General features: G+C 53.4%; 53 protein-coding genes, 3 tRNA genes and 3 rRNA genes (2 of these 59 only partly in view). 32 read left to right on the top strand and 27 right to left on the bottom strand.

Annotation, left to right across the window (positions count from 1 at the left end; translation table 11 throughout):
• The 8 genes from rlmH to lipA all read left to right on the top strand — a co-directional run.
• Window positions 1-145, top strand: partial view of a 23S rRNA (pseudouridine(1915)-N(3))-methyltransferase RlmH gene (gene rlmH / locus PTW35_RS03495; protein WP_044622631.1) — the 3' portion only. 326 nt of this gene lie to the left of the window's left edge; 145 of the gene's 471 nt are visible here — the last part of the coding sequence; the start codon falls outside the window, past its left edge; the stop codon is at window positions 143-145.
• Window positions 146-151: 6 nt separating this feature from the next.
• Window positions 152-2,107 carry a penicillin-binding protein 2 gene (gene mrdA / locus PTW35_RS03490; protein WP_044622630.1) on the top strand — a complete coding sequence of 652 codons (1,956 nt, stop codon included), beginning with the start codon at window positions 152-154 and terminating at the stop codon, window positions 2,105-2,107.
• Entirely contained in the window at window positions 2,104-3,225 is a 1,122-nt protein-coding gene (gene mrdB, locus PTW35_RS03485) for a peptidoglycan glycosyltransferase MrdB (protein ID WP_281026548.1), read from the top strand. The genes mrdA and mrdB overlap by 4 nt, the downstream gene beginning before the upstream one ends.
• Complete coding sequence (locus PTW35_RS03480) at window positions 3,226-4,032, top strand: septal ring lytic transglycosylase RlpA family protein (RefSeq protein ID WP_281026547.1); 807 nt, start codon at window positions 3,226-3,228, stop codon at window positions 4,030-4,032. It abuts the gene before it with no gap.
• 186 nt (window positions 4,033-4,218) lie between these two features.
• The gene (locus PTW35_RS03475; RefSeq protein WP_281026546.1) at window positions 4,219-5,394 is read left to right on the top strand and encodes a serine hydrolase; all 1,176 of its coding nucleotides are present in this window, start codon (window positions 4,219-4,221) and stop codon (window positions 5,392-5,394) included.
• Between the two features lie 182 nt (window positions 5,395-5,576).
• Window positions 5,577-5,852 (top strand): DUF493 family protein YbeD, encoded by a 276-nt coding sequence (gene ybeD, locus PTW35_RS03470; RefSeq protein WP_039461441.1) that lies wholly within the window; start codon window positions 5,577-5,579, stop codon window positions 5,850-5,852.
• 198 nt (window positions 5,853-6,050) lie between these two features.
• Window positions 6,051-6,698, top strand: coding sequence for a lipoyl(octanoyl) transferase LipB (gene lipB, locus PTW35_RS03465; protein WP_281026545.1), 648 nt, complete (start codon window positions 6,051-6,053; stop codon window positions 6,696-6,698).
• On the top strand, window positions 6,695-7,666 hold the full coding sequence (gene lipA, locus PTW35_RS03460) for a lipoyl synthase (RefSeq protein WP_281026544.1): 972 nt from the start codon (window positions 6,695-6,697) through the stop codon (window positions 7,664-7,666). The genes lipB and lipA overlap by 4 nt, the downstream gene beginning before the upstream one ends.
• Window positions 7,667-7,791: 125 nt before the next feature.
• Here lipA and bamC read toward each other — a convergent pair whose 3' ends face one another.
• Both bamC and dapA read right to left on the bottom strand, forming a co-directional pair.
• Entirely contained in the window at window positions 7,792-8,820 is a 1,029-nt protein-coding gene (gene bamC, locus PTW35_RS03455) for an outer membrane protein assembly factor BamC (RefSeq protein ID WP_281026543.1), read from the bottom strand.
• 30 nt (window positions 8,821-8,850) lie between these two features.
• Complete coding sequence (dapA, locus tag PTW35_RS03450) at window positions 8,851-9,732, bottom strand: 4-hydroxy-tetrahydrodipicolinate synthase (protein WP_281026542.1); 882 nt, start codon at window positions 9,730-9,732, stop codon at window positions 8,851-8,853.
• 312 nt (window positions 9,733-10,044) lie between these two features.
• Between dapA and PTW35_RS03445 the strand changes: the two genes are divergently transcribed.
• Together PTW35_RS03445 and bcp are read left to right on the top strand one after the other, a co-directional pair.
• The gene (locus PTW35_RS03445) at window positions 10,045-10,584 is read left to right on the top strand and encodes a glycine cleavage system protein R (RefSeq protein WP_281026541.1); all 540 of its coding nucleotides are present in this window, start codon (window positions 10,045-10,047) and stop codon (window positions 10,582-10,584) included.
• 10 nt (window positions 10,585-10,594) lie between these two features.
• Window positions 10,595-11,065: a thioredoxin-dependent thiol peroxidase gene (bcp, locus tag PTW35_RS03440; protein ID WP_281026540.1), complete on the top strand. Its 471-nt coding sequence runs from the start codon at window positions 10,595-10,597 to the stop codon at window positions 11,063-11,065.
• Window positions 11,066-11,145: 80 nt separating this feature from the next.
• Here the strand turns inward: bcp and PTW35_RS03435 are convergent, their stop codons facing one another.
• A complete protein-coding gene (locus PTW35_RS03435) occupies window positions 11,146-12,222 on the bottom strand; it encodes an AI-2E family transporter (protein ID WP_281026539.1) in 1,077 nt (358 codons plus the stop codon).
• Window positions 12,223-12,229: 7 nt separating this feature from the next.
• Window positions 12,230-12,457 (bottom strand): sulfurtransferase TusA family protein, encoded by a 228-nt coding sequence (locus tag PTW35_RS03430; RefSeq protein WP_281026538.1) that lies wholly within the window; start codon window positions 12,455-12,457, stop codon window positions 12,230-12,232.
• Between the two features lie 183 nt (window positions 12,458-12,640).
• Between PTW35_RS03430 and PTW35_RS03425 the strand changes: the two genes are divergently transcribed.
• From PTW35_RS03425 to PTW35_RS03410, 4 genes are all read left to right on the top strand, one after another.
• Window positions 12,641-14,095 (top strand): M48 family metalloprotease, encoded by a 1,455-nt coding sequence (locus tag PTW35_RS03425; RefSeq protein WP_281026537.1) that lies wholly within the window; start codon window positions 12,641-12,643, stop codon window positions 14,093-14,095.
• A gap of 131 nt (window positions 14,096-14,226) precedes the next feature.
• Entirely contained in the window at window positions 14,227-14,577 is a 351-nt protein-coding gene (arsC, locus tag PTW35_RS03420; RefSeq protein ID WP_044624385.1) for an arsenate reductase (glutaredoxin), read from the top strand.
• A gap of 15 nt (window positions 14,578-14,592) precedes the next feature.
• Complete coding sequence (wrbA, locus tag PTW35_RS03415) at window positions 14,593-15,174, top strand: NAD(P)H:quinone oxidoreductase (RefSeq protein WP_281026536.1); 582 nt, start codon at window positions 14,593-14,595, stop codon at window positions 15,172-15,174.
• Between the two features lie 4 nt (window positions 15,175-15,178).
• Window positions 15,179-15,604, top strand: coding sequence for a DUF2069 domain-containing protein (locus PTW35_RS03410; protein WP_281026535.1), 426 nt, complete (start codon window positions 15,179-15,181; stop codon window positions 15,602-15,604).
• A gap of 79 nt (window positions 15,605-15,683) precedes the next feature.
• Here PTW35_RS03410 and PTW35_RS03405 read toward each other — a convergent pair whose 3' ends face one another.
• Entirely contained in the window at window positions 15,684-16,934 is a 1,251-nt protein-coding gene (locus PTW35_RS03405) for a DUF2066 domain-containing protein (RefSeq protein ID WP_281026534.1), read from the bottom strand.
• 293 nt (window positions 16,935-17,227) lie between these two features.
• On the opposite strand from PTW35_RS03405, the gene PTW35_RS03400 reads away from it, so the two are divergent.
• Window positions 17,228-18,481, top strand: coding sequence for a uracil-xanthine permease family protein (locus PTW35_RS03400; RefSeq protein ID WP_281026533.1), 1,254 nt, complete (start codon window positions 17,228-17,230; stop codon window positions 18,479-18,481).
• Window positions 18,482-18,589: 108 nt separating this feature from the next.
• On the opposite strand, the gene upp is transcribed toward PTW35_RS03400, so the two are convergent.
• Window positions 18,590-19,216, bottom strand: a complete 627-nt coding sequence (upp, locus tag PTW35_RS03395) for a uracil phosphoribosyltransferase (RefSeq protein WP_039461419.1) — start codon at window positions 19,214-19,216, stop codon at window positions 18,590-18,592.
• Between the two features lie 194 nt (window positions 19,217-19,410).
• Here upp and purM point away from each other — a divergent pair, with 194 nt between their 5' ends.
• Together purM and purN are read left to right on the top strand one after the other, a co-directional pair.
• Complete coding sequence (gene purM / locus PTW35_RS03390) at window positions 19,411-20,451, top strand: phosphoribosylformylglycinamidine cyclo-ligase (protein WP_281026532.1); 1,041 nt, start codon at window positions 19,411-19,413, stop codon at window positions 20,449-20,451.
• A 3-nt stretch (window positions 20,452-20,454) separates the two neighbouring features.
• Complete coding sequence (gene purN / locus PTW35_RS03385; RefSeq protein WP_281026531.1) at window positions 20,455-21,099, top strand: phosphoribosylglycinamide formyltransferase; 645 nt, start codon at window positions 20,455-20,457, stop codon at window positions 21,097-21,099.
• A 72-nt stretch (window positions 21,100-21,171) separates the two neighbouring features.
• On the opposite strand, the gene PTW35_RS03380 is transcribed toward purN, so the two are convergent.
• The 3 genes from PTW35_RS03380 to dauA are packed head-to-tail and all read right to left on the bottom strand — an operon-like array spanning window position 21,172 to window position 24,324.
• Entirely contained in the window at window positions 21,172-21,951 is a 780-nt protein-coding gene (locus PTW35_RS03380) for a class II glutamine amidotransferase (RefSeq protein WP_281026530.1), read from the bottom strand.
• A 44-nt stretch (window positions 21,952-21,995) separates the two neighbouring features.
• The gene (gene lpcA / locus PTW35_RS03375) at window positions 21,996-22,574 is read right to left on the bottom strand and encodes a D-sedoheptulose 7-phosphate isomerase (protein ID WP_281026529.1); all 579 of its coding nucleotides are present in this window, start codon (window positions 22,572-22,574) and stop codon (window positions 21,996-21,998) included.
• Between the two features lie 31 nt (window positions 22,575-22,605).
• A complete protein-coding gene (dauA, locus tag PTW35_RS03370) occupies window positions 22,606-24,324 on the bottom strand; it encodes a C4-dicarboxylic acid transporter DauA (protein ID WP_281026528.1) in 1,719 nt (572 codons plus the stop codon).
• A 483-nt stretch (window positions 24,325-24,807) separates the two neighbouring features.
• On the opposite strand from dauA, the gene fadE reads away from it, so the two are divergent.
• Window positions 24,808-27,258 (top strand): acyl-CoA dehydrogenase FadE, encoded by a 2,451-nt coding sequence (fadE, locus tag PTW35_RS03365; RefSeq protein WP_281026527.1) that lies wholly within the window; start codon window positions 24,808-24,810, stop codon window positions 27,256-27,258.
• A 74-nt stretch (window positions 27,259-27,332) separates the two neighbouring features.
• Here fadE and PTW35_RS03360 read toward each other — a convergent pair whose 3' ends face one another.
• Window positions 27,333-28,595: a TIGR03503 family protein gene (locus PTW35_RS03360; protein WP_348637729.1), complete on the bottom strand. Its 1,263-nt coding sequence runs from the start codon at window positions 28,593-28,595 to the stop codon at window positions 27,333-27,335.
• Between the two features lie 4 nt (window positions 28,596-28,599).
• Window positions 28,600-29,328 carry a DNA polymerase III subunit epsilon gene (gene dnaQ / locus PTW35_RS03355; RefSeq protein ID WP_281026526.1) on the bottom strand — a complete coding sequence of 243 codons (729 nt, stop codon included), beginning with the start codon at window positions 29,326-29,328 and terminating at the stop codon, window positions 28,600-28,602.
• Between the two features lie 52 nt (window positions 29,329-29,380).
• On the opposite strand from dnaQ, the gene rnhA reads away from it, so the two are divergent.
• Complete coding sequence (gene rnhA, locus PTW35_RS03350) at window positions 29,381-29,845, top strand: ribonuclease HI (protein ID WP_044622615.1); 465 nt, start codon at window positions 29,381-29,383, stop codon at window positions 29,843-29,845.
• Between the two features lie 10 nt (window positions 29,846-29,855).
• Here rnhA and PTW35_RS03345 read toward each other — a convergent pair whose 3' ends face one another.
• A complete protein-coding gene (locus tag PTW35_RS03345) occupies window positions 29,856-30,599 on the bottom strand; it encodes a methyltransferase domain-containing protein (protein ID WP_044622614.1) in 744 nt (247 codons plus the stop codon).
• Between the two features lie 54 nt (window positions 30,600-30,653).
• Here PTW35_RS03345 and gloB point away from each other — a divergent pair, with 54 nt between their 5' ends.
• From gloB to PTW35_RS03330, 3 genes are all read left to right on the top strand, one after another.
• Entirely contained in the window at window positions 30,654-31,412 is a 759-nt protein-coding gene (gloB, locus tag PTW35_RS03340) for a hydroxyacylglutathione hydrolase (RefSeq protein ID WP_281026525.1), read from the top strand.
• Between the two features lie 70 nt (window positions 31,413-31,482).
• On the top strand, window positions 31,483-33,051 hold the full coding sequence (locus tag PTW35_RS03335; RefSeq protein WP_281026524.1) for a LysM peptidoglycan-binding domain-containing protein: 1,569 nt from the start codon (window positions 31,483-31,485) through the stop codon (window positions 33,049-33,051).
• Complete coding sequence (locus PTW35_RS03330; RefSeq protein WP_044622611.1) at window positions 33,048-33,737, top strand: Yip1 family protein; 690 nt, start codon at window positions 33,048-33,050, stop codon at window positions 33,735-33,737. Before PTW35_RS03335 ends, PTW35_RS03330 begins: the two co-directional genes overlap by 4 nt.
• On the opposite strand, the gene PTW35_RS03325 is transcribed toward PTW35_RS03330, so the two are convergent.
• A complete protein-coding gene (locus PTW35_RS03325) occupies window positions 33,724-34,575 on the bottom strand; it encodes an endonuclease/exonuclease/phosphatase family protein (RefSeq protein ID WP_281026523.1) in 852 nt (283 codons plus the stop codon). The two genes, PTW35_RS03330 and PTW35_RS03325, sit on opposite strands and share 14 nt — an antisense overlap.
• 120 nt (window positions 34,576-34,695) lie before the next feature.
• Entirely contained in the window at window positions 34,696-35,031 is a 336-nt protein-coding gene (locus tag PTW35_RS03320; protein ID WP_044624382.1) for a DUF1904 domain-containing protein, read from the bottom strand.
• A 202-nt stretch (window positions 35,032-35,233) separates the two neighbouring features.
• On the opposite strand from PTW35_RS03320, the gene PTW35_RS03315 reads away from it, so the two are divergent.
• On the top strand, window positions 35,234-35,572 hold the full coding sequence (locus PTW35_RS03315; RefSeq protein ID WP_281026522.1) for a hypothetical protein: 339 nt from the start codon (window positions 35,234-35,236) through the stop codon (window positions 35,570-35,572).
• 227 nt (window positions 35,573-35,799) lie between these two features.
• Here the strand turns inward: PTW35_RS03315 and PTW35_RS03310 are convergent.
• From PTW35_RS03310 to gmhB, 12 genes are all read right to left on the bottom strand, one after another.
• A tRNA-Trp gene (locus PTW35_RS03310) sits at window positions 35,800-35,876 on the bottom strand.
• A gap of 36 nt (window positions 35,877-35,912) precedes the next feature.
• Window positions 35,913-35,989 (bottom strand) — tRNA-Asp (locus PTW35_RS03305).
• A gap of 42 nt (window positions 35,990-36,031) precedes the next feature.
• Window positions 36,032-36,147 (bottom strand): 5S ribosomal RNA (gene rrf / locus PTW35_RS03300).
• A gap of 84 nt (window positions 36,148-36,231) precedes the next feature.
• Window positions 36,232-39,118, bottom strand: a 23S ribosomal RNA gene (locus tag PTW35_RS03295).
• A 292-nt stretch (window positions 39,119-39,410) separates the two neighbouring features.
• Window positions 39,411-39,486: transfer RNA gene (locus PTW35_RS03290), tRNA-Glu, on the bottom strand.
• A gap of 67 nt (window positions 39,487-39,553) precedes the next feature.
• A 16S ribosomal RNA gene (locus tag PTW35_RS03285) occupies window positions 39,554-41,105 on the bottom strand.
• Together the 16S, 23S and 5S rRNA genes with 3 tRNA genes alongside form the textbook arrangement of a ribosomal RNA operon.
• A gap of 445 nt (window positions 41,106-41,550) precedes the next feature.
• Window positions 41,551-42,390: an ATP-binding cassette domain-containing protein gene (locus tag PTW35_RS03280; RefSeq protein ID WP_281026521.1), complete on the bottom strand. Its 840-nt coding sequence runs from the start codon at window positions 42,388-42,390 to the stop codon at window positions 41,551-41,553.
• Between the two features lie 30 nt (window positions 42,391-42,420).
• Window positions 42,421-43,290, bottom strand: coding sequence for an ABC transporter ATP-binding protein (locus tag PTW35_RS03275; protein WP_281026520.1), 870 nt, complete (start codon window positions 43,288-43,290; stop codon window positions 42,421-42,423).
• Window positions 43,291-43,301: 11 nt separating this feature from the next.
• Window positions 43,302-45,101 (bottom strand): extracellular solute-binding protein, encoded by a 1,800-nt coding sequence (locus PTW35_RS03270; RefSeq protein ID WP_281027426.1) that lies wholly within the window; start codon window positions 45,099-45,101, stop codon window positions 43,302-43,304.
• A 72-nt stretch (window positions 45,102-45,173) separates the two neighbouring features.
• On the bottom strand, window positions 45,174-46,217 hold the full coding sequence (locus PTW35_RS03265; protein WP_281026519.1) for an ABC transporter permease subunit: 1,044 nt from the start codon (window positions 46,215-46,217) through the stop codon (window positions 45,174-45,176).
• A 2-nt stretch (window positions 46,218-46,219) separates the two neighbouring features.
• The gene (locus tag PTW35_RS03260) at window positions 46,220-47,245 is read right to left on the bottom strand and encodes an ABC transporter permease subunit (RefSeq protein WP_281026518.1); all 1,026 of its coding nucleotides are present in this window, start codon (window positions 47,243-47,245) and stop codon (window positions 46,220-46,222) included.
• A gap of 198 nt (window positions 47,246-47,443) precedes the next feature.
• Window positions 47,444-47,998, bottom strand: coding sequence for a D-glycero-beta-D-manno-heptose 1,7-bisphosphate 7-phosphatase (gene gmhB, locus PTW35_RS03255; RefSeq protein ID WP_281026517.1), 555 nt, complete (start codon window positions 47,996-47,998; stop codon window positions 47,444-47,446).
• 333 nt (window positions 47,999-48,331) lie between these two features.
• On the opposite strand from gmhB, the gene metN reads away from it, so the two are divergent.
• The 9 genes from metN (at window position 48,332) to PTW35_RS03210 (ending at window position 56,410) form a co-directional block, all read left to right on the top strand.
• A complete protein-coding gene (metN, locus tag PTW35_RS03250; RefSeq protein WP_281026516.1) occupies window positions 48,332-49,366 on the top strand; it encodes a methionine ABC transporter ATP-binding protein MetN in 1,035 nt (344 codons plus the stop codon).
• Window positions 49,356-50,042, top strand: coding sequence for a methionine ABC transporter permease (locus PTW35_RS03245; RefSeq protein ID WP_281026515.1), 687 nt, complete (start codon window positions 49,356-49,358; stop codon window positions 50,040-50,042). Before metN ends, PTW35_RS03245 begins: the two co-directional genes overlap by 11 nt.
• A gap of 82 nt (window positions 50,043-50,124) precedes the next feature.
• The gene (locus PTW35_RS03240; protein WP_281026514.1) at window positions 50,125-50,940 is read left to right on the top strand and encodes a MetQ/NlpA family lipoprotein; all 816 of its coding nucleotides are present in this window, start codon (window positions 50,125-50,127) and stop codon (window positions 50,938-50,940) included.
• A 125-nt stretch (window positions 50,941-51,065) separates the two neighbouring features.
• The gene (tsaA, locus tag PTW35_RS03235) at window positions 51,066-51,770 is read left to right on the top strand and encodes a tRNA (N6-threonylcarbamoyladenosine(37)-N6)-methyltransferase TrmO (protein ID WP_281026513.1); all 705 of its coding nucleotides are present in this window, start codon (window positions 51,066-51,068) and stop codon (window positions 51,768-51,770) included.
• Window positions 51,771-51,930: 160 nt separating this feature from the next.
• Window positions 51,931-53,646: a proline--tRNA ligase gene (locus tag PTW35_RS03230; protein WP_281026512.1), complete on the top strand. Its 1,716-nt coding sequence runs from the start codon at window positions 51,931-51,933 to the stop codon at window positions 53,644-53,646.
• 150 nt (window positions 53,647-53,796) lie between these two features.
• Entirely contained in the window at window positions 53,797-54,930 is a 1,134-nt protein-coding gene (locus tag PTW35_RS03225; RefSeq protein WP_281026511.1) for a patatin-like phospholipase family protein, read from the top strand.
• A gap of 79 nt (window positions 54,931-55,009) precedes the next feature.
• Window positions 55,010-55,870, top strand: a complete 861-nt coding sequence (locus PTW35_RS03220) for a GGDEF domain-containing protein (RefSeq protein WP_281026510.1) — start codon at window positions 55,010-55,012, stop codon at window positions 55,868-55,870.
• Between the two features lie 145 nt (window positions 55,871-56,015).
• Window positions 56,016-56,222: a YaeP family protein gene (locus PTW35_RS03215; protein WP_281026509.1), complete on the top strand. Its 207-nt coding sequence runs from the start codon at window positions 56,016-56,018 to the stop codon at window positions 56,220-56,222.
• Window positions 56,222-56,410 carry a DUF4250 domain-containing protein gene (locus PTW35_RS03210; RefSeq protein WP_281026508.1) on the top strand — a complete coding sequence of 63 codons (189 nt, stop codon included), beginning with the start codon at window positions 56,222-56,224 and terminating at the stop codon, window positions 56,408-56,410. Before PTW35_RS03215 ends, PTW35_RS03210 begins: the two co-directional genes overlap by 1 nt.
• A gap of 124 nt (window positions 56,411-56,534) precedes the next feature.
• Here the strand turns inward: PTW35_RS03210 and PTW35_RS03205 are convergent, their stop codons facing one another.
• On the bottom strand, window positions 56,535-57,671 hold the 3' portion of the coding sequence (locus PTW35_RS03205; protein ID WP_281026507.1) for an aromatic amino acid transporter. The gene runs 75 nt beyond the window's last position; 1,137 of the gene's 1,212 nt are visible here — the last part of the coding sequence; its start codon lies beyond the right edge, outside the window; its stop codon occupies window positions 56,535-56,537.

The raw sequence follows: 57,671 nt of genomic DNA, 5'->3' as shown, positions 1-57,671 counted from the left end.
GGCTCCTGCCTGCAAGGCGGCTGCCGACCAGAGCTGGTCGCTGTCACCACTGACCCTACCCCATCCACTGGTGCGTATTGTCATGGCCGAAAGCCTGTACCGTGCGTGGAGCATCACAGCCAACCATCCGTACCATAGGGAATAATGGGCAATGAGACAAAAGCGAACGCAGATCCGCGACCACCGGGCTGAGTCGGCGTTATTCTTTCGCCGGGCTCTTGTCTCATTTATCGGCATCGTCGTGCTGGTCGGTATTCTGCTCACTAACCTGTATCACATCCAGATCAAGGAGCACGAAGACTACCAAACACGATCGAACGATAACCGGATCAAGATAGTCCCTGTCGCCCCGAACCGCGGCCTGATCTACGACCGTAACGGCATTCTCCTGGCGGAGAACCGCCCGGTATACTCACTCGAGATCACCTCGGAAAAAGTACCGGACAGACAAGACACCTTCGATCGCCTCAAGGACTTGATGGGCGTCACCGACGAGCAGATCGAGCGCTTCGAGCGCGAGCGCCGTCGTACCCGCCGTTTCAAGTCGGTACCGATCCTCAACCAGATGACCGAAGAGCAGGTGGCCCTGTTTTCCGTCAACCAGCACCGCTTCCCGGGCGTCGAAGTCAAAGCCTACCTCAAGCGCCACTACCCGTACGGCGAAGCCCTGACCCATGTGCTGGGCTATGTGGCCAAAATCAACGACCGCGACATCCAGCGCCTTGAACGCGAAGAGAAGATCAATAACTACAAGGCGACCCGAGATATCGGCAAGCTGGGGGTTGAGCGTTACTACGAAGATATGCTGCACGGCACCTCGGGCTACCAGGAAGTCGAGGTCAACAGCCGCGGGCGGATCATCCGTACCCTGAAATATGTCCCGCCGATCCCGGGCAACGACATCAAACTGAACATCGACATTGAGCTCCAGCTCTATGTCCAGGAACTCCTGACCGAGCGCAAGCTCGACCCGGATACCGGCGAGGAGCTAATCAAACGCAGGCGTGGCTCGGTCATCGTCATGGATCCGCGTGACTCGTCTGTACTGGCGATGGTTTCGAGCCCTAGCTACGATCCGAACCTGTTCGTCCACGGCATTTCCGGTGCCAAATACCGCGAACTGCTCAACGACAAGAACCGCCCACTGGTTAACCGGGTCACACTGGGTATTTACCCACCAGCCTCGACGATAAAGCCGATGATTGCAGTCGCCGCGCTGAGCGAAGGGGTGATCACCACCCGCACCACCCGCAATGATCCGGGCTACTGGCGTATCCCGAACTCCAACAGCCGCCCATTCCGCGACTGGCTGCGCTGGGGCCACGGCAAGGTCAATATCTACAAGGCGATTGAAGAGTCGGTCGATACCTTCTTCTACCAGATCGCCTACGACATGGGCATCGATCGCCTCTCTGACTGGATGAGCCGTTTCGGCTTCGGTGAGTACACCGGCATCGACATCCATGAAGAAAGCAAAGCCAACATGCCAACCCGCGAGTGGAAACAAGCCCGCTTCCGCCAGCCTTGGTACCAGGGGGATACCATCCCCGTCGGGATCGGCCAGGGCTACTGGACGGCAACCCCGCTGCAGATCGCCAAAGCCACCACGGTACTGGTCAACCAGGGCCGGGTTCAGGCGCCACACCTGCTCAAAGACATCATCGATGACGATGTTGAACGGCCCGCGGTGTACGATGACTTCCCGCCAATCGACAATGTCGACCCTAAATACTGGGAGGTCGCCAAGCAGGGGATGTACCAGGTACTTTACGGCCCGCGCGGTACCGCCCGCCGTCCGTTCTATGGCACCGAATACAAAGCCGGCGGCAAGTCCGGCTCGGCCCAGGTCTTCGGCCTGGCCGAAGATCAGGAGTACAACGCCGAAGAGCTGGAAGAGCACTTGCGCGACCACGCCCTGTTTACCGCCTTCGCGCCATTTGAAAAGCCGGAAATTGTGGTCTCCATGGTACTGGAAAACGCCGGGGGCGGCTCCTCCAACGGTGGTCCGGTTGCTCGAAGGATATTCGATCACATGCTGCTCAAGCCCGAAAAGCCCGATCCGCTGGTAGAGATCGTCGACAAGAAAATAGCCGAGGTATCGCAATGAGTATCATGGCCGCCACAGGCAATAAACGCACCCTAAGTGACCGCTTGCACCTGGACTTCCCGTTATTGATGGGGATCCTGACCTTGATGGGCTTTGCCCTGATGGTGATGTACAGTGCCAGCGGCCAGGAAATCGCCATGATGGAGCGCCAGGCGGTTCGCATGGTGCTGTCGCTGGGGATCATGTTCATCCTGGCCCAGATCTCCCCGCGCCACTATGAGACCTGGGCTCCCTACCTGTTTGGGATCGGGCTGATACTGCTACTCGGCGTTTTGTTTTTCGGCGAGGCGTCAAAAGGCGCCCAGCGCTGGTTGAATTTGGGCTTCGTCCGCTTCCAGCCCTCGGAGCTGATCAAGCTGGCGGTGCCGTTGATGGTCGCCCGCTTTATCGGCAACAACCCGCTACCGCCCAGCCTGAAAAACATCGTCATCGCCCTGGTGATGATCTTTGTCCCGACCATCTTGATTGCCAAGCAACCCGACTTGGGGACCTCTATCCTGATCGCGGCTTCCGGGGTGTTCGTGCTGTTCCTCTCTGGCATGAGCTGGAAGATCATCGGCGCGGCGGCGGTACTGGTTGGTGCATTCATCCCGGTATTGTGGCTATTCCTGATGCGCGACTACCAGCGTACCCGGGTATTGACCCTGTTCAACCCCGAATCCGATCCGCTTGGTGCCGGTTACCACATTATCCAGTCGAAAATTGCCATCGGCTCTGGTGGCCTGTCCGGCAAGGGGTGGCTGCAAGGCACCCAGTCGCAGCTGGAGTTCCTGCCCGAGCGCCATACCGACTTCATCTTCGCGGTGATTGCCGAGGAGTGGGGCCTGATTGGCGTCCTTTGCCTGCTGGCTATCTACCTGTTCATTATCGGCCGGGGCCTGCTGCTGGCCAGCCGGGCCCAGACCGCTTTCGGCCGGATGATGGCCGGCAGTATCGTACTGAGCTTTTTTGTATATATTTTCGTTAACATCGGCATGGTCAGCGGGTTGCTGCCTGTTGTAGGGGTTCCGCTGCCGCTGGTCAGCTACGGGGGCACCTCGATGGTCACCCTGATGGCCGGCTTCGGGATCCTGATGTCGATTCACACCCATAGAAAAATGTTGTCCAAGGCGACCTAAATGCGCATATCTCCCTTATTCCTTGTTCTTATCCTTGCGGGATGTAGCTCGACGCCGAGCGACGAGCGCTACGATCTGGCCGACGATGTCGCGCCGGAATCATCACCGACACTGGATCACATCGAAGATGCCCAGCCGCGTTATGAGCCTTTGAGCCTCGCGGGCAACAAGGACTACACCCTGCGCGGCAAGCACTACCAGATTGAGCAGGCTGATCAGCCGTTTGTCGAACAAGGCTACGCCTCATGGTATGGCCAGAAATTCCACGGCCACAAAACCTCCAATGGCGAGATCTACGACATGTACTCGATGACCGCGGCCCACAAAACGCTGCCGCTGCCGAGCTATGTCAAGGTCACCAATACCAACAACGGCAAAACCGCCGTGGTCCGGGTCAACGACCGCGGCCCCTTCCACGACGGCCGTATCATCGATCTCAGCATGGCGGCGGCAGCGAGGCTGGATGTCATCAAGCACGGTACGGCGCCGGTCAAAATCGAGCTGATCCAGGTGGCCAAGCCCGATAACCCGAACGAGTGGCAGAGTGCCAACCCCAACTTTTACTTTGTGCAGCTGGCAGCCGTCACCGACGCCGGCAAGGCCGAGCAGATCGCCCAGCAGCTGGAGAAAGAGTTCGGCACCGCGATCGACTTGAAGAAAGCAGACTCGGCCGAGATCTACCGCCTGCGCCTTGGGCCTTACATCGACCGTGATGAGGCAATCAGCCAGCGCGACAAAGCCAAAGCCGGCCGCTACCCGCAAGCCTTCATCATCACTTCCAAGCGCGAGCTGGAACCAAAATCCTAATCTGCGTTCTAACACCAATACCAGAGCAACTGCCTGCTCTGGTATTTTTTTGATTTAAAGTTATGTCAAAATTTGCTTTGAGTCGCCTTGCCACACAACATATCCGAGCCCAAAGCTGGTCTCATATTGTCAATCTGATATAGTGTGTGAAGTTTTTTACATTCGACAAATTAAGTTACAACCAACATGAAAAAATCTGCTGCACTTTTTCGCTCTGTTGCTGTTTCAGCAACCTTGCTGGCTTCAGCAACAGCAGCGGCTGCCCCTGCTGTAGTACCTGAAGCCCCTCAGATTGCTGCTAAGGGCTACGTCCTGATGGACTATCATTCAGGCAAGATCCTGGCAGGCAACAAAGAATACGACCAAATCCCGCCTGCTAGCTTGACCAAAATGATGACCAGCTACGTTATCGGTCAGGAAGTTAACCGCGGCAATATCTCCATGGATGACACAGTCGTGATCAGCAAGAACGCCTGGGCCAAGAACTTCCCGGGCTCTTCGAAGATGTTCATCGAAGTCGGCAGTGAGGTAAAAGTTTCCGACCTCAACCGTGGCATCATCATCCAGTCGGGTAACGACGCCTGTGTAGCAATGGCGGAACATGTTGCTGGCTCTGAAGACTCTTTCGTCGACCTGATGAATGCCTGGGCCAAAACCCTGGGGATGGACTCCACCCACTTTGCCAATGTCCACGGCCTCGACAACCCAGATCTCTACACCACGCCATATGACATGGCACTGCTGGCACAGGGCCTGATCCGCGATGTCCCTGACGAATTCGCGATCTACAAAGAGAAATCGTTCACCTACAACGGTATCACCCAGTACAACCGCAACAGCCTGCTGTGGGACAAGAGCCTCAACGTTGACGGCCTGAAAACCGGCCACACCGACAATGCTGGCTATAGCCTGGTAAGTACGGCAACCGAAGGCCAGATGCGCCTGATCGCCGTCGTGATGGGTACCAGCAACCCGAACGCCCGCAAGGCCGAAAGCAAGAAGCTGCTGAACTACGGCTTCCGTTTCTTCGAAACCGTGTCTCCTCACAAAGCAAACGAAACCTTTGTGACCGAGAAAGTGTGGATGGGTGACAAAGACGAGGTATCCCTTGGCGTAAGCGAAGATACCTTCGTGACCCTGCCTCGTGGCCTGACCAAAGATCTGACTGCCAGCTTCGTGCTGGAAAAAGAGCTGAAAGCCCCAATCCAGAAAGGTGATGTCGTCGGTAAGCTGTACTACCGTGTCGGCGAGGAAGATATCGCCGAATACCCACTGCTGGCACTGGACGACATCAAAGAAGGCAGCATGTTCAGCCGCCTGATTGATTACATCATGCTGCTGTTCAAAGGCTGGCTGAGCTGATCCCTAGCAGAATTCGCCTGTTAGGCATAACTCACCGATAAATAAAGAAAAGAGGCAACCTTGGGTTGCCTCTTCCTTTTCTAGCCGATGGCGAAGGCACCTGATCGCTTGTGAAAAGGCCGCATACCCATTAATATGCACGGCTAACATCGCAAAATGAATGCAATTACTCGGAGTTCAGCATGCAGCAGCAAGAGCAGCCAAAACTAAAAGATCTTCTAGAGTTCCCTTGTAAGTTCACTTACAAGGTAATGGGTTACAACAAGCCTGAGCTCGCGGATCTGGTTGTTGAGGTGATCCAGCGTCACGCACCGGGCGACTACACCCCGAACGTTAAGCCTAGTGGCAAAGGGACCTACAGTGCCGTGTCTGTTTCTATCACCGCAACATCGATCGAGCAGGTAGAGACCCTGTACAAAGAGCTGGGTGAAATCGATATCGTCCGCGTTGTGTTGTAAGCACTTCCCCATTCCCCGATAAACTGGCGGCGGTAAATTCGGCCGCCACGTTTTATCCCCAAGTCACTTCAAACCGCTTGGTCCTACTCTACGCCCAGTAATTTGAAGTCACTTGGGTATATGATACCCTTCGGTATTGAACACCCATGCGGGGTGTCAGTTTTTCAGGCTTCGCCAAACGACTAAATGGGTGTGACATTGCAAGATAAAATTATAATTCGCAACCTAGGCCGCCAAGATTACGAACCAATCTGGCAGGCTATGCATCAATTCACCGACACACGCAGCCCGGAAACCACGGACGAAGTCTGGCTGGTTGAGCACAATCCTGTGTTTACCCAAGGCCAGGCAGGAAAAGCCGAGCACCTGCTCAACACCGGGGATATCCCCGTGGTGCAAAGCGACCGCGGTGGTCAGGTCACCTATCACGGCCCGGGCCAACTGGTTGCCTATGTCCTTATCGACCTACGTCGAAAGAAAATGGGTGTGCGCGATCTTGTCACGCATATCGAAAACACGATCATCAAGACCCTTTCCCGTTTCGGGATTGAGTCCAATGCCCGCCCTGATGCGCCGGGTGTCTATGTCTCCGGTCAGAAGATATGTTCACTTGGTTTACGGATCAGACGCGGTTGCTCTTTTCACGGTCTGGCACTCAATATCAATATGGATCTGGCTCCTTTCCTACGCATCAACCCGTGTGGTTATGCCGGGATGGAAATGACGCAAACCGCGTTGTTGAATGGGCCTTCTGAACTAGCGGAAATTCAGCCTGTACTTGTAGAAGAGCTGGTCAACCTGCTCGATTACCAGAGCATTGAGTGGAAAACGGAAAGCAATTCATGAGTAAACCAATCAAAATTGAAAAAGGTGTCAAATACCGTGATGCCGACAAAATGGCCCTCATTCCTACCCGTAACGTAGAGGTTGAGGAAGCGCCGAAAGAAGTCCTGCGCAAGCCGGAATGGATGAAGATCAAACTTCCTTCAGACAGCCAGCGCATCCAGGACATCAAGTCAGCGATGCGCAAAAACAAGCTGCACTCGGTTTGTGAAGAGGCGTCATGCCCTAACTTGGCCGAGTGCTTCAACCACGGTACGGCTACCTTTATGATCCTGGGTGCCATCTGTACCCGTCGCTGCCCATTCTGTGACGTTGCCCACGGCCGCCCGCTGCCGCCAAACGCCGAGGAGCCGCAGCAGCTTGCCAAAACCATCGCCGACATGAAACTGCGCTACGTGGTGGTTACCTCGGTAGACCGTGATGATCTGCGTGATGGCGGTGCCCAGCATTTCGCCGATTGTACCCGTGAAATCCGAGCTCTGAATCCAGAGATCAAGATCGAAACCTTGGTCCCCGATTTCCGCGGCCGTATGGACCGTGCGCTGGATATTCTGCGTGACAACCCGCCGGATGTCTTCAACCACAACCTGGAAACCGCCCCTCGCCTATACCGCAAGGCTCGTCCGGGAGCCAACTACCAGTGGTCGTTGGATCTGCTGAAGAAATTCAAGGAAATGCACCCTGAAGTACCGACCAAGTCGGGCTTGATGATGGGACTGGGCGAAACCAAAGAAGAGATCATCGAGGTACTCAAAGATCTACGCGCCCACGGCGTAACCATGCTGACGCTGGGCCAGTACCTGGCTCCAAGCCGCCATCACCTGCCGGTTGAGCGCTACGTGCCGCCTTCGGAGTTCGACGAACTGAAAGAGATTGCCCTTGAGCTTGGCTTTACCCACGCGGCATGCGGCCCGTTTGTCCGCTCTTCTTACCACGCCGATATGCAGGCCAAAGGCGAAGAAGTCAAATAAAGCGCTTCTGCCTGGTGAGTGCCTCTCCGGCAGGCACTCACCAATAATTGTGCGTTAAACAAGCCAAAAAAAACGCTGCTGAGCAATCAGCAGCGTTTTTTATTTACCGGTAACCATCATGCCACTTAGCTGTTATTGGCTCGGTCGATGGCTGCGGCCATCACAGGCGCTAGGCTATTGAGCGCTTGCTCGGTCACTGGCTTGCCGTCAGTATCAGTAATGTTGATAGACGTACGGTTGCCAAGATCCCCTAGCTGTAGATTATAAGCACGGTTTTCCAGCTCGATCGGCTGGGTCCCCAGATCGGCCCAGAAATCATCATCCGGCGACTTGAACTGCACCTCGACCACACCTTGCGAGCGGTTACGCCCTTCAATAGTAAAGCCGAGCTGGCCCAAGACTTCTGGCAGGCGCTCCCAGAACACGTTATACGGTGCACGGGCAATGATCACAGGTAAGCCGCTGCGGTCCTGGCCCATCGAAATCGGGATCTGCTTGACCAGCTGCTGGGCACGCAAACGGGCTTGCTCGCGCTCTTGCTCGTCGTAACGAGACGTCACCAGATTGGTCATCAGGATACTGTAGCGCTCTTTGTTCTCAACGCTTACCGGTTGCTCCGCCCCACCTTCACGCCAGTCCACCAGCTTGATCCGGTAGCTATAACGGCCACCATCCGCCGATTTCTCAATCCGGTAACGGCTACCGAGCTCGGTATCCTCGTCTTCGTTGTTCCAGCTAATCCAATCGGTTTCTATAGCATTGGCAGTCTGGCTTCTCAGCCCGATATTCTGCTCGGCAATCAACTTCTGGGTCACCATCCAGACATCGGAGAGATCCTCCTGCTTGACCATCACCAAGGTCACGCCATCATCGTCTCGCAGGGCTCGCGCCCCCGGGATCAAGGCCAGTACCTGCTGTGGCGGGCGGATATCAACCCCAGGACCAATCTCGCCCTGATAATCTCCGGCAGGGATCGCATAGTCATTGACCTGCGCAGACTGGGCATCGCTAGGCAGTGTCCAGCTCTCCAGCGGTTGGGTATTGAGGTAGTTAAAATCCTGGTTCGCCTGACGGCGGCGTTCCGCGCCGTCAGAGCAACCAGCCAGTGTAACTACTGCAACAGCAGCCGCCACCAGCTTATACTTATAATTCATTACGCTTCTGCGCTCCTACGCTCTAGCAAATTACAGCAGTACGTTCGCATCCTTGAGTGCTTCAGCTACTACTGGTTGGGCAGATTCGCTTAGCTCAGTCAACGGCAGGCGAAGAGTGCCATGCGAGATCAGGCCAAGCTGATGTGCCGCCCATTTTACCGGGATAGGGTTGGATTCAACAAACAATTGCTTATGGAGCGGCATCAGACGCTGATTAATATCAATTGCCGCATCCATTTGGCCGGACAGCGCCAGCTTGAACATTTGTGCCATGTCCGCTGCCGCGACATTGGCCGTTACGGAGATCACTCCGTGGCCTCCCTCGGCAACAAAATCCAACCCCGTGGCATCATCACCGCTTAATTGGATAAAATCATCGCCACAAAGTTCCCGTGTTTTCTGCACGCGGGAAAGATCTGCTGTCGCATCCTTGATCCCGACGATGTTATCTATTTTCGCCAGTCGAGCCACCGTCTCTGGCAACAAATCTACGGCGGTACGCCCCGGTACATTGTAGAGGATCTGCGGTAGGTCTGTGGCTTCGGCAATGGCTTTGAAGTGCTGGTACAGGCCTTCCTGGGTAGGCTTGTTGTAGTAAGGCGTTACAGTCAAACAGCCGGCAACACCGGTACCAGTAAAGAGTTTACTAAAGGTGATGGCTTCATGAGTCGCATTTGCCCCGGTGCCTGCAATGACCGGAATGCGGCCCTGTGCATATTCCAAGGTCTTCAATACCACCTTGACGTGCTCTTCCACGGTCAATGTGGCTGACTCGCCGGTCGTTCCCACCGAGACAATCGCGTCGGTGCCGGCGGCAATGTGGTATTCAACAAGTGACGCCAAACTGGCGTAATCGACTTCACCGGCTTCATCGAGCGGTGTTATTAGCGCTACCATGCTTCCTGAAAACATGTCCATCTCCCCTGAAAAAATATATCCCTGGCCTCGTCATGAATTTATGCTGGTTGAGCGAATAATCAAGCGACCAAGTCAAACCATACTACTTTTCAGTTACAGTAAACTCAAGACAGAAGTATGTAAATCAGTGAAGGCTAACTCTTTGCTAACAGCTCACTTTTACATCTACTTTTTCGCTCCCAACCAGAGGTAAAAAAAAAACCACCTTTTATGCAACCATTCACCCAGTTATCGCCAGAGATATTCCTTTGCAGCCAACCGGTCTGTGCTAACATGCAGAAGGTATTCAAAATGTGGTGTAAAAATATGGAACATTATCTTGTCGTTACGGCGGTTGGCACCGACCGCCCGGGTATATCGGATGAAGTGACCCGGCTCATAACCCTATGCGACTGCAACATTGTTGACAGCCGACTAGCCCTGTTTGGAAAAGAATTTACCCTTATCATGCTGCTTTCCGGCTCGGCCAATGCCATCACCCGGGTTGAGTCGACCTTGCCGCTCAAGGCCAGTGAACATGACTTACTGACGGTGATGAAGCGCACCAGCAAACACGAATGCCGCCATTACCCCTATACTGCCGACTTTCAAATCGAGGCCAATGACAGCCCCGGCCTGATAGAACAATTTACCCGCTTCTTCGCCTCAAGAGCGATAGACATTGCCTCGTTGAGCGCCCATACCGTGGAAAGTGAGCAAAACGGCTCACCGAATAGATTTCAGCTGCACATAGGGACAAATTTACCCGAAGGCTGTAACCTAATGACCTTACAAGAAGAATTTGAAGCACTTTGCCAAGACTTGGTGGTCAACGGCAACGTGACTTTTGTCGGCCATAATAATTAAGGAATCCACTATGAAGACTTTGACCGCCGGTACGCCTGCGCCAGCCTTCACGCTACCAAACCAAAATGACGAGCCGGTCAGCCTGGCTGATTTCAAAGGCAAGAAAGTCCTTGCTTACTTTTACCCCAAAGCCATGACACCAGGCTGCACTGTCCAGGCCTGTGGCCTACGTGACAGCAAGGCCGAGCTCGACCAGTTCAATGTCGAAGTACTGGGTATCAGCATCGACGCCGTCAAGCGCCTGCCGAAGTTTATCGAACGCGACAACCTCAACTTCACCCTCCTGTCTGACGAAGATCACGCGGTTGCCGATCAGTTTGGCGTCTGGGGCGAAAAGAAGTTCATGGGGAAAGTCTACGATGGCCTGCACCGCATCAGCTTCCTGATCGATGAAAACGGTGTCATCGAGCATGTGTTCAACAAGTTCAAGACCAAAGATCACCACGAGGTGGTGCTGGCTTACCTGAAAGAAAACAGCTAACAGCCAATCGCCCCATGTCGAGATAGCAAAAAGGCCGCAAAATTGCGGCCTTTTCTTTATCAAAAATGTGATGGAACCTGCTACTCTTCCGCATGCTCTTCAGGCGGGGGCTCTGTCGCAGGCAGGGCGTTCCACACCGCCTTGACCAAGGTCGCCAGCGGGATAGCAAAGAACACCCCCCAGAAGCCCCACATACCGCCAAATACCAGTACCGCGACAATGATGGCCACCGGGTGGAGGTTTACCGCCTCCGAGAACAGAATTGGTACCAGGACATTGCCGTCAAGGGCCTGGATAATGCCGTAGGCGACCAGCAGCCACCAGAACTCGGGGCTGATCCCCCACTGGAACAAGCCCACCATCGCTACCGGCAGCGTAACGGCGGCAGCGCCGATATACGGGATCAGGACCGAGAAGCCGACCAACACCCCGAGCAAGACCGCATAGCGCAGATCCATCACCGCGAAGGTGACATAGCTGACAATGCCGACAATAAAGATTTCCGTGACCTTGCCGCGGATATAGTTGGAGATCTGCTGGTTCATTTCCGCGCCAACCTTGCTGGTCAGGCGGCGGTTCTTCGGCAACAGGCCACTGAGTATCTCAAGCATCTCTTCCTTGTCTTTGAGCAGGAAGAACACCAGCAAAGGCACCAAGATCAGGTAAACCGCCAAAGTCGCCAAACTGACCAGCGACGCCAATGAGCCTTTGACCACACTCTCCCCCAAGCCGAGTACTTTCTCGCGCAGGGTGATCATAAAGGTTGAGACCTGGTGCGGCTGGACAAAGTCGGGATAGCGCTCTGGTAAACTAGAAACGTAGTTCTGCAATCCATTGAACATATTCGGTACATCGGCAATCAAGTTGCCGACCTGATGCCAAATCGTCGGTACCAGGCCAAATATCGCCATGACCATCAAACCGGCAAAGATCAGCAGCACCCCCATCACGGACAGGGTTCTTGGCAGTCCCATCCGGGTCAGTTGCATCACCGGCCACTCCAGCAGGTATGCAAGGACAATCGCCACTAGCAAGGGGGCAATCAGGTTACCGAAGAAATAAATAGTCAGGAAGCCACCCAAGAGAATAGCTACCAAGCTCACGGCATGGGGATCGGAAAATCGTCGCTGATACCAGCGAGTCAGCATATCCAGCATAAAATGTTTACTGCCTTTTGGTCACAATAATTTCAAGCACCTGTTGGTTGTCCAACCGTACATCAATAATAAAGCCATGGTTCGAGAGGTAGCGGGGGATATCCTGCCTTGCCCCTGTGTCAGTGACATGAATTTCAAGCGTATCGTCAACATCAAGCGCCTGTACCGCCCTTTTGGCCATCAAGAGGGCCATCGGGCAGCGCTCTGTCGTCAAATTAAGCAATGCACGTTCCATTCCGGTATACTGACAATTATCATCCATCGGGTTATTGTAAAGGACATTCAAACGACAAAAAAGAAACCTGTCAAAGGTTTCGCTGTCAGACCTTGGTGAAAAACAGCGTTATTCAGGAAAGATTTAGCCTCGCAGTAGTGCGAATGCAGGAACACGCAACAGAAGGCGGTATAAATTATTACTATGTTTCGATTTGCTAAGGCACCAGCCTATCTTCTCATCAGTGCATTACTCGGTACCAGCGTGGCTGCCTCGGCCAATGATCTCAGCGGCCTGCCCGATATCGGGACGGCAGCGGCAGCAACGCTCAGCATCGAAAAGGAAATGGAGTATGGCGATGCCTACATGCGAATGATCCGGGCCAGCATGCCGGTGATCAGTGATCCTTTGCTGTCTGAATACATCCAAGATCTCGGCCACCGGTTGGTTGCCAACGCCAACGATGTCCGGACCCCGTTCAACTTCTTCATGATCCAGAACCGGGAGATCAACGCCTTCGCGTTCTTCGGCGGCCATGTGGCGATCCACTCAGGTTTATTTCTCCATGCCAACACCGAAAGTGAGTTGGCATCGGTTGTCGCGCACGAGATTGCCCACGTAACCCAGCGCCACCTCGCTCGCAGCATGGAAGATCAGGCCCGAAAATCCCCGGCAACGCTGGCAGCCCTGATTGGCTCAATGATGCTGGCCATTGCCTCGCCTGAAGCTGGGATCGCCGCCATTCATGCCACTACGGCAGCATCGGCACAGGGGCAGATCAACTATACCCGCAGCAACGAAAAAGAAGCCGACCGGATCGGGATTGCCACCTTATCCAAGTCCGGTTTCGATGTGCAGGCGATGCCGCGTTTCTTCGGCCGCCTCGCCGACCAATACCGCTATGTCAGCACGCCTCCACCCATGCTGCTGACCCACCCACTGCCAGAATCACGGATCACCGACAGCCGTAGCCGGGCCAACCAATTCCCTGCGCGCCAGGTCCAAACCTCTCAGCGCTACCAGCTCGCCCGAGCACGCATTGTCGCCCGCTATGCCGGGATCGATAGCAACGCGGCGCTTGACTGGCTAGAGCGCCAGGCCCGAAGAGGTAACGCGGTAACCCTAGACGCCGTCAACTACGGCAAGGCGCTGGTGTATATCGACTCTGAGCAGTATGAGAAAGCCCATGCCCTGCTGGATCCGCTGCTGGCCAAGGAGCCAAACAACCGTTTCTACATCGATTCGGCCACCGATCTCGATCTGCACCAGAAGCAATACGACCGGGCCATTACCCGCCTGGAAACCGCACTGAAAGCCAACCCTAACAACAAGGTATTGCGCCTGAACCTGGCCAATGCGTTGCAAGAGGCTGATCGCAGCAACGAGAGTATTCCTATCCTAACCCGCTATACCTATGACAACCCGAATGATCCGAACGGTTGGCACCTACTGGCACAGGCACAGGCCGCCAATGGCCGCCGGGATGCAGAGCTTGCCGCCCGCGCCGAGTTGCTGGCGCTGCGCGGGGCATGGGAAAAGGCTATCCAGCTCTATATCCAGGCAAGTCAGATTGTTGAGATCAACTCACTGGATCAAGCCCGCTATGATGCCCGCATCGATCAACTTCGTCTTGCCAGACAGCGGGTTGCCAATCTCTGATCGCGCTCTCAAAGAACCGCGACCATAGCATTCCTTCTTGATGACAGGTGTTCTACAATGGGGCAACATCATCAAAACAATTAGTAACCGGCGTGGGCACCACGCCGGGTTACCAGCCAGAAGGAAGCACCATGTCAGTCACCATTTACCACAACCCACGCTGCTCGAAGAGCCGCCAGACCCTAGCACTACTGGAAGAGAAAGGGATCAGCCCGACGATTGTCAAGTATCTTGATGACACCCCTTCTGCAGAACAAATCCAAACCCTGCTGAGCCAGTTGGGCTACGCCTCGGCCCGCGATATGATGCGAACCAAAGAAGCGTTATACAAAGAGCTGGAACTGGGCGGCGCGGATGTAACCGAGCAACAGCTGATCGATGCCATGGCGGCCAATCCTAAACTGATCGAGCGCCCTATCGTCGTCAACGGAGAGCGCGCGGCAATGGGCCGCCCACCAGAGCAAGTACTGGACATCCTGTAGTTCGGCTAGCAGCTCATGCACAGTATCCTAGTCCTGTATTACAGCCGCCACGGCTCGACCAGGCAGCTCGCCCGCCAAATTGCCCGGGGTATCGAGCAGGTTGCCGGCTGTGAGGCCGTCTTGCGTACCGTTGCCGATCTCGGCACCGACGGCCAGCTCCAGCCGGAAGCCTCTGGCGATCCGCTGGTGACCAAGGTTGATCTCCAGCACTGTGCCGGGCTGGCACTCGGCAGTCCGGTGCGGTTTGGCAATATGGCCGCCCCACTCAAGCACTTCATCGACTCGACCAGTGCCGAATGGCTGGGCGGTAGCCTGATCGGCAAGCCGGCCTGTGTCTTTACCGCCTCGTCATCCATGCACGGAGGCCAGGAGACGACCTTGCAATCGATGATGCTGCCACTACTGCACCACGGCATGCTGATTGTCGGCTTGCCCTACTCGGAACCCGCCCTGCATACCACGGTGACCGGAGGAACCCCCTATGGCCCCTCCCACCTCAACCACCCACAGTCTCGTCAGCTAAGCCGCGAAGAATGCGAGTTGGCACAGGCCTGTGGCAAACGCCTGGCTGAAGTCGCCTGCAAATTACAAGGATAGAGCCATGACCGTCATGCAGAAAAAAACGCGTATGCTCCGCTACAGCGCCGTGGCCGCCAATGTTGGTCTGTTGGCCTGGGTGGCACTCTGGCAGGCCGCCCTCTCACCGCACCCGCACCTCAACAGCATGATCATGGCCGTGATCTGGATCGCCCCGCTGCTACTGCCACTCAGGGGCATACTGGCAGGCAAGCCCTATACCCATGCCTGGGCCAACTTCATCCTGATGTTTTACTTTCTCCATGCCCTGACCATATTGTGGGTCGACGGCGGAGAGCGCTGGCTGGCACTGGTCGAGCTGGTCCTGACGACTGGTGCCTTCATGGCCAATATCCTGTTTGCCCGCCATCGCGGCAGAGAACTTGGGCTTAAGCTGAAGAAACTCTCCCAAGTCGAGAAAGAAGAGCAAGCACGCCATGAGGGCCGGTAGCGTCTTAATGACGATAGAAACAAAAACGGTGGCCCAAGCCACCGTTTTTTTATCCTCTCACTAACAAGGGGAAAGCCCCTTACAACGCAACCGACGTTGAAGCCGGTGCTGAACTCGACCAGCTAAAGACTGCCGCCTGTTTGGCCGGCTTAGTCTCCACCGGCTCGGCATCACTCTGCTGCTCGTCGCCGAGCTGCTCGGTACCCGACACATCGACCGCCGAGGCATCGCCGTGTTCAGGAGCGGTCGATTTGGCTGGCACAGCCGTTGTATCTATCATACCTTCCGGTTGCGGCACCGGCTCGAGTTGCTCTTCCAGAGGCGCAGCAACGGCTGACAAGCGGCGGTCCTGGCTCAGCTCACGCTGGAACACTTCTTCCGTGCTAAGCAGCTGCACCGAAAACTCAACCCGATCGCCCTGAATACGATAGGCATTGACCGCAGCCACCGATGTCAGGTTGGTGATCAGGCGCTCCAGGGTAAAGAAGTCTTTCGAGGAGTGGATATTCTCAACCACTACCGCCAACTGGCCACTGGTGTCACCGCCTAGCGGCACAGCAAATTTTGCCCCCAGAATATCCGCCACGCTGTCGACCATCTGGGCCACAGAAGTCAGCGCCTCGCCGCTGTTTCGACCTTCAGACGGCGCTACTTGGTTACGGCCAAGCTGTTCGGTATTGCCGGTATACAACTGCCAGTTCAGGGCTAGCTGCTCACCACCTTGCTGGCGGGCACGCACGATCAGTACCGCCTGCGGCTTGTAGCGCTGGCTGGCTGTCGCGATAGGCTGGACAAAACCGCCCCAGATATCCGGCGTACTGATCGCCGTCACATCTTCGAAATCGCCAATCGGCATCATCACCGGCAACCCACGGCGGTCACCTTCTTCCTTGATACGGTTGGCCAGATCATTGTTTGCCTGATCCCAGACAATATTGCGGCTTCGGTTGGCATCTTCTACTAGCCATACCAAGACATTCGGTCGCTGTTCGCTCCAGAACGTCGAATTAGCCTGGGTCAACAGGGTACGGATCCGGCTACGATCAAAAGTCAGCAGCAGGGTACGTTGGCCGTCGCGGTTCGCATAGCTGAACTGGCTGACGTATTGGTTACTGCTCCCCAGCGCCTTGGCAACGACTTCGTTCTCAACGATGTTGCTCTGCCCCGAGACCTTGATCAGTACCTGCTCCAGAGCCTGCCGTCTGGCAGCTTGCTCGGATTGGCGATCCGTATCAGGCAGGGCAACCTGTGCCTGATACAGGTTGGTCACCGTGGCGGCCTTCAGCGGCAGGGCCAGCAGTGCCAAGAAAAGTAATGCAATACGCAACATAAAGTACTCATTATCTCTAAAGTTAATGCCCGATCATAAATTGAACATATCTTGCGGGGCAACTGCTTCCCACACAAAAAATTCATTCAATTGTATTTTTCTATTCCGAACTTGTTATAAGTCTTTGCCATATGACACTCATCAACGTCAATCTTCTGCAAGTTTTCATCATATTCATCACAAAATTATGCTGGGATCCCTTTTTGGCACTTTTTGCCGATAACCCTTAGGTAATCGGTTGCCTCTGTGCTAACATTCCGCGATTTTTTTTACAGCTAGGGTGGAATTCAACCATGATGCAGATATTACAGGGTGCCCAAATGCTTTTTGTTGCATTTGGCGCATTGGTTCTGGTACCGCTTCTTACCGGACTGGATCCCAACGTTGCCCTCTTCGGTGCCGGTCTCGGTACTCTCCTCTTTCAAGTCATCACCAAACGCTCCGTCCCTATCTTCCTCGCCTCCTCTTTTGCTTTCATTGCCCCTATTATGTATGGCGTTCAAACCTGGGGGATCCCTGCGACCATGGGTGGTCTGATGATGGCAGGTGTCATCTACGTCTGCATGGGCGCGATCATCAAGGTGCGCGGTGTGGCGATTATCCACAAACTGCTACCACCGGTAGTTGTCGGCCCGGTGATCATGGTTATTGGTCTTGGCTTGGCTCCGGCTGCCGTCAATATGGCACTGGGTAAAACCGGCGATGGTGCGGTAGAGCTGGTCAACGGCGAGGCCGCCCTGTGGATTTCGGCGATTTCACTGCTGGTCACTATCGGTTTCAGCGTGTTTGCCAAAGGCTTTTTCAAGCTGATCCCGATTATGGCGGGGATTGTCGCGGGTTATCTTGTCAGCTTAGGATTTGGCGTCGTCGACTTCACCCCTGTGCGCGAGGCGGCTTGGTTAGCACTGCCTAACTTCACTTTCCCGGAATTCAACATCAATGCCATGCTGTTCATGATCCCGGTGGCCATTGCCCCGGCGGTCGAGCACGTCGGTGATATGCTGGCGATTTCCAACGTAACAGGCAAAGACTACCTGAAGAAACCGGGCCTGCACCGCACCATGGCCGGTGACGGGGTCGCAACGATGGCCGCTTCGATGTTCGGCGCGCCACCAAACACCACCTATTCCGAGGTCACCGGTGCGGTAATGCTGACCAAAGCCTTCAACCCGGTGATCATGACATATGCTGCCATCACCGCCCTGGTACTGGCCTTCGTCGGAAAGCTGGGCGCGATGCTGCAGACGATCCCGGTACCTGTGATGGGCGGCATCATGATCCTGCTGTTCGGCTCGATTGCCACGGTCGGTCTTAACACCCTGATCAAAAACCAGGTGGATCTGCACAAGGCGCGTAACCTGGTGATTGTGGCGGTAACCCTGGTATTCGGTATCGGCGGGATGGCTTTCGGTATCGGCGAATTCAGCCTGCAGGGTGTGAGCCTGTGCGGTATTGTGGCGATTCTGCTGAACCTGATCTTACCGGACGATCTTGGCGAGAGCCATGTGGTCGATAATGCCCAGATGGAAGAAGCCGCTGACAAATAATCGATGAACCAATTAACCGGGCCTTAGGCCCGGTTAAAGATGACGTTGAGCCATAAAAAAAGCCGGATATTAATCCGGCTTTTTTGGCTTTCGATAATGGCTCAGTACTTACTTGGTACCGAAGATCTTATCACCGGCATCACCTAGGCCCGGTACGATGTAGCCTTTGTCGTTCAGCTTCTCATCAATAGCGGCAGTGTACAGCTCAACATCCGGGTGGGCTTTCTCAAGCGCCGCGATACCCTCAGGTGCCGCAACCAATACCAGTACCTTGAACTGCTTACAGCCTTGCTCTTTCAACAGGTCAAGCGTGGCAATCATCGAGCCGCCAGTTGCCAGCATCGGGTCAACAACCAGGGCAATACGCTCGTCGATGTTTGAGGCCAGCTTGTTGAAGTAAGGCACAGGCTCCAAGGTTTCTTCGTCACGGTAGATACCCACCACACTGATACGTGCACTTGGCATGTGCTCAAGTACGCCGTCCATCATGCCAAGACCAGCACGCAGGATTGGCACAACCGTTACTTTTTTACCTTTGATCTGATCAATTTCAACTGGACCATTCCAGCCATCAATGGTAACTTTTTCTGTTTCGAAGTCTGAAGTCGCTTCATACGTCAGCAAGCTGCCTACTTCCGTTGCAAGCTCACGGAAACGCTTAGTGCTGATGTCACCTTCGCGCATAAGACCAATCTTATGTTTTACTAGTGGGTGTTTAACCTCAACGACTTTCATCTCTGACTCCTGGCAAATAAATTTCAAAAAATCGCACTATTATACACTAGACCATTTACGCTCTGGTAGGGGTGCAGCGGTTGTTTGCTCAGGAAACACTCAGTGACAAATATTGACGCAAACGTTTTCCTTTCCGCCCTGACTGCTGTTATCATACCCCCGCTTTTTTACTTTAATACGTTGAGGAAACTCCTGTGAGCGGCAATAACTCTTCTCTTAGCTACAAAGATGCTGGTGTTGATATCGATGCGGGTAATGCATTAGTTGATCGTATTAAAGGGGTGGTAAAACGCACCCACCGTCCTGAGGTAATGGGCGGTATTGGCGGTTTCGGCGCTTTGTGCAGCCTGCCGACCAAGTATAAGGAGCCAGTTCTGGTATCTGGCACAGACGGTGTGGGAACAAAACTGCGCCTGGCGATGGATCTGAACAAGCACGACACTATCGGTATTGATCTGGTTGCGATGTGTGTCAACGACTTGATCGTACAAGGTGCCGAGCCGCTGTTCTTCCTTGATTACTACGCAACCGGCAAGCTGGACGTAGACACGGCGGCTGACGTGGTAGCAGGGATCGGCGAAGGGTGTATCCAATCTGGCTGTGCACTGATCGGTGGTGAAACTGCGGAAATGCCTGGCATGTACCATGGCGAAGACTACGACGTTGCCGGCTTCTGTGTCGGTGTAGTTGAGAAAGCAGACATCATTGACGGCAGCAAGGTTGAAGAAGGCGATGCCCTGATCGCTGTTGCGTCAAGCGGCCCGCACTCGAATGGCTTCTCGCTGATCCGCAAGATCCTTGAGGTGTCAAAGGCCGATCTGAACCTTGAGCTGGAAGGCAAGCCGCTTTGCGAGCACCTGCTAGAACCAACCAAAATCTATGTTAAGTCGACCCTGAAGATGATGGAGAGCTGCGACGTTCACGCGATTTCCCACATCACAGGCGGCGGCTTCTGGGAAAACATCCCGCGCGTACTGCCAACAGGTACCAAGGCTGTGGTTGACGGTAACAGCTGGCAGTGGCCAGCCGTGTTCAACTGGCTACAAGAAGCCGGTAACGTGGACACGTACGAGATGTACCGTACCTTCAACTGTGGTGTTGGTCTAGTGATTGCCCTGCCAAAAGCCCAGGCAGAGCAAGCGATCAGCATCCTCAATGCCGAAGGCGAGCAAGCTTGGCTGTTGGGCCACATTGCCAATGCCAACGAAGGCGAAGAGCAGGTGGAGATCCTGTAAGCGATGAAGAATATCGTTGTTCTCCTCTCGGGCAACGGCTCTAACCTTCAAGCGATGATTGATGCCTGCGAGTCAGGCATCATCAAGGACGGCCGTATCAGTGCGGTATTGTCCAACAAGGCCGACGCTTACGGACTAGAGCGTGCCCGCCAAGCTGGCATTGATGCCCTCCACCTGTCGGCAGCCGACTATGCCGACCGTGACGCATTTGACCAGGCCATGGCCGAGCGCATCGACAGCTACCAGCCGGATCTGGTGATCCTGGCCGGCTTCATGCGCATCCTCAGCGGTGACTTTGTCCGCCACTACCAGGGCCGGATGCTCAATGTCCACCCCTCCCTGCTACCGAAATACACCGGCCTCAATACCCACCAGCGGGCTATCGACGCCGGCGATGACGAGCACGGTACTAGTGTCCATTTCGTGACCGAGGAGCTCGATGGCGGTCCGGTGATCCTCCAGGCCAAGGTGCCTATCTTTGCCGGTGACACCGCCGACGAAGTAATGGCGCGCGTGCAGGAGCAAGAGCATCGCATCTACCCAATGGTTGCCAACTGGTGCCTGCAGGGCCGGGTGGCGATGGCTGAGGGCAAGGCAGTACTCGATGGCACCCCGTTACCGCTATCGGGTTATGCGGCCGACGAATAAGCCTGTCTGGGTTACTAGCCGGCATAAAAAAACGCGACCGATGGTCGCGTTTTTTATTTATCCTGCGGGATATTACAAGGTCCGGTTGAAAACCTGCTCGCCGAAATGGAACACATTAAACTCCCCGACCGCCATCTTGTGCCAGCTCTCGTCATTGGTCAGCGGCTGGGTGGCAATCACCGTCACCACATCGTTGGGGGTCGTCTCCTGATGAAAATCAATGGTGACGTCTTCGTCAATCAGCGAAGCCTTGCCAAACGGAGCCCGGCGGGTGATCCAATGCAGGTTGTTGGTGCAATAGGTAAGTACGTACTCACCATTGCTCAACAACATGTTGTAAACCCCCAGCGCCCTCAGCTTATCGCAGCATTCCGCCATCACATCGAACAGCTCATTCATGTTTTCTGGACGTTCGGGAAACTGGCTTTCCAGCTGGTTCAGCAGCCAGCAGAACGCAATCTCACTGTCGGTATCGCCCACCGCCTTGAACCGGCCGGTATCAAGCTGTTCGTAACCGGTCAACTGACCGTTGTGGGCAAAGGTCCAGTATTGGCCCCAGAGCTCCCGGGTAAACGGGTGGGTATTCTCCAGGCTCACCCCACCCCGGTTTGCCTGCCGGATATGGCTGACCACCGCACAGCTCTTTATTGGGTATTCCTGCACCAACTCTGCAATACGTGATTTACAGCTCGGGTTTGGATCCTTGAAGGTCCGAAATCCCTTGCCCTCGTAAAAGGTAATTCCCCAGCCATCGCGGTGCGGGCCGGTATTGCCCCCACGCTGCATCAGGCCGGTAAAACTAAAACAAATATCTGTCGGCACATTGGCACTCATGCCAAGTAGTTCACACATAGTCCGTTATGCCCTTCCTCTCTGGCCCAGCTGCAATTGCTGGGTTATTCCGCCATCTCTTTTTCGATAAGCATAATCAAGATGTGGATGATCTTGATATGCACTTCCTGGATACGATCAGCATAGCCGAAATGCGGCACGCGAATTTCAACATCTGCCAAGCCGGCCATCTTACCGCCGTCTTTGCCAGTCAGGGCAATCACTTTCATCCCCTTAGCCTTGGCCGCCTCAATGGCCTTAAGGATATTCCCGGAATTACCCGAAGTCGATAGGCCGAACAGGACATCGCCCTGCGAGCCCACCGCTTCGAGGTAACGGGAAAACACCGACTCGTAGCCAAAGTCATTGCTCACGCAGGACAAGTGGCTCGGATCGGAAATCGCAATCCCAGGGTAGCCCGGACGGTTTTCGCGATAGCGCCCCGTTAGCTCCTCGGCAAAATGCATCGCATCACAGTGAGATCCACCGTTACCACAAGACAACACCTTGCCACCTTGCTTAAACGACTCGGCCAGAAGTTTGGCAGCTGCTTCGATATCAGCAATATTCTTGTCATCGCTTAAAAAACGGTTGAGGACTTCTGCCGCTTCCGTCAACTCGGCGCGGATGGTGTCTTGATACATAGGACCTTCTCTGTCTTATCAAAAATTATTATCAACTAGCAGTGTACAAAGAAACGCTTGGAAGTGTCGACTCCTTAGATTGAACATTGTGAGTCTTTATCGCCAAATGTTCACGTAATGACTCGGCAGAGCCACAGCAAGCGACATTATCTACTGTCAGAAGACCGGCAGCTGCCAGCTTTTTCTCGATGTGCGCAGCCACTCCAAGCAGGTAAACCGGGTAGTCGCGGATCCGGTCGATGGCGTTTTCCAGTGCATGGATAGCGGTAATATCGATGGTGGTGACATCACTGAAATCCAACACCACCGCCTGAGTCTCGGGCGCTGTGTAGTCAATCACCGACAGGGCTTTTTCGCTGGCGGCAAAGAACAGCGGGCCGTTGATGTCATAGACCACCACGTCATCACCAAAATTCTGGTGCGGGTGTTCGCCGGTCACTCTGTTGACCGTGGTCAGCGAAGCGATACGCTGGATAAACAAGACCCCGGCCAATAGCAAGCCAACCACTACCGCCACCACCATGTCGAAGACGACGGTCAGGGTAAAGCAGGTAAGCAGCACCGCGACATCCCTTCTCGGCGCGACTTTCAGGGTATGGACAAAGTGCGGCGCTTCCGACATGTTCCACGCCACCATGATCAGCAAGCCCGCCAGCGCGCTCATCGGCACGTAGGACAGCATCGGGGCCAAGGCAATCATTGCTGCCAGTACAAACAGGGAATGAACAATCGCCGACAACGGGGAGAAGGCACCGGCCCTGATGTTGGTCGCGGTACGGGCAATGGCAGCCGTTGCTGGGATCCCGCCAAAGAACGGCACCACCATATTCGCCAGACCCTGGCCGACCAGCTCGGCATTGGGGTTATGCTTGGTGCCCGTCATACCATCGGCCACAACGGCACACAGCAGGGATTCAATACAACCCAGCATGGCAATGGTAAACGCCGCCGGTAATAGCTCTATCACCAGTGCCCATGAGAAATGGCCGTCCTGCCACGGCATGACGAGTTGCGGCAACACCTGCGGGATCCCCTGGCCAACCAAGTCGCCGATCTGGTAGTGGAACTTCTCCCCCAGTAAACCAACATGCCCGCCACTGCCGTGGTTGACCAGCAGCGCCACCAAAGTACCGGCCAGCAGCGCCACCACATGGGCCGGGACCTTGGTTTTCAGCTTGGCCCAGAGGATAAAAGCCGCGATGGTCACAACCCCGACCAGGGCATCGGCCATATTCAAGGTCGGCATCGCGCTGGCATAGGCCACCACTTTTTCCGGAAAATGAATCGGGTTGGTCGCGACGCTCAGCCCCAGCAGATCTTTGAGCTGCAGAAAAGCGATTGTCAAACCGATACCAGCGGTGAAGCCGGTTGTCACCGGATACGGGACATAGGCCACCAGTTGGCCCAGACGCAATACCCCCATCAGCAGCAAGATCACCCCGGACATCATGGTCGCCAGCATCAGGCCGGAAAGCCCGTATTGCTGGGTGATCGGCAACAGGATCACCACAAAAGCCGCTGTCGGGCCGGTAATATTAAAACGGGAGCCCCCCAGCAGTGCCGCTAGCAGACCGGCCACAATAACTGTGTATAACCCATGCTGGGGCGGTACCCCTACAGCAATCGCCAAAGCCATCCCAAGCGGGATCGCGACCACACCGACGGTAACACCGGAAACAATATCGGACCGTAACGACGAAAGTGAAAAGCCTTCGCGCCACGCCTGTCTAAACGCATCAAATAGCAACACGGTAAACCCCTTGCAAGCCAAACAGCAACGACAAAAGCCAAACAGGCTTGTTACCGCTTGGTGAAAAGAAAGAAAAGGTAGCTGTCATCCCGAGAAAGGGATCCGGCGGGCAACTGTCAGTCGGAGTTCGGGAAAGGCAACAATCTGGAAAGGCCACTTTGCATAGCCTCTATCACTCCCTGAAAATTCACGAAAATGTCGGCGTCGATGCCTTATTCAGAGAATTCGTGAACTATGTCGCGGGATCTTAATTGTATGAGGAATTAACGCAAGTGCTTTTTTCTTTCTCGCTGATCTCGATCAATCCCTTATTTTACAAGCGGTGACAAGACATCTTTACGTAACCGCCCCCTTTCAGAATAGAAATTTATTTTACATTTCATTAAAAACAACATTACACTTATCACAAGTGGTTAGACCTCTTACCTTGCATAAAATGTACCCAAAATATAAAAAAGCAACGCCCAAATAAGGAGATTGAACATGGTTACACTTGTGTACCTACTCGGGCTGGTTGGTATAACCGGTGTGCTGGCTTACCACCGGGCAAACCTGCGCACCTTCACCCTAGCTATTGCCGCCGCACTAGCCGTGGGCACCTTACTCGATATTACTGGCCAGTTCAGCTGGTTGGCTTTCCTTGTCATTGCTTTACCGCTCAATATCACTTCCTTGCGCCGTTCGCTGCTAAGTCGACATGCGCTGGCTGCCTTCAAGCAAGTGATGCCTGAAATGTCGCGAACGGAAAAAGAGGCGATTGACGCCGGTACGGTATGGTGGGAAGCCGACTTGTTCCGCGGCGCTCCCGACTGGAACAAGCTGCACGATATCCCTGCCCCTCGGCTCAGCCCTGAAGAAAAAGCGTTTCTCGATGGTCCGGTCAATGAAGTTTGCCGCATGGTCAATGATTTCCAGGTCACCCACGAGCTGGCCGATCTCCCACCGGAAGTTTGGCAGTACCTGAAAGATCACAAGTTCTTCGCCATGATCATCAAGAAAGAATACGGCGGCCTTGAGTTTTCGGCTTACGCCCAGTCACTGGTTCTGCAGAAGCTGACCGGTGTTTCTGGCGTACTGTCCTCGACTGTCGGCGTCCCGAACTCACTCGGTCCGGGCGAGCTACTGCAGCACTACGGCACCAAAGAACAAAAAGACCATTACCTGCCCCGCCTTGCCGAAGGCAAGGAAATCCCTTGTTTTGCCCTGACCAGCCCAGAAGCGGGCTCCGACGCTGGTTCTATCCCGGACTTCGGTATCGTCAAGAAAGGCATCTGGCAGGGAGAAGAAGTCCTCGGGATGGAACTGACCTGGAACAAGCGCTATATCACCTTGGCACCGGTCGCAACCGTACTCGGCTTGGCCTTCAAACTGTTTGACCCCGACCACCTGCTGGGCGACGAGGAAGAACTGGGGATTACCTGTGCCCTTATCCCAACCGAAATTGACGGCGTGGAAATCGGCCGCCGCCACTTCCCGCTCAATGTCCCGTTCCAGAACGGTCCAACCCAGGGTGATAAGGTCTTCGTCCCTATCGATTTCATCATTGGTGGCCAGGAGATGGCCGGCCAAGGCTGGCGTATGCTGGTTGAATGCCTGTCGGTCGGCCGCGGCATCACCCTGCCTTCTAACTCAACCGGTGGGTTGAAGACCGCTGCCATGGCGACCGGTGCCTACGCCCGTATCCGCCGCCAGTTCAAACTGCCTATCGGTAAGATGGAAGGGATCGAGGAGCCATTGGCCCGTATTACGGGTAATGCCTACGTCATGGATGCGGCCAGCAACCTGACGGTTACCGGTATCGACCTTGGCGAAAAACCATCGGTGATCTCGGCGATTGTAAAATACCACTGTACCCACCGAGGCCAGCGCAGCGTTATCGATGCGATGGACATTGTCGGTGGTAAAGGGATCTGTATGGGGCCGAGTAACTTCCTGGCCCGTGGTTACCAGGGGGCACCGATTGCGGTCACCGTTGAGGGTGCCAATATCCTCACCCGCTCGATGATCATCTTTGGCCAGGGGGCGATCCGCTGCCATCCCTATGTCCTCGACGAAATCAATGCCGCTTACGACGAAGATGCCAACAAAGCGCTGCACGACTTTGACCAATCCCTGTTCGGCCATGTTGGCTTTGTGATCAGCAATATGGTCCGCTCGTTCTGGTTCGGCCTGACCGACGGCAGAGGCTCGTCTGCACCGAGGAAAGATCAAACCGCGCGCTACTACCAGCAACTCAACCGCTACAGCGCTAACCTGGCCCTGCTGGCAGATATGTCGATGGCAGTGCTAGGCGGCTCACTCAAGCGCAAAGAGCGCCTGTCGGCCCGCCTGGGTGATGTGTTGAGCCAACTGTATCTGGCCTCGGCCACATTGAAGCGTTTTACCGACGAAGGCGCCAAGGCAGAAGATCTACCTTTGGTTCACTGGGGATTACAAGATGCGCTCTACCAAACCCAGGAAGCCCTGGACGAGTTCCTGCGCAACTTCCCGAACCGCCCGATTGCAGCATTGCTCCGTACCTTGGTGTTCCCACTGGGACTGAGCCGGGTGCGCCCGTCTGACAAGCTAGATCACAAGGTCGCAAGGATCATCCAGACCCCAAGTGAGACCCGCAGCCGCATCGGCCGCAACCAATACCTTGAAGCAACCGCCAACAATGCGGTGGGGATGATTGAAGAAACACTGCTCGATATTCTTGCCGCCGAACCAATCTACGACCGCATCTGCAAAGCCGCAGGCAAGAAGATGCCGTTCATGCAGCTTGATAAAGTGGCGGAAAAGGGACTTGAGCTTAATGTGATTAACCCTGAAGAAGCCGAGTTGCTGCGCCGTGCCGAAGAGGGCCGACTGCGTACCATCAATGTCGATGACTTTGACTCGCAAGAGCTGGCAGCCAAGCCCTACCAACCGACACCAAAGGAGATAGCGGCTTAAGCGAGCGATAGCCAACGATGACAAAGGGAAGCCACGGCTTCCCTTTTTGCTATCTCGCGGCGAACGTTCTCATATCAACTCCCCGGCACACTGAGTTTGGCACTTTCCATCGCTTTTTTCACTTTGCGCTTGCGCCACAGCACGACACCGGCAACCACCAGCACAATCACCAGCACATTGGCCAATGCGATAATTTTCATTGCCTTGGCGCGGGCAGATTGCCGCTCGGCAGCCAACCGGTCTAACTTCGCCTGCCGCTCCTTGGCTTCCTGCTGCTCGCGGAATGCAGCCAGATTGCGATCTAGCTGGAGCTCGGCCTGAATAGCAAAATGGCTGTCGGGAAGTTGGAAAATCAATTCACGGTTGCTGAAACTATCGGTGGCATAGAGCCAGCCCGACCAGGTATAGCGCCCGGGCAGCTCACCGTTGGGCAGCCATACCGTCAGCGTTTCTTCATCCGGCAAGGCAGCTTGCTGGCTGATCGTCGTTTCCCCTTCGAAGCTCACCTGCTCGATATGGGCAGCCAAGGATCCCGCTTTCAAGGCACCCTCCTCCCCGGCGACCACAACCTGATGGGCCTCGGACTGTCCCCGGCCTTGAATAAAGCTTGCCGAAATTGGCGGCGGGTAGACCAGCACCTCCTGCTCGACAGTACGGAGAAAAATACCATTTCCGGAACTGACCTTGACCGTATACTTACCCGGCTGAAGCTCCATCGGCAGGGCGACCGTAAAGACCCCGTCACCGGCCACCTCATCGAAGCCAAGACCGTCATCGGCAAAGGTCCCCATCGGGATCGGCATCGGCAATGCCTCTTTGGGAAGCTCGTCGAGGTTTTCGATATACTCGTAGAAGACCACCGTTAGGTTGATACGGTCGAGGAAGTCCCGCAGCTGAAGCGGTTTGCCATTTTGGGTCAGGCGGGCAGAAAACTTGATGGTTTCAGATTGGTAAAGGCGGGCCGGTAAATTATCAACCTCCAACTTGAGATCAGACAAGACCACAATCTGGTTTTTCGGGCTAACCTTCCCCACCGCCTGCCATGGTCCCGCCATCGGGTTCTCAATGGAAATAATATCCATCCCCGGGGCTTCGTACCAGGAAACGTTATCGGGATGACGCCAGGCATAGTATTTCTGGCCGTCAGGGCGAACCAATACCACAGAGTTACTTTTCTGATCACGCTTGACCATAAAAGAGACTTGCTGCACCGTCGGGTCAACCCGGAAGCGATTATCCAACCAAGACATCACCGTGCTGTCGTCGGCCCACAATAACTGTGGCCATAACAACAGCAGCGGCCATACCAGCAGTAGCAACCCTAATCGCTTCATCATACCCTTATTGACGCCACATCACGTCACCCTTCTTGTCGATAATATCCAAGCGCGCTTCATGCGCTTGTATTTCATCGGCAGAAGCCCGGATAACCTTTAGCGCTTTTCGTCCTGACGCCAGGCGGCGGATCGCATTTTCTGCACCGGCATCACTATCTTCGCTGCCGCTACTCAGGGCCAGAGACGTCTGGCCACCGGTCATCATCAGGTAGACATCGGCCAGGATCTCGGCATCGAGCAATGCCCCGTGGAGGGTACGGTGCGAGTTATCAATCCCGTAACGGGAACAGAGCACGTCAAGGTTGTTTCTTTTCCCCGGGAACAGCCGCTTGGCCATCTCAAGGGTATCGGTCACCTTGCAGAAATCTACGGTTTTTCCTATCGACGGATCGAGCTTACTAAACTCGTAATCCATAAAGCCGATATCGAAGGGCGCGTTGTGAGCGACCAGCTCTGCACCGCGGATAAAATCCATAAACTCCTGGTGGACGTCCCCGTAAGTCGGTTTGTCAACCAGAAACTCGTCGGTAATACCGTGGACGTCAATCGCCTCGGCATCGATTTCACGATCCGGCTTGATATACACGTGGAAGGTGTTGCCCGTCAGCTTGCGGTTGATAATTTCCACCGCGCCGATCTCGACAATGCAGTGTCCTTCATAGTGAGGGCCGGTCATATTCATACCGGTCGTTTCAGTATCGAATACGATTATGCGTTCATTAGTGGCGTTCATAGTAGCGATTGTGTCAGACTAAAGTTTTTAACTAATACGAATACTACCAAATATGACGAAGCAGGTAGAAATTTTCACGGACGGTTCTTGTCTCGGCAATCCGGGACCGGGCGGCTATGGTACCGTGTTGCGCTACAAACAGCATGAAAAAGAGCTCAGCGAAGGCTTTTTCATGACCACCAACAACCGCATGGAGTTGTTGGCTGCGATAGTGGGTTTAGCCAGTCTGAAAGAGCCGTGCCAGGTCGAGCTGACAACTGATAGCCAGTATGTCCGCCAAGGCATTACCCAGTGGATCCACAACTGGAAAAAGCGCGGCTGGAAGACCGCCGACAAGAAACCGGTCAAAAACGCAGATTTATGGCAGCGCCTCGATAACGAAACCCAACGCCACCAAGTCAATTGGCACTGGGTAAAAGGCCATGCCGGCCACCCGGAAAACGAACGCTGTGACGAGCTGGCTCGTTCTGCGGCAGAATCCCCCACCCAAGATGATACCGGCTATCAGGCAAGCTAGTCCGGCTAAGCTAGCACTTTTGCTTACGGGAAGCCTTGGTGCGGCAGTTCATCCCTAGCGGAGCCAACTGTCGCCTTAGCTTCCACGTCGGTTTGATAGGCTTTAGGGGCACGGTGCGTTTTCTCGCCACGATCAAATACATACTGCCTACCGACGATAAGCTATCCGAGACCATGCCTTCCACCCAGGCAGAACACGCCTGGTGACGGGTGGCGGGCAGAATCGCAAAGTTTTCGTGGAACACGACCTCGTAGTTCAGCACCCCTAGCCAGTCTTTTACCCGCATCGGCATGAACATCCGGCCTTTCCACGGAAAGCGCTTGTGATTCCAAGGCAGAATTCCCCGTAGTCCCAAAGCACTCACCGGGTTATTCCCGCTGATCAGGATATAGCCATCATCGACAATCACCCGGTCAACCTCCCTGAGCAGCCGGTGTGGATCGCTGCAGTAATCCAGCTGATGGGCGACGACACAGGCGTCAAAGGCTTTCTCGACAAACGGCAAAGCGAAAGGGTCAGCAACCACATTATGCAGAGGGTTGAACTTATCAATGCAAATCTGATGCTGGATGTTACAATGGCCACTGGCCAATTCGCAGCTTAGCCCACCCAGCTTTAGCATATGGTAGCCGAAAAGTTTGGGCCACCACTCATCAAGCTGGGCCTGCAGTAGCTCTGCTGCCCATTCACCATTGACCACTTGTGACCAGGTGTGTGGTGGTTCGATATGTTTTAATATGCGGGCTGGCTTCATAGCAATTCCATACTAAGTCGATGCTCAATAGCAAAAAAAGCCGGAGAAACAACGATGCTGACCATTAAAAGCATACCTGCATTCAATGACAATTACATCTGGCTGATTCACAGTCCGAATAACCACTGTGTGGTGGTTGATCCCGGTGATGCCACTCCAGTACTTGAGTTCTTGGAAAGAGAGGCGCTGGAGCTTGATGCCATCCTGATCACCCACCACCACCATGACCATATAGGCGGGATCAGCGAGCTAAAGCGCCGCTACCCCAACATCCATATCGTCGCTCCTTCTGCCGAGCCTATCCCGGGCGTGTCGCAATCGGTCGATGATGGCGATCAGGTCGAAATTTTCGGTGAACGCTTCATGGTCCTAGGCGTGCCGGGCCATACTGCCGGCCATATCGCTTACGTCGGGGACGGCAAGCTATTTTGCGGCGACACCCTGTTTTCTGCTGGCTGTGGCCGTTTGTTCGAAGGCACCGCCGCACAGATGTATGCCTCGCTGCAAAAGCTCAGTGCCCTCCCCGATGAGACCGAGGTGTACTGCGCCCACGAATACACCAGCAGTAATCTCGCCTTTGCCCTAGTCGCCGAGCAAGACAACCCACACCTGCAGCGCTACCGCGAAGAAGTCAGCCGGATGAGGGCACAGGGGATCAGCACGATTCCAAGCACTCTGAAACAAGAAAAATTAATCAATCCATTCCTACGCTGTGACCAGCCTAGCATAAAAAAATCGGTTGCAAATAAAGCAGTTAACGAAAGTGACGTCGAGACTTTCGCAGCCCTGCGCCGTTGGAAAGACGAATTTTGACCTAGGTCACTTGTAACCAAGGTGGTTGGACAAGTATTATCATCCACTATTTTGGCTATAGGCTGGACACATGAAAACCCGATTTTTTTTGGCGAGTGCGCTACTTCTGGCTGGTTGCCAAATTACAAATACGACAAATACAGTAGAAGAAAAAACAAACACAACCAATAACGATCCTGCGGCCCAAGTTGCTCCGACGGCAACAACAAAAACACCAACACCTGAGCCGCAGGTTGTTGTTCCTAAAAAAATTCCAACCCCACAGGAGCAACAAGATGTGTGGCAACGCATCAGCATGCAGCTGAGAGCGGACATTCCCAATGACCAGCGCGTCATTCACTACCGTGACTGGTATCTCCGTCACCCAAGCCACCTCAACACCGTTGCCCAGCGAGCCGAACCTTTCCTCTATATGATCACCGAGGAAATCGAAAAACGCGATTTGCCCCTTGAGCTCGCGCTGCTGCCGATTGTCGAAAGCTCTTTCGACCAGTTCGCCTATTCTCATGGCCGCGCGGCAGGGCTTTGGCAGATCACCGCCCCAACCGGCCGCAGCTTCGGCCTTGAGCAAAACTGGTGGTATGACGGTCGCCGGGATGTGGTGGAATCCACCCGTGCCGCACTGGATCTACTCGAATATCTCAACCGCAAGTTTGACGGTAACTGGCTGCATGCCCTTGCCGCCTACAACACCGGAGAAGGCCGGGTGTTCCGAGCGATCCGCAATAACAAAGCCGCCGGCAAACCAACTGATTTCTGGTCTCTCGATCTACCGCGCGAAACCAGTGACTATGTCCCTAAGCTACTTGCCGTCTCGGACGTGATCCAGAACCGCGACAAGTACGGTATCAGTATCCCAGCGATCGACAACAAACCTGCGGTAAAACTGGTCAAGCCTGAAACCCAGATGGATTTAGCAATGGCAGCCAAATTTGCCAATGTTTCACTCGACGAAATTCAGCGCCTGAACCCTGGTTACAACCGCTGGGCAACGGCACCGGATGGCCCAAGCCATCTGCTGCTGCCGATCAACAAGGTCGACAAATTCAATGCCGCCTTTGATGAAAATGGCCGCCGTGGCATGAAAGTGATCCGCTATGAGGTCAAGCCAGGCGATACCCTGAGTGTACTAGCCCGCCAGCATAAGACCACGACCAAGCAGATCCAACGTGCCAACAATATGAGCGGCACCAATATCCGCGTCGGTCGCCATATTCTGATCCCTGTGGCAATGCAAGACGGTGAGACGGTTGCGGCTCGAATGGCCAACAACACTCAGCAAAGTCACGGCAGTGGCTACCGCACCTCCTATACTGTCCAGTCCGGCGATAGCCTTTGGACTATAGCCCGCCAGCAGAAAGTCACCATCGACCAAATCACTCGGTGGAACGGGATCAGCAAGAATGCCCCTCTTCGTGTTGGCCAAAAGCTGACACTATGGAAAAGCAGTGAAACGGGCGGCGTGATCCGCACGGTTTACTACAAGGTTCGTTCTGGCGACAACCTAAGCACTATTGCCCAGCGCTACCAGGTCAAAGTCTCCGATGTGGTGAAATGGAACCAGATCAGCGGTCAAAAGTACCTCAAGCCAGGACAGCAATTAAAACTCTATGTTGATGTTACCAAGGTAAGTGTATGACGCCTTCCAAAAACCCGTTTGTTGCGGTTCTCGATACTTTCCGCTCCCCCATTGACTGTTTTGCAGCCGTCCACGAACGCCCAAAGTGGGCGTTCGTGCCCTACCTGCTGATCATTATCGGTCCGTTCTTCTTTTGGGGCGGTTACTTCAACCACGTCGATATGGACTGGTTACAGCAGACACTGATGATGCAACTGCCCAATGTTGAACAGCAAGTGCAGGAAGCTTGGCTAACCAAGGAGGTCTTGTTAGCCGGTGAGGTATTCAGTGATTTCTTTGGCCGAACAGCCGCGATTTTCGTATTGGCGCTCTGGCTTAACCTGGCCACCAAGAGCAACAGCTACAAGCACAGTTTCGGCAAGTGGCTGGCAGCCGCGTGTTTTATCATGCTACCGGCTATCATCGGTGACTTCGCCAGCTACCTCAATGCGGTCTTCAACACCAGCAACTTCTTGCCTAATGCTGCTGATCTCAACAGCCTCAATGGCTTCCTGAAGCTGCCACTGAACCACCCGTGGTCGGCATTTGCCACCACTGCACCGCTGTTGGCGCCATGGTATATCGCCCTGAGCTATGCCGCCGTCGCGGCATGGACAGACTATGACAGAGCCAAATGTATCATTGTCGCCGCCTTACCGTGGCTGCTGACCTTGATCGTCTGGCCGATAATGATTATTGCAGCATAAAGTTGGCAATGATCGGATTATGATCGGAGGCATCGGTAGTCGGTGCCTCCGCACTTATCAACTCTAGCCCTCGGTAATACAGGTGATCGAGCGGCTTGCCGAAAATTTTCACCCGTTGGTCGCGGCGCAAAACCGCATCTTCCAAGCCCAAGCTGCGGGCAAACTCATCCACGACATCCAACCTCGCTTGGCGCCATGTATTGAAATCACCGGCCAAGATCACCGGGCCGATATGCTTGTCCAGCACACGTTTCAACGTGTGGAACTGCTCTTTGTACTCTTCCAGTCCCAACGCAAAGTTCACCCCGTGCAGGTTAACCACTGCCAGCGTCTGGCCATTTGACAGGTTGAACTCGGAGAGCAGGGCAGATTTAGGCAAGCGCAACCAGGGTTCCATCGCCAGGTAGGCACAGGTTGTCTTGGCATTGACCGAGGACAAGTTCATAACCCCAGCAGGCGTATTCAAGAACTTGAAAGCATTGGCCATTCTTACCTTCCACCGAGTATCATCCAAATAATCTTTCAGCTCGGCGGTCAGGCTGGCTTCCTGCAGAAGAACAAGCCCGCTGTCTTGAGTAATTTTCTCAAGCTCGGAGCGCCAGTTTTCTTTCTGCTGCTTGTAGATATTCCACACCGATACCGAAAACGATCCGTCCTGATCCAACGGCAAGGCTACATCGCTTTTAATACAGTTGAACGAGAACTGCGGTGCCAACACATTGGCACTGACCTCAGGCACTTCAGACACATCAAACGACCAGTTCAGTGCACCTGTGCTGATCCCCAACGCTCCTGCGACAACCCCCAATCCTGCTACAACCTTGGTATAACGCGACATCAAACTTACCTAACCGACGACTCTTACTAAGCAGCTATGTACCAACCGCTATGAATTTACAGACTCTGTTAACTGCCTGGTACAGCAATAAGGAAAGCGGCCGACTGGCCGCTTTGAGTACTAGTAATGACTGCCATTGTCATAATATGCTGACGGTGTCAGCGCAGTGAATATCACCGCAACGTCCTGCTCTGGCTCTTCAAGTTCAGCGCGAATTGCCTCAGTGATAATCTGCGCCACTTTGTCTTGCACATCCTGACCACGGTCAAACCACAGCACCTCCACAAACGGGTAGGCGTCAGATACTTCACCATCAAAAATAAAAGTCGTTGAAATATGCTCGAGGGTAAAATCCTCTCGGGGACAAACCATTAGCGGCTCCAAATCATCAACCAGCTTGGTCGACAGCGCCTTCACATGATCAAATTCAACAGCTCGGAAACGCAGATGCGGCATGGTGACTCCAATTTTGCTCAACCTGAAAAAGCCACAAGATACCATCTAACACATCTTTTTCGCAGCAATTTTTGTCAATTTCGAGTCAAACCCTACTTAGGGTCACCTCATTTCAGGTCGTTGCACATTTGAAATCGAGTGATATTTTGCTATTATCCCCACAAAATAAAACATCGTTCAATTATTTAAAGACAGCAAACCTATGTTCAAAAAAGTACTTCCTCTTCTGGCACTCAGCCTTATCGTAACCACGCAGGCCCATGCGGCAAGCAACAGTAATGACCAGCGTATCAGAGAGCTGGAATACCAAATCCGTTTGCTGACCCAAAGAGTGGATAGCCTGGAAAGGGAGCTGGAGCGAAAACACGATTACGAACGCCATGATCAAATGTACCAATGCCAAATGAGTGTCTTTGGCAGCCAATACAAGGGGCGCTCATCCAGCCGCGGCAAGGCGATCACCAAGGTGGTCAATCAGTGCATCAGCGATCATGATGAAATGTTCTGCCGCCCTGATGCGGTGCGTTGCAAGACTTTCTGATAGACAATACGCCCTCAACTGAGGGTGTTTTTTTAAATAAGCGACAGACGCAAAAAAGCCCCAACATTTCTGCTAGAGCCTTGAAGGTGGCAGGGGGGACTGGGCCGGCATCCCGGAGATTCGAAAGCTTCGCCCTAACACGCGCTGTTTTGGTATTGGCAGAATCCGCTGCTATGCCAATTGCACATACGAAAAAGGCTCCAGCATTTCTGCTAGAGCCTTGAAGATGGCAGGGGTGGAGAGATTCGAACTCCCAACACGCGGATTTGGAATCCGCTGCTCTGCCAATTGGAGCTACACCCCTGTAGTTATTTTAAAGACTTAACTCTGTCTGAATAAGTGGCGGAGCGGACGGGACTCGAACCCGCGACCCCCGGCGTGACAGGCCGGTATTCTAACCAACTGAACTACCGCTCCACTCAAATCACCGTGTGTTCAGCACGATAATCTAAATTGGAAGCCTGGCGATGTCCTACTCTCACATGGGGAGGCCCCACACTACCATCGGCGCTATTACGTTTCACTGCTGAGTTCGGCATGGGATCAGGTGGGTCCATAATGCTATGGTCGCCAAGCAAAATTCTTACAATCTCGAAAGCTGATGTTCTCGCACTACATTCAAGTGCTCATGGAGTCCGTTAAAACCCCTTGGGTGTTGTATGGTTAAGCCTCACGGGCAATTAGTACAGGTTAGCTCAACGCCTCACAACGCTTACACACCCTGCCTATCTACGTCGTAGTCTCCAACAACCCTTCAGGAACCTTATAGGTTCAGGGATGACTCATCTTGAGGCTCGCTTCCCGCTTAGATGCTTTCAGCGGTTATCGATTCCGAACTTAGCTACCGGGCAATGCGTCTGGCGACACAACCCGAACACCAGAGGTTCGTCCACTCCGGTCCTCTCGTACTAGGAGCAGCCCCTCTCAATCATCCAACGCCCACGGCAGATAGGGACCGAACTGTCTCACGACGTTCTAAACCCAGCTCGCGTACCACTTTAAATGGCGAACAGCCATACCCTTGGGACCGACTTCAGCCCCAGGATGTGATGAGCCGACATCGAGGTGCCAAACACCGCCGTCGATATGAACTCTTGGGCGGTATCAGCCTGTTATCCCCGGAGTACCTTTTATCCGTTGAGCGATGGCCCTTCCATACAGAACCACCGGATCACTATGACCTGCTTTCGCACCTGCTCGAACCGTCATTCTCGCAGTCAAGCGGGCTTATGCCATTGCACTAACCTCACGATGTCCGACCGTGATTAGCCCACCTTCGTGCTCCTCCGTTACGCTTTGGGAGGAGACCGCCCCAGTCAAACTACCCACCAGGCACTGTCCGCACCCCGGATAACGGGGCGACGTTAGAACATCAACACTACAAGGGTGGTATTTCAAGGACGGCTCCACCAACACTGGCGTGCTGGTTTCAAAGCCTCCCACCTATCCTACACATGTAGGGTCAATGTTCAGTGCCAAGCTGTAGTAAAGGTTCACGGGGTCTTTCCGTCTAGCCGCGGGTACGCAGCATCTTCACTGCGATTTCAATTTCACTGAGTCTCGGGTGGAGACAGCGTGGCCATCATTACGCCATTCGTGCAGGTCGGAACTTACCCGACAAGGAATTTCGCTACCTTAGGACCGTTATAGTTACGGCCGCCGTTTACCGGGGCTTCGATCAAGAGCTTCGACCGAAGTCTAACCCCATCAATTAACCTTCCGGCACCGGGCAGGCGTCACACCGTATACGTCATCTTTCGATTTTGCACAGTGCTGTGTTTTTAATAAACAGTTGCAGCCACCTGGTATCTGCGACTGCCAGCAGCTCCAAGAGCAAGTCTCTTCACCGCCGGCAGCGTACCTTCTCCCGAAGTTACGGTACCATTTTGCCTAGTTCCTTCACCCGAGTTCTCTCAAGCGCCTTGGTATTCTCTACCCGACCACCTGTGTCGGTTTGGGGTACGATTCCTTACTATCTGAAGCTTAGAGGCTTTTCCCGGAAGCATGGCATCAATGACTTCACCGCCGTAGCGGCTCGACATCGGGTCTCAGCCTTAAGTAATCCCGGATTTGCCTAAGATTACAGCCTACACCCTTGAACCTGGACAACCGTCGCCAGGCCCACCTAGCCTTCTCCGTCCCCCCATCGCAATAGTAAGAAGTACGGGAATATTAACCCGTTTCCCATCGACTACGCCTTTCGGCCTCGCCTTAGGGGTCGACTCACCCTGCCCCGATTAACGTTGGACAGGAACCCTTGGTCTTCCGGCGAGGGAGTTTTTCACTCCCTTTATCGTTACTCATGTCAGCATTCGCACTTCTGATACGTCCAGCACACCTTACGATGCACCTTCAACCGCTTACAGAACGCTCCCCTACCCAATACATAAAATGCATTGCCGCAGCTTCGGTGTATAGCTTAGCCCCGTTAAATCTTCCGCGCAGGCCGACTCGACCAGTGAGCTATTACGCTTTCTTTAAATGATGGCTGCTTCTAAGCCAACATCCTGGCTGTCTGAGCCTTCCCACATCGTTTCCCACTTAGCTATAACTTTGGGACCTTAGCTGGCGGTCTGGGTTGTTTCCCTCTCCACGACGGACGTTAGCACCCGCCGTGTGTCTCCCGGATAGTACTTACTGGTATTCGGAGTTTGCAAAGGGTTGGTAAGTCGGGATGACCCCCTAGCCTTAACAGTGCTCTACCCCCAGTAGTATTCGTCCGAGGCGCTACCTAAATAGCTTTCGGGGAGAACCAGCTATCTCCAGGTTTGATTGGCCTTTCACCCCTAGCCACAAGTCATCCGCTAATTTTTCAACATTAGTCGGTTCGGTCCTCCAGTAAGTGTTACCTCACCTTCAACCTGCCCATGGCTAGATCACCTGGTTTCGGGTCTAATCCTAGCAACTGTACGCCCAGTTAAGACTCGGTTTCCCTACGGCTCCCCTAATCGGTTAACCTTGCTACTAAAATTAAGTCGCTGACCCATTATACAAAAGGTACGCAGTCACCCCGAAGGGCTCCTACTGCTTGTACGTACACGGTTTCAGGTTCTATTTCACTCCCCTCACAGGGGTTCTTTTCGCCTTTCCCTCACGGTACTGGTTCACTATCGGTCAGTCAGGAGTATTTAGCCTTGGAGGATGGTCCCCCCATCTTCAGACAAGATAACACGTGTCCCGTCCTACTCGTTTTCACTGATAATGCGCTACCGGTTACGGGGCTATCACCCTGTATCGCTGTGCTTTCCAGCACATTCACCTGACGCAAAACTAGCTTAAGGGCTAATCCGGGTTCGCTCGCCGCTACTGCCGGAATCTCGGTTGATTTCTCTTCCTCGGGGTACTTAGATGTTTCAGTTCCCCCGGTTCGCCTCGCAACGCTATGTATTCACGTTACGATAACTGCTTATGCAGCTGGGTTTCCCCATTCGGAAATCCAAGAGTATAGTGATTCTTACCATCTTCTCTTGGCTTATCGCAGGTTAGCACGTCCTTCATCGCCTCTGACTGCCCAGGCATCCACCGTGTACGCTTAGTCACTTAACCATACAACCCCAAGAGGTCTTTCGTATGGCTCAACAACCAAGGTTGTTCATCTGAGTTGTGATGAACTGTGTTTCGCCGGACTCACTATTTGTCTTCACTTTAAAAAAGTGAAATCAAACATAACAAGACACTTGAATGTGTTTTGCTTGAGAACTCGTTCTTCATAAAGAAGAACAAAATAAATCAATCTATCGATTGAATTTACTAGTCAGCTTTCCAGATTGTTAAAGAGCATGTGTTTGTCTTTCGACATCCACTTTCTAAAGATTCTTAAGGAAAAAACCTTAGAAAGTGGCGTCCCATAGGGGAGTCGAACCCCTGTTACCGCCGTGAAAGGGCGGTGTCCTAGGCCTCTAGACGAATGGGACACTATGTTGTCTTTTACTATTAACCAAGCAATCTGTGTGGACACTGCATAAAACGCAGTCATATCGTTAAGGAGGTGATCCAGCCCCAGGTTCCCCTAGGGCTACCTTGTTACGACTTCACCCCAGTCATGAACCACACCGTGGTAAACGCCCTCCCGAAGGTTAAGCTATCTACTTCTGGTGCAGCCCACTCCCATGGTGTGACGGGCGGTGTGTACAAGGCCCGGGAACGTATTCACCGTGGCATTCTGATCCACGATTACTAGCGATTCCGACTTCATGGAGTCGAGTTGCAGACTCCAATCCGGACTACGACGTACTTTCTGGGATTCGCTCACTCTCGCAAGTTGGCAGCCCTCTGTATACGCCATTGTAGCACGTGTGTAGCCCTACTCGTAAGGGCCATGATGACTTGACGTCGTCCCCACCTTCCTCCGGTTTATCACCGGCAGTCTCCCTGGAGTTCCCACCCGAAGTGCTGGCAAACAAGGATAAGGGTTGCGCTCGTTGCGGGACTTAACCCAACATTTCACAACACGAGCTGACGACAGCCATGCAGCACCTGTCTCAGAGTTCCCGAAGGCACCAATCCATCTCTGGAAAGTTCTCTGGATGTCAAGAGTAGGTAAGGTTCTTCGCGTTGCATCGAATTAAACCACATGCTCCACCGCTTGTGCGGGCCCCCGTCAATTCATTTGAGTTTTAATCTTGCGACCGTACTCCCCAGGCGGTCTACTTAACGCGTTAGCTCCGAAAGCCAGTGTTCAAGACACCAACCTCCAAGTAGACATCGTTTACGGCGTGGACTACCAGGGTATCTAATCCTGTTTGCTCCCCACGCTTTCGCATCTGAGCGTCAGTCTTTGTCCAGGGGGCCGCCTTCGCCACCGGTATTCCTTCAGATCTCTACGCATTTCACCGCTACACCTGAAATTCTACCCCCCTCTACAAGACTCTAGCCTGACAGTTCCAAATGCTATTCCGAGGTTGAGCCCCGGGCTTTCACATCTGGCTTAACAAGCCGCCTGCATGCGCTTTACGCCCAGTAATTCCGATTAACGCTCGCACCCTCCGTATTACCGCGGCTGCTGGCACGGAGTTAGCCGGTGCTTCTTCTGTTGCTAACGTCAAACGCTGCCGCTATTAACGACAACGCCTTCCTCACAACTGAAAGTGCTTTACAACCCGAAGGCCTTCTTCACACACGCGGCATGGCTGCATCAGGGTTTCCCCCATTGTGCAATATTCCCCACTGCTGCCTCCCGTAGGAGTCTGGACCGTGTCTCAGTTCCAGTGTGGCTGATCATCCTCTCAGACCAGCTAGAGATCGTCGCCTTGGTGAGCTCTTACCTCACCAACTAGCTAATCTCACCTGGGCTAATCCTGACGCGAGAGGCCCGAAGGTCCCCCTCTTTGCTCCGAAGAGATTATGCGGTATTAGCCATCGTTTCCAATGGTTATCCCCCACATCAGGGCATATTCCCAGGCATTACTCACCCGTCCGCCGCTCGCCGCCCATAACGTCCCCCGAAGGTTCAGTTATGTCGCTGCCGCTCGACTTGCATGTGTTAGGCCTGCCGCCAGCGTTCAATCTGAGCCATGATCAAACTCTTCAATTAAAGTTTTGGCTCAATGAATACTGTTATTACTTCCAATTTATTTCACTTTAAAAAGTGAAGACAAAAAGTAAGTAAGAATTGACTGTGCCGAATCTTGCGATTCGATTTGGTCACTCAGTTTCATTGATAATTCTTTTTGACTATCATTTCACGAGTGCCCACACAGATTGCATGGTCAAATTGTTAAAGAACAATACTGATTGGTTAGCGACTTAAGTTGCCGTTCTCCGTGTCAGTGAGGCGGAATTATAGAGACTTCCGCCAGCCTGACAAGCCCTAATTCAACAAAAAACACCACAAACAAGCCGTTTGATTGTTTTTTGTACCAAGCCGCTCATTTTTGCTTAAAAACCGGAGGGGGCGCGCTGAGACAAATTAGTAAAATCAGCTAGCCGCAATAAAAACAGCACTGACCTAGACGATATAGGAAATGAACTGACAATGGTTAGGCAACATTGGAGCTGTTGTTGGTCCGTCTCTTGCGCTTCCTATCCCTGGGGTGGGTAACAGGTACCGCTGCCAACAATCTCTTGGTGTAATCCGCCTGCGGGTTGGCATAAACCTCCTTAATCTTACCCATTTCAACAATTTTACCGTAATACATCACCGCCACCCGATCAGAGATGCGCTTCACTACCGAGAGATCATGGGAAATAAAGATAATCGCCAGGTTCATCTGTTGCTGGAGGTGCAACAGCAAATTGAGGATTTGTGCCTGAACCGATACATCCAACGCCGATACCGACTCGTCACAAATCAGCAACTTGGGCTTGAGGGCAATCGCCCTGGCAATACCGATCCGCTGCCGCTGGCCGCCGGAAAACTCATGCGGGTACCGATTAACCGACTCTTTCGGCAACCCCACCTTAACCAATAGTTCCCTCACCCACTGCTTACGCTCCTGCGGCGTCCCGATCCGGTGGATAATAAAAGGCTCTTCCAATATCACACCAACAGTATGGCGCTGGTTGAGCGATTCCATCGGATCCTGGAAGACAATTTGCATCTCTTTGCGCAGCGGCCGCATCTCGCGGGAAGACAGCGCCGTAATATCTCTCCCCTCGTAGTAGATCTTCCCTGCCGTCGGCTCATAGAGTTTGAGGATGGTTCTGCCTAGCGTGCTCTTGCCACAACCGGACTCGCCCACCAACCCCAGCGTCTCCCCACGGCGAACCACCAACGATACCCCATCCACGGCTTTGACCGTGTATCCCCTGCGAAATATTCCCTTGCCGGAGACAAAGTGCTGCTTGAGATTTTCTATCCTTAATAATTCAGTCACCACACCCTTCCTTTACCACTCCGCCCCCCTTTCCTACCCGTCGTGCTCTGGTGGGAACAAGGCGACATCTACCGGTTTTATCTCGATAGCCTGCTTGGGCTCATCATCCAATTTCGGTATCAAAGCCAACAAACGTTCGGTGTAAGGGTGCTGGGGCGTATCAAACAAATCGAAGATGTCGGCGTACTCCACCACCTTTCCTCCATACATCACCGCGACATCGTCACAGATTTCAGCGATGACGCCGAGATCATGGGTAATGAAGAGTACCGACATACCCGTTTGCTGCTGAAGCTCATCAATCAACTCAAGAATTGAGGCCTGCACAGTCACATCCAGCGCGGTTGTTGGTTCATCACAAATAAGTATGTCTGGTTTGCACGCCAGCGCCATGGCTATCATGACACGCTGGCGCATGCCCCCCGACAAATTGTGCGGATACTCCCACAGCCGCTTCTCCGGCATAGGGATCTTAACCTTATTGAGCATTTCAAGAGCATATTGACCTCTTTCCTTCTTGCTCAATTCTGGGCGGTGCAGTTGCAGTACTTCGTTGATCTGCTGACCGATCGACTGGACGGGGTTGAGCGCCGTCATCGGGTCTTGGAACACCATCGAGATCCTGTTGCCCCGCATGGCATACATCTGCTCCGGAGGCAGCGCCACCAGATCTGTCCCTCGGTATAGGATCTGCCCGCCGACTACCCGGCCATAGGGCTTGGGCAACAGGCCCATTATCGACATCGCCGTTACGCTCTTGCCACATCCCGACTCTCCGACGATACCAAGGGTTCGCCCTTTATGGACGTCAAAACTGGCGCCATGAAGAACTTTTACCACCCCGTCATCGGTGGCAAACTCAGTCTGCAAATTGCGCACGCTCAATATGACATCATCATTCATCGCAGCCGGCCTTACAGCTTGTAGGTATCATCAATCACAGTAACCGGCTCAAAGGTCTTGCCCTTTTTCATTGCCGCAAGGGTGGCCTCCTTCTCTTTTTGGTCAATCCAGAAGGTAGCCAGATCTACGACCGAGAACATCACTTCAGTATGCTTGGTCATGGCCGGGGTCGGATACTTCATCCAGCGCCAGTAGCCTTCACGGGTATAGGGCACCATGTAACCCGGCACAATAAGGTACTCCTCGGATACTATTTTCTGGATCTGATGGGAAAGAGCCTGTTTCTTTTTGAGGTCAAACTCTTTGTCATAGCTGTCGATCAGTTGATCCATTTCCGCTGAGCGGAAATTGGTATGGTTATTGGTCTGTGGTTTGGCATTGACCGAGTGGAGGTACTCCCAATAGGCCGGGATCTCACCGCCGCTCATATTGATAAATGCCAGATCATGCTTCTTTTCAAGTACATACTTAAAAGCCGAGGAGCCATCGACCAAGTTGAGGGTAAACTCAAGGCCAGCCTGTTTAGCCTGCTCTTTAAGGTAGGCGATGCGCGGGGTATGGGGCGGAAAACCGTAGGTAATGGCAAAACTCAGGCGCTTACCCGAGCTATTGACCCGGATCCCATCGGCACCAATCTTGTCGAACCCGGCTTGGGAAAAATACTCTGCCGCCAATTGGGGGTTGAAGGCCGGCGGGGTGTTATCACTGCGGTCGTACCCGCCATGGCCAAACCCCATCCCATGGGGCTTGCGGGCATAATCGCCCCGGAGCACATTGGCTATCATGCCGTCGAAGTCGGTGGCATAGGTGACTCCGGCGCGAATACTACGCTCATCAAGTAGCGGCTGGGCCGTATTGATCCACAGTCCACCGGCTCCCTGAACCACCTGGTTGTAGCCCCAAAACTTATGGATGTAGCCATTCTGGTATGGCTTGGAATTGGCCTTTTCATGCCACAGGCTAGGCAGAACCAAACCGAAAGTATCCAGATTGCCTTTTTCGAAATGCTTGCGGGCAATGTCGTTATCCCGAATCACCGTGAAGCGGACTTTCTCCACATTGTAGCGATGCCGGTAGTAGCGGTTGCTGTAGCCCCACCAATCCTTGCCGACATGTCTGAAGGTCACGCTTTTGCCTTTCTTGACCTGATCCATGTAGTACGGGCCGGTGGTCGGCTCACTCTTGAAGTTATAGCGACGGACAAAATCATCGTCGATGCCGTCATTGTTAGCGTCTTTCTTCGGTTTGAAAAAATGCTCAGGCCGGGGCTGCAAGCCATTACTCGGTAGGTTGATTTGCAGCATCAGCTCATCATCGGTCATTTTTATCGCCGACCTCACCGCAATGGTGTAGTCATCAAACTTAACAACAGATTCAATCTTGTTAGTAAAGAAATCGTTATACCACGGCGAGACAATATCCTTGGAGCGGTAATAGCTAAGCATGAACAGGTAATCGTCGGCAGTTACTTTCTCGCCATCGGACCAGCGGGCCTTGGGATCTAGCTTGAAATACACCGTCTGGTTGTCATCACCAAACGCCCATGCGGTCGCGAGCTGGGGGATCCAGTTGCCAGTATTGGGGTGACGGGCTGCCAGCTTGGGGACCCCATCCATAAAATAGTGGCGCAACCCGGAGTTTGAATCCGGACCGACACTGCGCAAAGTCTGCGGAAAGCTGGCCAGGTAGGTTCTTAGCGTGCCGCCAAACTGGGCTTCGGGAGAGGCAAAGAGTGGCTCATCCATGTTTGAATGCCATTGCACACCGGATGGCAACGCTGTAGCAAACACGGTATTGCAGGACAGAACCATTATCGCGATAGCAGAACAGTTAAAATGCTTTTTCATTTGCAATATCCTTATTTTCCACATCGGCAAACGTCGCTAGACATAACGGGTAAACTTCTTGGGATCAAAGGCAGCCCGGATCGCTTCGCCAATGAAGGTCACCATCACCAAGACCAGTACAATCGCACTGACCACCGAAGCCACAATCCATGGTGAGTCCAAGTTCGACTTCCCCTGCTGAAGCAGCTCCCCCCAACTCGGCGTCGGCGGCATCAAGCCCAGCCCCAAGTAGTCCAAGGCTGTCAACGCGGTGATATTGGCGGCGATGGTAAAAGGCGCCAAGGTAACGATCATAACCATGGTATTGGGTAAAATATGGTGGAACACGATTCGCAAGGTCGATGCCCCCAGCGCCTTGGCCGCCATCACATACTCCCGGGCCGACTCCTTGTAGGTCATGGTCCGCATATACCAGGTCATCCCCATCCAGCCAAACAACACGTTAATCGCGACAAACAAGGCAAAGGTCGGCTGGGTGATCGACACCAAGATCATAATCACATAGAGGAAAGGTACCATCGACCATACCTCTATAAAGCGTTGGACAAACAAATCAAACTTGCCACCGAAAAAACCCATCGCGCACCCGACAATGGTTCCTATCGCGTAGGAAACGGCCATGGTGATCAGTGCAAACCCCATAGCGATGCGAAATCCATAGACCAAGCGGGCCAGGATATCCCGCCCTATCACATCCGTTCCGAGGTAGTGCTTGTCCATACGGCTCGGTGGCGTTGGCGGGAAGTCACCCGAAAAATCCTGCTCATAAGGATTCCAGGGCACCAGCGGCATAATGACAAAATTATCCCCACCCTGCAGGGCCAGGCTCTGTTGCAGCTGCCGGTAATCGGCCTCCCCCGTTGTGGCTTGGCCAAATTCGCTCCCCAAACGCACCGCCGACAATACCGGGAAGCTGTATTGCCCATCGTATTTCACCACCAGCGCCTTGCTGTTTATCAGCAACTCGGCAAACAACGACAGCAGCAGCAAAGCTGAAAGCAACAGAAACGACCAATAGCCCCGCTTGATTTGTTTAAAGCGCTTGATCTTTTTCCGTGTCAGAGGATTTAGCGTCAACATGATCAGGCTCCGAATCTCACTCTGGGATCGACCAGCGCCACACAGATGTCCGAGATAATATTGCCCAGCATCAGCATGGCCGCATTGATCGCCACGATCCCCATCACAACCGGGTAATCCCGCTCGATAATCGACTCGTACCCAAGCAGACCAATCCCGTCGATATTGAAAATCACCTCAATCAAGAACGAGCCGGTCATGAAAAACAACAGCGAATTGCCAAAGTGGCTGGCGATAGGGATCAAGCTATTGCGCAGGGCATGCTTGCGAACCGCTTTTTTAAACGGCAACCCTTTGGCTATCGCCGTGCGGATATAGTCCGATGACAAGTTTTCCATCAGGTTATTTTTCATCGTCATCGTCAGGGTGGCGAAATCGCCGATCAAATAGCAGATCAGCGGTAGTACCGCATGCCACATTACGTCCTTGGCCCGCTCGAAAAAACTACCGTGGTCATCGAAGTCCTCACCGACGAAGCCGCCCATCGGGAACCATTCCAGGTGATAACTGAATAAGGTGATCAGCAGGACACCGACCACATAGCCGGGCAAGGCATAGCCGATAAAAATGAGGATCGAGGAGCCCGAATCAAACACCGAGCCATGTTTGAGAGCCTTGTAGTAACCCAGAGGTATCGAAATAAAATAGCTGATGAAGAACGTCATGCCGCCATAGAACAAGGAGATGGGTAGTCGCTCGGCAATCATCTCGGCAACCGGCTCGTAATAGCGGGTTGATTCGCCAAAATCCAAGATCATCAGCTTACCAAGCCATTCGGTATAAGCTTCCAGTACCGGCTTATCCAGGCCGTAGAAGGCATTGAGCTCGGCAATTTGCTCTTCAGACAATGCAGAGTTGCCTCCGGCAGAAGCCGTGGCAGCCACACCATCACCTTGCGCCTGCATATTGGCCAGCATGCGCTCCACCGGCCCTCCGGGAACAAACCGGGTGATGGTGAAAATCAGGATAGTGATCCCCAGAAACGTCGGGACGACCAATACCAGCCGACGTAGAAAATATGACAGCATGTTTTAACGGCTCCATGTCAAACAGGCACGATGCGCCATTCCCACTAGCATCTATTCACACGAGGCAGGAAACCAGCTCGAAAACGCCACGCTCATATTAACTTTATATTAACAATCAGCGAGAGGTAGAGCTTTGACATGAAAAAATAAAACAAAGGCCGCGAATGCGGCCTTGGTAACAAGAGGATAGGTGCAGGATTATTGTGCTGCCAGCCAAGCTGGCACATCGGCCACGCTGTCGAGCACGGCGTCAGCCAGTTGTTCACCTTCGGTGGTGACCGGCTTGCCAGTACGCACTAGGATTTTGGTGCCGACTTCGGCAGCTTCGGCCGCTTTCATGTCATCGGCCTTATCACCGATCATCACCGAGCTGGCCATATCAATCTTGAGGAAGTCACGGGCAGAGATAAACATACCTGGCTTTGGTTTGCGGCAGTTGCAATCCTGAAGATAATCGCCTTTACCTTCTGTCGGGTGGTGTGGGCAGTAATAAATACCGTCGAACTCCACGCCGTTATCAACGAAGTTCCAGTCCATCCACTCGGTCAGGGTCAGGAACTCATCTTCGGTGTACATGCCTCGGGCTATACCGGCCTGGTTGGTCACCAACACCAACATATACCCCATCGCCTTAAGTTTCTTACAGGCTTCAAACACCCCCTCGACATATTCAAAGTCGTCGGTGGTATGCACGTAGCCGTGATCGATGTTAATCACGCCATCACGGTCAATAAAAACTGCTGGTTTGGCCAAGTGTTAGCCCTCTGTCTCGCTGTATTCGTTATGCCCCAAATTATGGCACGGCTGGCAAAGGGATTCACCTGTTTCTCTAAGTCCCTATGGCCAAAGCAAACAAAAAGTCACGGCCGAAGTATGGCTATAAAGACATTTAGACGTCCAGACGTAAAAATATCTATTGACTTCATTTATGTTAGCCCATAGCATCAAAGCCATAGATGCAATTGGCAGACAGAGCTCTCGCATCAAGAAAATAATGTAAATGCAACACACAACATAACAATATACCGGTCGCAGCCATTGATGGGCGTGCCCGTCATCAACGCGGTATAGGATTTGGGAAATACGATGATAGAAATAAACAGAGTCAATAAAGTCTTCTATCAAGGGGCCAAGGAGATCCACGCACTGCGTGAAATCAACCTGACCATTGAGCAAGGCACCATCTTCGGGGTGATTGGTTCTTCCGGTGCCGGTAAAAGTACCCTGATCCGCTGTGTTAACCTGCTTGAGCGCCCGACCAGCGGTCATGTCATTGTTGACGGCATCGACCTGACCCAGCTATCAAACCAGGAGCTGACCCAGGCCCGCCGCAAAATAGGCATGATTTTCCAGCACTTCAACCTGCTGTCATCCCGTACCGTTTTCGACAACGTCGCATTGCCCCTCGAACTGGCCGGCACCAGCAAGTCCGCTATCAAAACCAAGGTCGATGAGCTGCTTGAACTGGTTGGTTTGGCCGACAAGCGCGAGTCCTACCCGTCCAACTTGAGTGGCGGCCAGAAGCAGCGTGTGGCCATTGCCCGTGCGCTGGCCTCCGATCCCAAAGTGCTGCTGTGCGACGAAGCCACCAGCGCCCTTGACCCGGCAACGACCCAGTCGATCCTGACACTGCTCAAGGAGATCAACCGCAAGCTCAACCTGACCATTTTGCTGATCACCCATGAAATGGATGTGGTCAAAAGCATCTGCTCCGAAGTGGCGATCATCGGAGGCGGTGAGCTGGTCGAAAAAGGCCCGGTCGGTGAAATCTTTGCCCATCCGAAAACCGAACTGGCACGCGAGTTCATCCGCTCAACGCTGGATCTTTCCATTCCGGAAGACTACCGGGCCCGCATGGTTGAAACCCGGATTGAAAACAGCTACCCGCTGATCCGCCTTGAGTTTACCGGAGCATCGGTCGATGCCCCGCTGATCTCCCAGGTGGCCCGCGAGTTCAATATTGATATCAGTATCCTGAGCTCCGACATGGACTACGCCGGCGGTGTCAAGTTTGGTCTAATGCTGGCCGAGTTCTTCGGTACCGAACAAGCGGCAGAACAAGCCATTAATTTCCTTCGCGATCACAAAGTAAATGTAGAGGTATTGGGCTATGTTGCTTGATTCAATTACCACCTGGTGGACCCAGAATGAACGTTTGGTTGATCTGCTGATCGACGCCCTCGGCCAAACCCTGGTCATGGTCTTAGCCTCAGGACTGATCGGCTTTTTGATCGGGATCCCGGTAGGGGTTGCCCTGCACCTGACCAAGGAAAACGGCCTGCTGGCCAACCCGGTGCTCAACAAAGCACTGGGGATCGTGACCAACATCGGCCGCTCGATCCCATTTATTATCCTGCTGGTCGCGATCATCCCATTTACCCGCTTCGTGGTCGGCAGCTCCATCGGTACCGCTGCCGCTATCGTCCCGCTTACCGTGGGAGCCATTCCGTTCATCGCCCGCTTGGTTGAAGGCGCACTGCTGGAAGTTCCAACCGGCCTGGTGGAAGCGGCGCAGGCGATGGGAGCAACCCCACGCCAGATCATCAGCAAGGTCCTGCTGCCAGAAGCCCTGCCGGGCATCATCAACGCGGTGACCATCACCCTGGTTACCTTGGTGAGCTATTCGGCAATGGCCGGGACCGTCGGTGGCGGCGGCCTGGGTGACGTCGGGATCCGCTACGGCTACCAGCGCTTTGACGGAACCGTCATGCTGATCACCGTGGTGATGCTGGTTATCCTGGTCCAGCTGATCCAGTCAGCCGGCGACCACCTGGTCAAGCGCTTCGATCACAGGTAACAGACAGCACCGATAACAAACAACACAGATAACACATATTCCATCTAGTATTACGGAAACCCCAGTTTTAAGGAGATATAACATGGCTTTTAATTTGAAGAACCTCGTCGCCGTCGCCGGCCTGGCATCAGCATTGGTACTGACCGGTTGTGGCGAGAAGGACGCAGTGGTTGATAACAGCAAAATTAAAATTGGGGTGATGGCAGGCGCTGAAGAGCAAGTGGCTGAAGTAGCAGCAAAAGAAGCCAAGGAAAAATACGGCCTGGATGTTGAGCTGATCACCTTCACCGATTACGTATCGCCGAATGCGGCGCTGGAAGAAGGCTCGATCGATGCCAATGCCTTCCAGCACAAACCATACCTTGATCAGCAAATTGCCGACCGTGGCTACAAGTTTGCCGTTGCCGGTAACACTTTTGTTTACCCGATTGCCGGTTACTCAAGCAAAATCGAATCTATCGATGAGCTAAAAGACGGCGACCAGATTGCAGTACCGAATGATCCAACCAACCTTGGCCGCTCTCTGCTTCTCCTTCAGCAGCAAGGCCTGCTAAAACTGAAAGATGGCGTTGGCCTAACCGCGACCGTATTGGATATCGTGGAAAATCCGAGCAACCTGAAAATTGTTGAACTGGAAGCGGCCCAGCTTCCTCGTTCTCTGGACGATGTCCAGCTGGCCATCATCAATACCACATACGCAAGCAGCATCAACCTAACACCAGAGCGTGATGGTGTGTTCGTGGAAGACAAAGAGTCACCATACGTGAACCTGATTGTTGCCCGTGAAGACAACGTTGACGCAGAAAACGTGCAGACCTTCATCAAGGCTTACCAGTCAGACGTGGTGTACGAAGCGGCGAAAGAGATCTTCCAGGGTGGCGTAGTTAAAGGCTGGTAATTTCCCCTTACCTGATCCCACCTCAGCAATTCCCGCCCCGGCCACCATGCCGGGGCTTTTTTTGCCCCCGCCATAATGCTATGTTCTGCGCCATTACCCATAACACATTGCTCACCTGAACTGCCATGTCATATCAGATTGAACCTATCGGCATTGTCCGCTCCCCTTACAAAGAAAAGTTTGCCGTCCCGCGCCAGCCGGGATTGGTTCCGAGTGCTCGCTCTGAAATCGTCCTTCAAGGTGAGGCCAATGCCCTAGAAGCTGTTCGCGGGCTGGAGCAATTCAGCCATCTGTGGCTCCTCTTCCTGTTCGACCAGAACCTCGAGGCAGGATGGCGCCCCACCGTCCGCCCTCCCCGCCTCGGCGGCAACGAGCGTATTGGGGTGTTTGCCAGCCGGGCAACCTTCCGTCCTAATGGCATCGGTATGTCGGCGGTGGAATTGATCGGTGTGCGCCAGCAAGGCAGTGATGTCATTATCGAGCTTGGCGGTGTTGATTTGGTCGACGGTACCCCGATTGTCGATATCAAGCCTTACATCCCCTATTCCGATAGTCTGCCTCAAGCCCATGGCGGCTTTGCCGACGGCGAGCCGGCAACCCTGCCAGTGGTATTCACCGAACAGGCCGAGAGCCAGTTCAAAGGCAAGCAGCTCGCTCGCCAGAGGGCGGTGATTGAAGAGGTCTTGGCGCAAGACCCTCGCCCGGCCTATAAAAAAGGCAAAGCCGATACCAAGGAATATGCCGTCCACCTGTTCGACTACAATGTTAAATTCACCGTTATCAACGGCGTGGTGACCGTTACGGCACTGGATAAACCGATAGCCAAATAACGCTGGAGGCTTTATTTAGGGGCAATTTCCCCGCTGCGGCTACCCAATCCCTTTGGCTAACGGCCAATTGGCTGGTAGTATATGCGGTTACCGCCTACATAGGTGGCTGGGGCCTGTTCCCCACATTCCTTATTTTCATCTAAACAAACGGATACCATCAATGCGTACCAGTAACTATCTTCTTTCTACTCTGAAGGAGACTCCAAATGACGCAGAAGTTGTTAGCCACCAGCTAATGCTTCGTGCAGGTATGATCCGTAAGCTGGCTTCAGGTCTTTACACCTGGCTGCCTACTGGTCTGCGTGTTTTACGTAAGGTCGAGAACATTGTTCGCGAAGAAATCAACAATGCAGGTGCTGTTGAGACTTTGATGCCCGTGGTTCAGCCGTTCGAACTATGGGAAGAGACAGGTCGCTCTGAAAAGATGGGCGCTGAGCTACTTCGCTTTACTGACCGCCATGATCGTCCGTTTGTACTTAGCCCGACAGCTGAAGAAGTGATCACTAGCCTTGTGCGTAACGAAGTGAGCTCTTACAAGCAGCTGCCGTTAAACCTGTACCAAATCCAGACCAAATTCCGTGACGAACGCCGCCCTCGCTTTGGTGTAATGCGTGCACGTGAATTCTGCATGATGGATGCGTACAGCTTTGACATTGACAAAGAAGGCCTAAAGCAGTCTTACGAAGCTATGCATGAAGCATACTGCAAGGCGTTTGACCGTATGGGCCTTGACTACCGTCCAGTACTGGCCGATACCGGTGCAATCGGTGGTAGCGGTTCTCACGAGTTCCACGTTTTGGCAGAGAGCGGTGAAGACTTGATCGCTTTCTCTACCGAGTCTGATTACGCAGCAAACATCGAAAAAGCAGAAGCACTGGCTCCTGCAACTGAGCTGGCGGCACCAACCCAAGAAATGACGCTGGTTGACACGCCAAACGCGAAAACTATCGCTGAGCTTGTTGAGCAGTTCGAGCTGCCAATCGAGAAAACGGTCAAAACACTGTTCGTCAAAGCCTCTGACGAAATCGACGCAGATCTTGTTGCCCTGATCATCCGTGGCGATCACGAGCTGAACGAAGTTAAGGCCGAAAACCTTAAAGAAGTTGCTTCTCCGCTTGAGATGGCAACCGAAGAAGAGATCCGTGCCCTGATCGGTGCCGGCCCAGGCTCACTAGGCCCTGTAGGCCTGAAACTGCCGTTCATCGTTGACCGCTCTGTGGCGGTAATGAGCGACTTCGGCGCTGGTGCTAACGTTGACGACAAGCACTACTTCGGTATCAACTGGGGTCGTGATGTTGAGCTTGGCAAGGTAGAAGATCTACGCAACGTGGTTGAAGGTGACCCAAGCCCATGCGGTCAGGGTACTATCCAGCTTAAGCGCGGTATCGAAGTCGGCCACATCTTCCAGCTGGGTACGAACTACTCAGAGAAGATGAACTGTGGCGTACTGGGCCCTGACGGCAAGAACGTTATCCTAGAAATGGGTTGTTACGGCATCGGTGTATCCCGTGTGGTTGCTTCTGCTATCGAGCAGAACAACGATGAAAACGGCATCATCTGGCCTGACGCGATCGCTCCGTTCCAGGTATCTATCGTACCGATGAACATGGCGAAGTCAGCTGAAGTGAAGGAAGCGGCTGAGAAGCTGTACGCTGATCTGACGGCTGCTGGTATCGAAGTCCTATTCGACGACCGTAAAGAGCGCCCAGGTGTGATGTTTGCCGACCACGAGCTGATCGGTATCCCGCACACTATCGTGATCGGTAACCGCAGCCTGGAAAACGGCGAGATGGAATACAAAGACCGTCGTGCCGGCACCAAAGAAGGTGTTGCTGTGGCCGATATCGTTGAGTTCATTAAGCAGAAACTGGCTTAATCTCTACACGATGCACGTTCCTCAAGCCTCCCATGCGGAGGCTTTTTTTTAACTGTGACCCAACGGCTTACCTCATTATTACCAAGCTATATTCCATCAGGTACGAAAATGGGGATATAGTTATAGGTAGAAAAAGAAAAAAGGTGCGCTATGGGCAAGGAAACGCCACGGATCAGCCTGCTCCTCACCGGAGGGGGGGCAAGGGCTGCCTACCAGGTTGGGGTCCTCAAGGCCATTTCCGAATGGTATCCACGGGTTCACCACAGCCCGTTCAGTATTTACTGCGGTACGTCGGCAGGGGCTATCAACGCCACTTCAATCGCCTGTTACGCCTCTTGCTTTCGCCTCGGTGTCAAAAAGCTGGAGTGGATCTGGTCACGCCTGCACAGCCGGCGCATATTTGCGACGACGCCTCGGGGCATGAGTGGTTACCTGGCCAGCCAGTGGTTTGCCCGCCTCCAGGCCCACCATCATGAACGCCCCCCCTTTGGCTTGCTCAACAACCGCCCCTTGCGCCAACTGCTCAACCAGGTCAACAACTACTCCCGGCTGGAAAAGCAGATTACTGCCGGCAATCTCCACGGCATTTCCATCACCGCCTCCAGCTACAAAAGCGGTCATTCCGTCAGTTTTTTCCAAGGCCAATCAGACATCAACGAGTGGGACCGGGCCAAGTCGAAGGGGCGACGCTCACTGATCACCACCGATCACCTGCTGGCCTCTTCCGCCATTCCCTTGGTGTTTCCCGCGACCCGTATTGGCCAAGCCTACTATGGGGATGGCTCCATCCACCAATTGGCTCCGCTACGCCCTTCGCTTAAAATGGGGGCTGATAAAATACTGATCATCGATCTCATCAACCAAAAGCTCGACAGTCCCGATCACACCCGGGCGCCAGGACTGGCAGCACTGGGTGGCCACCTGATGGATACGATATTCAGTGACACCCTAACCGCCGATTTGGAAAACCTCTCCCGGATCAATGCGCTGATCGACAGTATGCCGACCATCCAAGAAAAGCAGAAACTGAGGAAAATCGAGCCCTTCCACCTATCACCTAGCCGGTCTTTTGAGCACCTTGCCCGCAAGTACTACTGCCACCTCCCCCCCATGACCCGGGGGTTAATGCAGTTAATAGGCATCAGCCCCAAGGATGATGCTGCAATCACCAGCTATATTCTGTTTGAACCCGCCTACATCCACGCCCTGATCAAGATGGGGTATGAAGACACCCAGGAAAAAGAAGCCCTTCTTCGCAGTTTCTTAATTAAATCAGGTAATTAATAATATAAACTCGGTTTGGGTATTGAAATGGCTTAATAATTGCCTATAGTAAGTTCCCTATTAATTTTTTGACACCTGTATGGAACCACTCCACTGGAATGACAAGCTGGCCGATAGCCAATATGCAAAACCAAGGACCAAACCCCTTGGGGCTGATCAGCGCCTGCTGTTGCTACAAAAACTCCAGGGCAAGTTGGATACCAACCTGTTGTTTGACATTTTCATCCGGGAAGTTGAAAAACAGATAGATATCAGTAGGTTAATATGGCACTCGGATGATGCAACTACCCTCGTCCGCCAAGGTACCAATACTCAATTCCGGCAAACGTTCATCCTTCGTTTCAATAAGCAGGAGTTGGGCAAGCTGCAATACCATACCCCTTATGCCCTCGACAAAGACGAGGTCAACCTGCTTCATACCTATCACCGCCTATTTGCCGGGCCGCTAGCCTGTGCACTTGAGTACCGCCGAGTCAAAAATATGGCGCTGCGGGATTACCTCTCCGGCCTTGGCAACCGTAACAGTTTCGAGCAAGATATTAGCCATGCCATTGCTATGAGTGAAAGACGCAATATCGGCTTGGTATTGACCATGTTCGACCTCGACAACTTCAAACAGGTCAATGATCGGTTTGGCCACCCCGACGGTGACAAAGTGATCCGTCATTTCGCGCTGCTTTTGAAAAAATCAGTCCGGGCAACAGACCGCTGTTATCGCATTGGTGGTGATGAGTTCGCGGTCCTGCTCCAACCCGCGACCGACGCAGCAGCCCTTCATGTGATCCGCCGGCTCGATGCCTTGATGGCGGACGATGCGACCCTGCGAACCCTGAAAATCGGCTGCTCCAGCGGCTTTAGTGTCTACCAGAAGGGCGATACCAATATCACCTTGGTTGACCGCGCTGATCGCCACCTATACAAACAAAAGCGTACCCGCTAAATCCCCTCTGCCGTCACCTGCCAGTCTTTGGTATAGTAAGCCTTTCCAGCATCGGGGGACTGCCATCAGCGATATTAAAGCATGTTTTCGCCAGCCCGCTATGGCTAGTTGGCTGCCGAAATCACTGTTTATGAAGGACAAAAGTATGAAAGTTTACGAGTGCTGCGAGCAAGTACGCATGATCTACGCGCAGATCGGCGGCGGTGAGCTGGGCTATATTCCCAATGCGATTCACTGCGCCGTCAAAGCACTAAATGACATCGCAGCCAACGACGCGCTGCCAGAGGAAGTCCGCGAGCGCGCAGCCTTTGCGGCCGCCAACCTGCTGATGAGCGACCACGAGGACGCGTAATGGATTTGAACAAATACGAGACCATGGATCCTGTCATGCTGATGAGCATCGTCAACATGAAGCTCCGTGATGAGTTCGGTGATCTGGATGCCCTGGTCAAATACTACGATATCGACAAAGACAAACTGGTTGCCAGGCTGGCAGCTGCCGGTTTTGACTACCTGCCGGAAACCAAGCAATTTAGATAAGCAAGCTCAGAGCCGTAAAGCTATGAGCTATAAATGAGCAATCAGCCCGCGATGAACAAAAAACGGAAGCCAAGGCTTCCGTTTTTTTATGCATTCAAGACGAAATGCTCACCCTAGCGTTAGCCTAGCCTTTGAAGACAGGCAGCATATTTGCCATAGCCAGTAGGTGGAAGGCTGCGGTCAGCACCCCGAATGCAATGACCACATAAATTGTTGCATTGCCGCCCGGAACCACAAAACCTTCTTGCTCCGGTGCGCGTTGACGCAGTGTTTTTGCCAACGTCGCCGGGATGATACAGGTCCAAATCGTCGCAGCCGCACCGGCTAAGCCAATCGCCGCGACAAAACCAAACGGCGCCACTAACGAGAACACCAATGGCGGCACAAATGTCACGCCCCAAGTTTTTAGTCGCCCTTGCTTGTCATCCGCAAAACCAAATAGATCAGCCAGGTAATCGAACACCCCTAACCCAACACCAATAAATGATGAGACAATCGCGGCAATAGAAAAGATATGCAAGGCTTGTTTAATGCTGTTTGAGTCAATGGCTGATGTCAGTGCCGACATCAGGGCATCCACACCGCCACCAGCGATCACAACCGGGCCAAAGTCATGGCGTGGTAGGTTACCAAAAATACAGATCACCCAGCCTAGATAGAATGTCAGGGCAATCAGAGTACCGCCAAGGATGGCTTTTTTGGCACGATGCTCATCCTGATAGTAATCACGCATTGTACTCACAGAATGGTGGTAACCAAATGAAGTTAGCGCGACCGGCAGTAGGGCTAAGGCATAGGCCGAATAAGAGCTTTCCCCTTCGCCTTGTGCAAATAGGACTGGCACACTGATATTCGCAGCCAGCCCGGAAACCCCCAGTACAAAGCTAATGATCATGAACAGGATCAGTACAATGGAGATACGGTCCACAGCACGGGTCGAGTGCAGAACAAAGGCCGAGCATAGCGCAACAAACAATACCGAAGCCAGCTCGCGCGTAACCCCCAACATTTCACTGAAAATCATACCGGACGATGAAATATACGCGTAAAGCAGAATGCCACCCACGAAATACAGCGACAAGTTATTGATAAAATTAACCTTTTTACTCAAGATGTCTTTGGCGACAGTATTGAACGACGCTTTGAGCTCATAATGCTTGAGGGCTTCCAGCAGCAACCAGCCTGAAATCGTCATCATGATCATAGTGAAAGAAATGGCTATCACGCTCCATAACGTCCACGCACCCGCACCTGCACTTGG

It is taken from the genome of Photobacterium sp. DA100 (assembly GCF_029223585.1).
Classification (GTDB): Bacteria; Pseudomonadota; Gammaproteobacteria; order Enterobacterales; family Vibrionaceae; genus Photobacterium.
The sequence above is the reverse complement of the archived record's forward strand: the minus strand, read 5'-3'. Positions and strand labels throughout refer to the sequence as shown.

Excerpts from the sequence above, each read along its gene's own strand:
- mrdA (WP_044622630.1), top strand. The coding sequence starts at position 152 with ATGAGACAAAAGCGAACGCAGATCCGCGACCACCGGGCTGAGTCGGCG.
- mrdB (WP_281026548.1), top strand. The coding sequence starts at position 2,104 with ATGAGTATCATGGCCGCCACAGGCAATAAACGCACCCTAAGTGACCGC.
- PTW35_RS03480 (WP_281026547.1), top strand. The coding sequence starts at position 3,226 with ATGCGCATATCTCCCTTATTCCTTGTTCTTATCCTTGCGGGATGTAGC.
- PTW35_RS03475 (WP_281026546.1), top strand. The coding sequence starts at position 4,219 with ATGAAAAAATCTGCTGCACTTTTTCGCTCTGTTGCTGTTTCAGCAACC.
- ybeD (WP_039461441.1), top strand. The coding sequence starts at position 5,577 with ATGCAGCAGCAAGAGCAGCCAAAACTAAAAGATCTTCTAGAGTTCCCT.
- lipA (WP_281026544.1), top strand. The coding sequence starts at position 6,695 with ATGAGTAAACCAATCAAAATTGAAAAAGGTGTCAAATACCGTGATGCC.
- bamC (WP_281026543.1), bottom strand. The coding sequence starts at position 8,820 with ATGAATTATAAGTATAAGCTGGTGGCGGCTGCTGTTGCAGTAGTTACA.
- dapA (WP_281026542.1), bottom strand. The coding sequence starts at position 9,732 with ATGTTTTCAGGAAGCATGGTAGCGCTAATAACACCGCTCGATGAAGCC.
- PTW35_RS03445 (WP_281026541.1), top strand. The coding sequence starts at position 10,045 with ATGGAACATTATCTTGTCGTTACGGCGGTTGGCACCGACCGCCCGGGT.
- bcp (WP_281026540.1), top strand. The coding sequence starts at position 10,595 with ATGAAGACTTTGACCGCCGGTACGCCTGCGCCAGCCTTCACGCTACCA.
- PTW35_RS03435 (WP_281026539.1), bottom strand. The coding sequence starts at position 12,222 with ATGCTGGATATGCTGACTCGCTGGTATCAGCGACGATTTTCCGATCCC.
- PTW35_RS03430 (WP_281026538.1), bottom strand. The coding sequence starts at position 12,457 with ATGGAACGTGCATTGCTTAATTTGACGACAGAGCGCTGCCCGATGGCC.
- PTW35_RS03425 (WP_281026537.1), top strand. The coding sequence starts at position 12,641 with ATGTTTCGATTTGCTAAGGCACCAGCCTATCTTCTCATCAGTGCATTA.
- arsC (WP_044624385.1), top strand. The coding sequence starts at position 14,227 with ATGTCAGTCACCATTTACCACAACCCACGCTGCTCGAAGAGCCGCCAG.
- wrbA (WP_281026536.1), top strand. The coding sequence starts at position 14,593 with ATGCACAGTATCCTAGTCCTGTATTACAGCCGCCACGGCTCGACCAGG.
- PTW35_RS03410 (WP_281026535.1), top strand. The coding sequence starts at position 15,179 with ATGACCGTCATGCAGAAAAAAACGCGTATGCTCCGCTACAGCGCCGTG.
- PTW35_RS03405 (WP_281026534.1), bottom strand. The coding sequence starts at position 16,934 with ATGTTGCGTATTGCATTACTTTTCTTGGCACTGCTGGCCCTGCCGCTG.
- PTW35_RS03400 (WP_281026533.1), top strand. The coding sequence starts at position 17,228 with ATGATGCAGATATTACAGGGTGCCCAAATGCTTTTTGTTGCATTTGGC.
- upp (WP_039461419.1), bottom strand. The coding sequence starts at position 19,216 with ATGAAAGTCGTTGAGGTTAAACACCCACTAGTAAAACATAAGATTGGT.
- purN (WP_281026531.1), top strand. The coding sequence starts at position 20,455 with ATGAAGAATATCGTTGTTCTCCTCTCGGGCAACGGCTCTAACCTTCAA.
- PTW35_RS03380 (WP_281026530.1), bottom strand. The coding sequence starts at position 21,951 with ATGTGTGAACTACTTGGCATGAGTGCCAATGTGCCGACAGATATTTGT.
- lpcA (WP_281026529.1), bottom strand. The coding sequence starts at position 22,574 with ATGTATCAAGACACCATCCGCGCCGAGTTGACGGAAGCGGCAGAAGTC.
- fadE (WP_281026527.1), top strand. The coding sequence starts at position 24,808 with ATGGTTACACTTGTGTACCTACTCGGGCTGGTTGGTATAACCGGTGTG.
- PTW35_RS03360 (WP_348637729.1), bottom strand. The coding sequence starts at position 28,595 with ATGATGAAGCGATTAGGGTTGCTACTGCTGGTATGGCCGCTGCTGTTG.
- dnaQ (WP_281026526.1), bottom strand. The coding sequence starts at position 29,328 with ATGAACGCCACTAATGAACGCATAATCGTATTCGATACTGAAACGACC.
- rnhA (WP_044622615.1), top strand. The coding sequence starts at position 29,381 with ATGACGAAGCAGGTAGAAATTTTCACGGACGGTTCTTGTCTCGGCAAT.
- PTW35_RS03345 (WP_044622614.1), bottom strand. The coding sequence starts at position 30,599 with ATGAAGCCAGCCCGCATATTAAAACATATCGAACCACCACACACCTGG.
- gloB (WP_281026525.1), top strand. The coding sequence starts at position 30,654 with ATGCTGACCATTAAAAGCATACCTGCATTCAATGACAATTACATCTGG.
- PTW35_RS03335 (WP_281026524.1), top strand. The coding sequence starts at position 31,483 with ATGAAAACCCGATTTTTTTTGGCGAGTGCGCTACTTCTGGCTGGTTGC.
- PTW35_RS03330 (WP_044622611.1), top strand. The coding sequence starts at position 33,048 with ATGACGCCTTCCAAAAACCCGTTTGTTGCGGTTCTCGATACTTTCCGC.
- PTW35_RS03325 (WP_281026523.1), bottom strand. The coding sequence starts at position 34,575 with ATGTCGCGTTATACCAAGGTTGTAGCAGGATTGGGGGTTGTCGCAGGA.
- PTW35_RS03320 (WP_044624382.1), bottom strand. The coding sequence starts at position 35,031 with ATGCCGCATCTGCGTTTCCGAGCTGTTGAATTTGATCATGTGAAGGCG.
- PTW35_RS03315 (WP_281026522.1), top strand. The coding sequence starts at position 35,234 with ATGTTCAAAAAAGTACTTCCTCTTCTGGCACTCAGCCTTATCGTAACC.
- PTW35_RS03275 (WP_281026520.1), bottom strand. The coding sequence starts at position 43,290 with ATGAATGATGATGTCATATTGAGCGTGCGCAATTTGCAGACTGAGTTT.
- PTW35_RS03270 (WP_281027426.1), bottom strand. The coding sequence starts at position 45,101 with ATGGTTCTGTCCTGCAATACCGTGTTTGCTACAGCGTTGCCATCCGGT.
- PTW35_RS03265 (WP_281026519.1), bottom strand. The coding sequence starts at position 46,217 with ATGTTGACGCTAAATCCTCTGACACGGAAAAAGATCAAGCGCTTTAAA.
- PTW35_RS03260 (WP_281026518.1), bottom strand. The coding sequence starts at position 47,245 with ATGCTGTCATATTTTCTACGTCGGCTGGTATTGGTCGTCCCGACGTTT.
- metN (WP_281026516.1), top strand. The coding sequence starts at position 48,332 with ATGATAGAAATAAACAGAGTCAATAAAGTCTTCTATCAAGGGGCCAAG.
- PTW35_RS03245 (WP_281026515.1), top strand. The coding sequence starts at position 49,356 with ATGTTGCTTGATTCAATTACCACCTGGTGGACCCAGAATGAACGTTTG.
- PTW35_RS03240 (WP_281026514.1), top strand. The coding sequence starts at position 50,125 with ATGGCTTTTAATTTGAAGAACCTCGTCGCCGTCGCCGGCCTGGCATCA.
- tsaA (WP_281026513.1), top strand. The coding sequence starts at position 51,066 with ATGTCATATCAGATTGAACCTATCGGCATTGTCCGCTCCCCTTACAAA.
- PTW35_RS03230 (WP_281026512.1), top strand. The coding sequence starts at position 51,931 with ATGCGTACCAGTAACTATCTTCTTTCTACTCTGAAGGAGACTCCAAAT.
- PTW35_RS03225 (WP_281026511.1), top strand. The coding sequence starts at position 53,797 with ATGGGCAAGGAAACGCCACGGATCAGCCTGCTCCTCACCGGAGGGGGG.
- PTW35_RS03220 (WP_281026510.1), top strand. The coding sequence starts at position 55,010 with ATGGAACCACTCCACTGGAATGACAAGCTGGCCGATAGCCAATATGCA.
- PTW35_RS03215 (WP_281026509.1), top strand. The coding sequence starts at position 56,016 with ATGAAAGTTTACGAGTGCTGCGAGCAAGTACGCATGATCTACGCGCAG.
- PTW35_RS03210 (WP_281026508.1), top strand. The coding sequence starts at position 56,222 with ATGGATTTGAACAAATACGAGACCATGGATCCTGTCATGCTGATGAGC.